At 29.6% G+C, this 53,879-nt stretch carries 79 protein-coding genes, 5 tRNA genes and 1 pseudogene (2 of these 85 cut by a window edge); 13 read left to right on the top strand and 72 right to left on the bottom strand.

What is annotated here, in order from left to right; genetic code table 11:
• The 40 genes from PB7211_RS04620 to PB7211_RS04425 form a co-directional block, all read right to left on the bottom strand.
• A protein-coding gene (locus PB7211_RS04620) for a DNA-directed RNA polymerase subunit alpha (RefSeq protein WP_008544506.1) crosses the window boundary here: on the bottom strand, window positions 1–243 show its start. 786 nt of this gene lie to the left of the window's left edge; only the first 243 of its 1,029 coding nucleotides appear in the window; its start codon is at window positions 241–243; its stop codon lies off the left edge, out of view.
• Complete coding sequence (gene rpsK, locus PB7211_RS04615) at window positions 243–692, bottom strand: 30S ribosomal protein S11 (RefSeq protein ID WP_008545260.1); 450 nt, start codon at window positions 690–692, stop codon at window positions 243–245. The genes PB7211_RS04620 and rpsK overlap by 1 nt, the downstream gene beginning before the upstream one ends.
• Window positions 693–694: 2 nt before the next feature.
• Entirely contained in the window at window positions 695–1,078 is a 384-nt protein-coding gene (rpsM, locus tag PB7211_RS04610; RefSeq protein ID WP_008544680.1) for a 30S ribosomal protein S13, read from the bottom strand.
• A 56-nt stretch (window positions 1,079–1,134) separates the two neighbouring features.
• On the bottom strand, window positions 1,135–1,698 hold the full coding sequence (locus PB7211_RS04605) for an adenylate kinase (RefSeq protein ID WP_008544413.1): 564 nt from the start codon (window positions 1,696–1,698) through the stop codon (window positions 1,135–1,137).
• A 2-nt stretch (window positions 1,699–1,700) separates the two neighbouring features.
• A complete protein-coding gene (secY, locus tag PB7211_RS04600; protein WP_008544747.1) occupies window positions 1,701–2,981 on the bottom strand; it encodes a preprotein translocase subunit SecY in 1,281 nt (426 codons plus the stop codon).
• Window positions 2,982–2,990: 9 nt separating this feature from the next.
• Window positions 2,991–3,443 (bottom strand): 50S ribosomal protein L15, encoded by a 453-nt coding sequence (gene rplO / locus PB7211_RS04595; protein ID WP_008544123.1) that lies wholly within the window; start codon window positions 3,441–3,443, stop codon window positions 2,991–2,993.
• Window positions 3,443–3,958 carry a 30S ribosomal protein S5 gene (rpsE, locus tag PB7211_RS04590; RefSeq protein WP_008545225.1) on the bottom strand — a complete coding sequence of 172 codons (516 nt, stop codon included), beginning with the start codon at window positions 3,956–3,958 and terminating at the stop codon, window positions 3,443–3,445. Before rpsE ends, rplO begins: the two co-directional genes overlap by 1 nt.
• Before the next feature lie 2 nt (window positions 3,959–3,960).
• The gene (rplR, locus tag PB7211_RS04585) at window positions 3,961–4,317 is read right to left on the bottom strand and encodes a 50S ribosomal protein L18 (protein WP_008544987.1); all 357 of its coding nucleotides are present in this window, start codon (window positions 4,315–4,317) and stop codon (window positions 3,961–3,963) included.
• Window positions 4,317–4,856 (bottom strand): 50S ribosomal protein L6, encoded by a 540-nt coding sequence (rplF, locus tag PB7211_RS04580; RefSeq protein WP_008545497.1) that lies wholly within the window; start codon window positions 4,854–4,856, stop codon window positions 4,317–4,319. Before rplF ends, rplR begins: the two co-directional genes overlap by 1 nt.
• Window positions 4,856–5,251, bottom strand: coding sequence for a 30S ribosomal protein S8 (rpsH, locus tag PB7211_RS04575; RefSeq protein ID WP_008545434.1), 396 nt, complete (start codon window positions 5,249–5,251; stop codon window positions 4,856–4,858). Before rpsH ends, rplF begins: the two co-directional genes overlap by 1 nt.
• Before the next feature lie 12 nt (window positions 5,252–5,263).
• On the bottom strand, window positions 5,264–5,569 hold the full coding sequence (rpsN, locus tag PB7211_RS04570) for a 30S ribosomal protein S14 (protein WP_008545776.1): 306 nt from the start codon (window positions 5,567–5,569) through the stop codon (window positions 5,264–5,266).
• 2 nt (window positions 5,570–5,571) lie between these two features.
• Entirely contained in the window at window positions 5,572–6,126 is a 555-nt protein-coding gene (gene rplE, locus PB7211_RS04565; RefSeq protein ID WP_008545014.1) for a 50S ribosomal protein L5, read from the bottom strand.
• Window positions 6,126–6,371, bottom strand: a complete 246-nt coding sequence (rplX, locus tag PB7211_RS04560) for a 50S ribosomal protein L24 (protein WP_008544698.1) — start codon at window positions 6,369–6,371, stop codon at window positions 6,126–6,128. Before rplX ends, rplE begins: the two co-directional genes overlap by 1 nt.
• Window positions 6,372–6,373: 2 nt before the next feature.
• A complete protein-coding gene (rplN, locus tag PB7211_RS04555) occupies window positions 6,374–6,742 on the bottom strand; it encodes a 50S ribosomal protein L14 (RefSeq protein WP_008544079.1) in 369 nt (122 codons plus the stop codon).
• Window positions 6,742–6,978, bottom strand: a complete 237-nt coding sequence (gene rpsQ, locus PB7211_RS04550) for a 30S ribosomal protein S17 (RefSeq protein ID WP_008544165.1) — start codon at window positions 6,976–6,978, stop codon at window positions 6,742–6,744. Before rpsQ ends, rplN begins: the two co-directional genes overlap by 1 nt.
• Window positions 6,971–7,162, bottom strand: coding sequence for a 50S ribosomal protein L29 (gene rpmC, locus PB7211_RS04545; protein WP_008545005.1), 192 nt, complete (start codon window positions 7,160–7,162; stop codon window positions 6,971–6,973). The genes rpsQ and rpmC overlap by 8 nt, the downstream gene beginning before the upstream one ends.
• Window positions 7,162–7,572: a 50S ribosomal protein L16 gene (gene rplP / locus PB7211_RS04540; RefSeq protein ID WP_008544867.1), complete on the bottom strand. Its 411-nt coding sequence runs from the start codon at window positions 7,570–7,572 to the stop codon at window positions 7,162–7,164. The genes rpmC and rplP overlap by 1 nt, the downstream gene beginning before the upstream one ends.
• The gene (gene rpsC / locus PB7211_RS04535; protein WP_008544562.1) at window positions 7,572–8,252 is read right to left on the bottom strand and encodes a 30S ribosomal protein S3; all 681 of its coding nucleotides are present in this window, start codon (window positions 8,250–8,252) and stop codon (window positions 7,572–7,574) included. The genes rplP and rpsC overlap by 1 nt, the downstream gene beginning before the upstream one ends.
• Window positions 8,236–8,634 (bottom strand): 50S ribosomal protein L22, encoded by a 399-nt coding sequence (rplV, locus tag PB7211_RS04530; protein WP_008545621.1) that lies wholly within the window; start codon window positions 8,632–8,634, stop codon window positions 8,236–8,238. The genes rpsC and rplV overlap by 17 nt, the downstream gene beginning before the upstream one ends.
• 2 nt (window positions 8,635–8,636) lie before the next feature.
• Window positions 8,637–8,927, bottom strand: a complete 291-nt coding sequence (gene rpsS / locus PB7211_RS04525) for a 30S ribosomal protein S19 (RefSeq protein WP_008545718.1) — start codon at window positions 8,925–8,927, stop codon at window positions 8,637–8,639.
• Window positions 8,927–9,766 carry a 50S ribosomal protein L2 gene (gene rplB / locus PB7211_RS04520; protein WP_008544481.1) on the bottom strand — a complete coding sequence of 280 codons (840 nt, stop codon included), beginning with the start codon at window positions 9,764–9,766 and terminating at the stop codon, window positions 8,927–8,929. The genes rpsS and rplB overlap by 1 nt, the downstream gene beginning before the upstream one ends.
• A 4-nt stretch (window positions 9,767–9,770) precedes the next feature.
• Window positions 9,771–10,064 (bottom strand): 50S ribosomal protein L23, encoded by a 294-nt coding sequence (gene rplW, locus PB7211_RS04515; RefSeq protein WP_008545820.1) that lies wholly within the window; start codon window positions 10,062–10,064, stop codon window positions 9,771–9,773.
• A gap of 1 nt (window position 10,065) precedes the next feature.
• Window positions 10,066–10,689, bottom strand: coding sequence for a 50S ribosomal protein L4 (gene rplD, locus PB7211_RS04510; RefSeq protein WP_008545397.1), 624 nt, complete (start codon window positions 10,687–10,689; stop codon window positions 10,066–10,068).
• Complete coding sequence (gene rplC, locus PB7211_RS04505; protein ID WP_008545401.1) at window positions 10,689–11,399, bottom strand: 50S ribosomal protein L3; 711 nt, start codon at window positions 11,397–11,399, stop codon at window positions 10,689–10,691. Before rplC ends, rplD begins: the two co-directional genes overlap by 1 nt.
• A gap of 2 nt (window positions 11,400–11,401) precedes the next feature.
• Window positions 11,402–11,710, bottom strand: coding sequence for a 30S ribosomal protein S10 (gene rpsJ, locus PB7211_RS04500; protein WP_008546080.1), 309 nt, complete (start codon window positions 11,708–11,710; stop codon window positions 11,402–11,404).
• A gap of 2 nt (window positions 11,711–11,712) precedes the next feature.
• Complete coding sequence (gene fusA, locus PB7211_RS04495) at window positions 11,713–13,791, bottom strand: elongation factor G (RefSeq protein WP_008544337.1); 2,079 nt, start codon at window positions 13,789–13,791, stop codon at window positions 11,713–11,715.
• A 6-nt stretch (window positions 13,792–13,797) separates the two neighbouring features.
• Entirely contained in the window at window positions 13,798–14,268 is a 471-nt protein-coding gene (gene rpsG, locus PB7211_RS04490) for a 30S ribosomal protein S7 (RefSeq protein ID WP_008544899.1), read from the bottom strand.
• Window positions 14,268–14,639, bottom strand: coding sequence for a 30S ribosomal protein S12 (gene rpsL / locus PB7211_RS04485; protein ID WP_008545281.1), 372 nt, complete (start codon window positions 14,637–14,639; stop codon window positions 14,268–14,270). The genes rpsG and rpsL overlap by 1 nt, the downstream gene beginning before the upstream one ends.
• Window positions 14,640–14,810: 171 nt before the next feature.
• Entirely contained in the window at window positions 14,811–18,980 is a 4,170-nt protein-coding gene (gene rpoC / locus PB7211_RS04480) for a DNA-directed RNA polymerase subunit beta' (RefSeq protein WP_008544099.1), read from the bottom strand.
• A 1-nt stretch (window position 18,981) separates the two neighbouring features.
• The gene (gene rpoB, locus PB7211_RS04475) at window positions 18,982–23,067 is read right to left on the bottom strand and encodes a DNA-directed RNA polymerase subunit beta (RefSeq protein ID WP_008545012.1); all 4,086 of its coding nucleotides are present in this window, start codon (window positions 23,065–23,067) and stop codon (window positions 18,982–18,984) included.
• 56 nt (window positions 23,068–23,123) lie between these two features.
• Window positions 23,124–23,489 (bottom strand): 50S ribosomal protein L7/L12, encoded by a 366-nt coding sequence (rplL, locus tag PB7211_RS04470; RefSeq protein WP_008545031.1) that lies wholly within the window; start codon window positions 23,487–23,489, stop codon window positions 23,124–23,126.
• 6 nt (window positions 23,490–23,495) lie between these two features.
• Window positions 23,496–24,014 (bottom strand): 50S ribosomal protein L10, encoded by a 519-nt coding sequence (gene rplJ / locus PB7211_RS04465; RefSeq protein ID WP_034399241.1) that lies wholly within the window; start codon window positions 24,012–24,014, stop codon window positions 23,496–23,498.
• 5 nt (window positions 24,015–24,019) lie between these two features.
• Window positions 24,020–24,709, bottom strand: coding sequence for a 50S ribosomal protein L1 (gene rplA, locus PB7211_RS04460; protein ID WP_008544821.1), 690 nt, complete (start codon window positions 24,707–24,709; stop codon window positions 24,020–24,022).
• Window positions 24,709–25,134, bottom strand: a complete 426-nt coding sequence (gene rplK / locus PB7211_RS04455; protein ID WP_008545199.1) for a 50S ribosomal protein L11 — start codon at window positions 25,132–25,134, stop codon at window positions 24,709–24,711. The genes rplA and rplK overlap by 1 nt, the downstream gene beginning before the upstream one ends.
• Entirely contained in the window at window positions 25,134–25,664 is a 531-nt protein-coding gene (gene nusG / locus PB7211_RS04450; protein WP_008545981.1) for a transcription termination/antitermination protein NusG, read from the bottom strand. Before nusG ends, rplK begins: the two co-directional genes overlap by 1 nt.
• Window positions 25,664–25,855, bottom strand: a complete 192-nt coding sequence (gene secE, locus PB7211_RS04445) for a preprotein translocase subunit SecE (RefSeq protein ID WP_008545339.1) — start codon at window positions 25,853–25,855, stop codon at window positions 25,664–25,666. Before secE ends, nusG begins: the two co-directional genes overlap by 1 nt.
• 17 nt (window positions 25,856–25,872) lie before the next feature.
• A tRNA-Trp gene (locus tag PB7211_RS04440) sits at window positions 25,873–25,948 on the bottom strand.
• Window positions 25,949–25,958: 10 nt separating this feature from the next.
• A complete protein-coding gene (gene tuf, locus PB7211_RS04435) occupies window positions 25,959–27,149 on the bottom strand; it encodes an elongation factor Tu (protein WP_008544772.1) in 1,191 nt (396 codons plus the stop codon).
• A gap of 46 nt (window positions 27,150–27,195) precedes the next feature.
• Window positions 27,196–27,269: transfer RNA gene (locus PB7211_RS04430), tRNA-Gly, on the bottom strand.
• Window positions 27,270–27,314: 45 nt separating this feature from the next.
• Window positions 27,315–27,400, bottom strand: a tRNA-Tyr gene (locus PB7211_RS04425).
• A 128-nt stretch (window positions 27,401–27,528) separates the two neighbouring features.
• Here PB7211_RS04425 and rlmB point away from each other — a divergent pair.
• Window positions 27,529–28,272, top strand: a complete 744-nt coding sequence (gene rlmB, locus PB7211_RS04420; RefSeq protein WP_008545467.1) for a 23S rRNA (guanosine(2251)-2'-O)-methyltransferase RlmB — start codon at window positions 27,529–27,531, stop codon at window positions 28,270–28,272.
• Between the two features lie 33 nt (window positions 28,273–28,305).
• Window positions 28,306–28,381: transfer RNA gene (locus tag PB7211_RS04415), tRNA-Thr, on the top strand.
• 114 nt (window positions 28,382–28,495) lie between these two features.
• Here PB7211_RS04415 and PB7211_RS04410 read toward each other — a convergent pair.
• The 14 genes and pseudogenes from PB7211_RS04410 to PB7211_RS04340 form a co-directional block, all read right to left on the bottom strand.
• Window positions 28,496–29,047: a hypothetical protein gene (locus tag PB7211_RS04410; protein WP_008544094.1), complete on the bottom strand. Its 552-nt coding sequence runs from the start codon at window positions 29,045–29,047 to the stop codon at window positions 28,496–28,498.
• Window positions 29,048–29,049: 2 nt separating this feature from the next.
• Window positions 29,050–29,238 carry a hypothetical protein gene (locus PB7211_RS04405; RefSeq protein ID WP_156773047.1) on the bottom strand — a complete coding sequence of 63 codons (189 nt, stop codon included), beginning with the start codon at window positions 29,236–29,238 and terminating at the stop codon, window positions 29,050–29,052.
• Between the two features lies 1 nt (window position 29,239).
• Window positions 29,240–29,653 (bottom strand): hypothetical protein, encoded by a 414-nt coding sequence (locus tag PB7211_RS04400; RefSeq protein WP_156773046.1) that lies wholly within the window; start codon window positions 29,651–29,653, stop codon window positions 29,240–29,242.
• A gap of 35 nt (window positions 29,654–29,688) precedes the next feature.
• Complete coding sequence (locus tag PB7211_RS04395; RefSeq protein ID WP_008544372.1) at window positions 29,689–30,156, bottom strand: hypothetical protein; 468 nt, start codon at window positions 30,154–30,156, stop codon at window positions 29,689–29,691.
• A gap of 673 nt (window positions 30,157–30,829) precedes the next feature.
• Window positions 30,830–30,902 (bottom strand): annotated as a pseudogene (locus tag PB7211_RS08135) (type IV pilin protein); the annotation flags it as partial.
• Window positions 30,899–31,489: a type IV pilin protein gene (locus PB7211_RS08060; RefSeq protein ID WP_008545026.1), complete on the bottom strand. Its 591-nt coding sequence runs from the start codon at window positions 31,487–31,489 to the stop codon at window positions 30,899–30,901. The gene PB7211_RS08060 and the pseudogene PB7211_RS08135, both read right to left, overlap by 4 nt.
• Before the next feature lie 245 nt (window positions 31,490–31,734).
• The gene (locus tag PB7211_RS07850; RefSeq protein ID WP_008545644.1) at window positions 31,735–32,775 is read right to left on the bottom strand and encodes a peptidoglycan-binding domain 1 protein; all 1,041 of its coding nucleotides are present in this window, start codon (window positions 32,773–32,775) and stop codon (window positions 31,735–31,737) included.
• 165 nt (window positions 32,776–32,940) lie between these two features.
• Window positions 32,941–33,711 carry an NAD kinase gene (locus tag PB7211_RS04370; RefSeq protein WP_008544910.1) on the bottom strand — a complete coding sequence of 257 codons (771 nt, stop codon included), beginning with the start codon at window positions 33,709–33,711 and terminating at the stop codon, window positions 32,941–32,943.
• 4 nt (window positions 33,712–33,715) lie between these two features.
• Window positions 33,716–33,801: transfer RNA gene (locus PB7211_RS04365), tRNA-Leu, on the bottom strand.
• Window positions 33,802–33,960: 159 nt separating this feature from the next.
• Window positions 33,961–34,257, bottom strand: coding sequence for a hypothetical protein (locus PB7211_RS04360; RefSeq protein WP_008544550.1), 297 nt, complete (start codon window positions 34,255–34,257; stop codon window positions 33,961–33,963).
• Window positions 34,257–34,979, bottom strand: coding sequence for a hypothetical protein (locus PB7211_RS04355; protein WP_008544364.1), 723 nt, complete (start codon window positions 34,977–34,979; stop codon window positions 34,257–34,259). Before PB7211_RS04355 ends, PB7211_RS04360 begins: the two co-directional genes overlap by 1 nt.
• Entirely contained in the window at window positions 34,980–35,345 is a 366-nt protein-coding gene (locus tag PB7211_RS04350; RefSeq protein ID WP_050754615.1) for a hypothetical protein, read from the bottom strand.
• A 399-nt stretch (window positions 35,346–35,744) separates the two neighbouring features.
• The gene (locus PB7211_RS04345) at window positions 35,745–36,011 is read right to left on the bottom strand and encodes a hypothetical protein (protein WP_008545729.1); all 267 of its coding nucleotides are present in this window, start codon (window positions 36,009–36,011) and stop codon (window positions 35,745–35,747) included.
• A gap of 134 nt (window positions 36,012–36,145) precedes the next feature.
• Window positions 36,146–36,955, bottom strand: a complete 810-nt coding sequence (locus PB7211_RS04340) for a hypothetical protein (protein WP_008545516.1) — start codon at window positions 36,953–36,955, stop codon at window positions 36,146–36,148.
• An 86-nt stretch (window positions 36,956–37,041) separates the two neighbouring features.
• On the opposite strand from PB7211_RS04340, the gene PB7211_RS07975 reads away from it, so the two are divergent.
• The gene (locus PB7211_RS07975) at window positions 37,042–37,197 is read left to right on the top strand and encodes a hypothetical protein (RefSeq protein ID WP_008544536.1); all 156 of its coding nucleotides are present in this window, start codon (window positions 37,042–37,044) and stop codon (window positions 37,195–37,197) included.
• Between the two features lie 67 nt (window positions 37,198–37,264).
• Here PB7211_RS07975 and PB7211_RS04335 read toward each other — a convergent pair whose 3' ends face one another.
• From PB7211_RS04335 to PB7211_RS04310, 8 genes are all read right to left on the bottom strand, one after another.
• Window positions 37,265–38,101 (bottom strand): hypothetical protein, encoded by an 837-nt coding sequence (locus PB7211_RS04335; protein ID WP_008544535.1) that lies wholly within the window; start codon window positions 38,099–38,101, stop codon window positions 37,265–37,267.
• 108 nt (window positions 38,102–38,209) lie between these two features.
• Entirely contained in the window at window positions 38,210–38,365 is a 156-nt protein-coding gene (locus PB7211_RS07970) for a hypothetical protein (protein ID WP_008545908.1), read from the bottom strand.
• A 74-nt stretch (window positions 38,366–38,439) separates the two neighbouring features.
• Window positions 38,440–38,847, bottom strand: coding sequence for a hypothetical protein (locus tag PB7211_RS04330; RefSeq protein ID WP_008545378.1), 408 nt, complete (start codon window positions 38,845–38,847; stop codon window positions 38,440–38,442).
• Entirely contained in the window at window positions 38,844–39,131 is a 288-nt protein-coding gene (locus PB7211_RS04325; protein ID WP_034399016.1) for a hypothetical protein, read from the bottom strand. The genes PB7211_RS04330 and PB7211_RS04325 overlap by 4 nt, the downstream gene beginning before the upstream one ends.
• Complete coding sequence (locus PB7211_RS04320; RefSeq protein WP_156773045.1) at window positions 39,132–39,854, bottom strand: hypothetical protein; 723 nt, start codon at window positions 39,852–39,854, stop codon at window positions 39,132–39,134.
• 133 nt (window positions 39,855–39,987) lie between these two features.
• Window positions 39,988–40,137, bottom strand: a complete 150-nt coding sequence (locus tag PB7211_RS07965; RefSeq protein ID WP_008545232.1) for a hypothetical protein — start codon at window positions 40,135–40,137, stop codon at window positions 39,988–39,990.
• Between the two features lie 66 nt (window positions 40,138–40,203).
• Window positions 40,204–40,491: an ATP-dependent Clp protease adaptor ClpS gene (locus PB7211_RS04315; RefSeq protein ID WP_008545374.1), complete on the bottom strand. Its 288-nt coding sequence runs from the start codon at window positions 40,489–40,491 to the stop codon at window positions 40,204–40,206.
• 18 nt (window positions 40,492–40,509) lie between these two features.
• Complete coding sequence (locus PB7211_RS04310) at window positions 40,510–40,701, bottom strand: hypothetical protein (RefSeq protein WP_034399014.1); 192 nt, start codon at window positions 40,699–40,701, stop codon at window positions 40,510–40,512.
• Window positions 40,702–40,792: 91 nt separating this feature from the next.
• Between PB7211_RS04310 and PB7211_RS04305 the strand changes: the two genes are divergently transcribed.
• Window positions 40,793–41,068 (top strand): hypothetical protein, encoded by a 276-nt coding sequence (locus tag PB7211_RS04305; protein ID WP_008545217.1) that lies wholly within the window; start codon window positions 40,793–40,795, stop codon window positions 41,066–41,068.
• A gap of 3 nt (window positions 41,069–41,071) precedes the next feature.
• On the opposite strand, the gene PB7211_RS04300 is transcribed toward PB7211_RS04305, so the two are convergent.
• From PB7211_RS04300 to PB7211_RS04255, 10 genes are all read right to left on the bottom strand, one after another.
• On the bottom strand, window positions 41,072–41,314 hold the full coding sequence (locus PB7211_RS04300; RefSeq protein WP_008544471.1) for a hypothetical protein: 243 nt from the start codon (window positions 41,312–41,314) through the stop codon (window positions 41,072–41,074).
• Window positions 41,315–41,324: 10 nt separating this feature from the next.
• Complete coding sequence (locus PB7211_RS04295; protein WP_008544652.1) at window positions 41,325–41,585, bottom strand: hypothetical protein; 261 nt, start codon at window positions 41,583–41,585, stop codon at window positions 41,325–41,327.
• 93 nt (window positions 41,586–41,678) lie between these two features.
• Window positions 41,679–42,239, bottom strand: coding sequence for a GIY-YIG nuclease family protein (locus PB7211_RS04290; RefSeq protein ID WP_008544819.1), 561 nt, complete (start codon window positions 42,237–42,239; stop codon window positions 41,679–41,681).
• A gap of 133 nt (window positions 42,240–42,372) precedes the next feature.
• Entirely contained in the window at window positions 42,373–43,029 is a 657-nt protein-coding gene (locus PB7211_RS04285) for a hypothetical protein (protein WP_034399011.1), read from the bottom strand.
• Window positions 43,010–43,579 carry a hypothetical protein gene (locus PB7211_RS04280; RefSeq protein WP_008544449.1) on the bottom strand — a complete coding sequence of 190 codons (570 nt, stop codon included), beginning with the start codon at window positions 43,577–43,579 and terminating at the stop codon, window positions 43,010–43,012. Before PB7211_RS04280 ends, PB7211_RS04285 begins: the two co-directional genes overlap by 20 nt.
• Complete coding sequence (locus PB7211_RS04275; protein WP_034399009.1) at window positions 43,576–43,773, bottom strand: hypothetical protein; 198 nt, start codon at window positions 43,771–43,773, stop codon at window positions 43,576–43,578. The genes PB7211_RS04280 and PB7211_RS04275 overlap by 4 nt, the downstream gene beginning before the upstream one ends.
• A 7-nt stretch (window positions 43,774–43,780) precedes the next feature.
• Complete coding sequence (locus tag PB7211_RS04270) at window positions 43,781–46,342, bottom strand: hypothetical protein (protein ID WP_008544215.1); 2,562 nt, start codon at window positions 46,340–46,342, stop codon at window positions 43,781–43,783.
• 5 nt (window positions 46,343–46,347) lie between these two features.
• Window positions 46,348–46,644, bottom strand: coding sequence for a hypothetical protein (locus tag PB7211_RS04265; RefSeq protein WP_008545875.1), 297 nt, complete (start codon window positions 46,642–46,644; stop codon window positions 46,348–46,350).
• The gene (locus PB7211_RS04260; protein WP_034399006.1) at window positions 46,644–47,354 is read right to left on the bottom strand and encodes a PD-(D/E)XK nuclease family protein; all 711 of its coding nucleotides are present in this window, start codon (window positions 47,352–47,354) and stop codon (window positions 46,644–46,646) included. Before PB7211_RS04260 ends, PB7211_RS04265 begins: the two co-directional genes overlap by 1 nt.
• Window positions 47,355–47,465: 111 nt before the next feature.
• Window positions 47,466–47,948: a hypothetical protein gene (locus PB7211_RS04255; RefSeq protein WP_008544820.1), complete on the bottom strand. Its 483-nt coding sequence runs from the start codon at window positions 47,946–47,948 to the stop codon at window positions 47,466–47,468.
• A gap of 88 nt (window positions 47,949–48,036) precedes the next feature.
• Here PB7211_RS04255 and PB7211_RS04250 point away from each other — a divergent pair, with 88 nt between their 5' ends.
• The 9 genes from PB7211_RS04250 to PB7211_RS04210 form a co-directional block, all read left to right on the top strand.
• Complete coding sequence (locus PB7211_RS04250) at window positions 48,037–48,324, top strand: hypothetical protein (RefSeq protein WP_034399004.1); 288 nt, start codon at window positions 48,037–48,039, stop codon at window positions 48,322–48,324.
• Window positions 48,324–48,896 (top strand): hypothetical protein, encoded by a 573-nt coding sequence (locus PB7211_RS04245; RefSeq protein ID WP_034399002.1) that lies wholly within the window; start codon window positions 48,324–48,326, stop codon window positions 48,894–48,896. Before PB7211_RS04250 ends, PB7211_RS04245 begins: the two co-directional genes overlap by 1 nt.
• Complete coding sequence (locus PB7211_RS04240; RefSeq protein ID WP_008544749.1) at window positions 48,889–49,233, top strand: hypothetical protein; 345 nt, start codon at window positions 48,889–48,891, stop codon at window positions 49,231–49,233. The genes PB7211_RS04245 and PB7211_RS04240 overlap by 8 nt, the downstream gene beginning before the upstream one ends.
• On the top strand, window positions 49,199–49,708 hold the full coding sequence (locus tag PB7211_RS04235) for a hypothetical protein (RefSeq protein ID WP_198001876.1): 510 nt from the start codon (window positions 49,199–49,201) through the stop codon (window positions 49,706–49,708). Before PB7211_RS04240 ends, PB7211_RS04235 begins: the two co-directional genes overlap by 35 nt.
• A 14-nt stretch (window positions 49,709–49,722) precedes the next feature.
• A complete protein-coding gene (locus tag PB7211_RS08105; RefSeq protein WP_008544743.1) occupies window positions 49,723–50,232 on the top strand; it encodes a pilin in 510 nt (169 codons plus the stop codon).
• 24 nt (window positions 50,233–50,256) lie between these two features.
• Complete coding sequence (locus PB7211_RS04225) at window positions 50,257–50,718, top strand: hypothetical protein (RefSeq protein WP_008546008.1); 462 nt, start codon at window positions 50,257–50,259, stop codon at window positions 50,716–50,718.
• Window positions 50,719–50,952: 234 nt separating this feature from the next.
• Window positions 50,953–51,756 carry an HAD-IIB family hydrolase gene (locus tag PB7211_RS04220; protein ID WP_008546099.1) on the top strand — a complete coding sequence of 268 codons (804 nt, stop codon included), beginning with the start codon at window positions 50,953–50,955 and terminating at the stop codon, window positions 51,754–51,756.
• A 12-nt stretch (window positions 51,757–51,768) separates the two neighbouring features.
• Window positions 51,769–52,989: a glycosyl transferase gene (locus PB7211_RS04215; protein ID WP_008545400.1), complete on the top strand. Its 1,221-nt coding sequence runs from the start codon at window positions 51,769–51,771 to the stop codon at window positions 52,987–52,989.
• Window positions 52,989–53,879, top strand: partial view of a sugar phosphorylase gene (locus tag PB7211_RS04210; protein WP_008544257.1) — the 5' portion only. It continues 837 nt past the right edge of the window; the window shows 891 of its 1,728 coding nt (coding positions 1–891); it begins with the start codon at window positions 52,989–52,991; its stop codon lies beyond the right edge, outside the window. The genes PB7211_RS04215 and PB7211_RS04210 overlap by 1 nt, the downstream gene beginning before the upstream one ends.

Below are 53,879 nucleotides of genomic sequence, written 5' to 3'. Positions count from 1 at the left end.
AACTCCTTTAATTGAAGTAAACTCATGTAAAACTCCATCAATTTGGATCGAAGTAACAGCTGCACCTCTAATAGATGATAACAAAATTCTTCTAAGTGAATTACCTAAAGTTAATCCGTAACCTTTTTCTAATGGTTCTGCGATTATCTTCGCATGAGTTAAATCATCACTAATTTGTACATCTAATTTTGATGGTTTAATTAGTGACTTCCAGTTTTTTACATTTACATTTTCGACTTCCATTAAACTCTCCTTTTTTTTGGTGGTCTAGTTCCATTATGAGGCATTGGCGTAGTATCTTTTATTGATAAGATCTTAAAACCTCTAGCTTGTAATGCTCTTAAAGCTGTTTCACGTCCTGAACCAGGTCCTTTAACTTCAACTGATAATGTTTTCATTCCATACTCTAAAGCTTTTGAGGCTGCAGAGTCAGCAGCAATTTGAGCTGCATATGGAGTAGATTTTCTTGAACCTTTAAATCCTTTTTGTCCTGCAGAAGCCCATGATATTACGTTGCCATTAGTATCGGCAATTGAAATTATCGTATTGTTGAATGTAGATTGTACGTAAGCGATACCATTTAAAATATTCTTTTTAATTTTTTTCTTTTTCGAATAAGAACTTTTATTACTTTTCTTTGAAGATTTTTCTACCTTCTGATCTTTATTTTCAACTTTATCAGCTTTAGCCATAATTATTTTTTAGTTGGAGTTAATTTTTTTCCTGCTATTGCAATCGCCTTACCTTTTCTTGTTCTAGCATTACATCTAGTTCTTTGACCTCTGACAGGCAATTTTTTTCTATGTCTAGTTCCTCTATAGCACGCAAGATCAATTAATCTTTTAATGCTAAGCGAATAATCCCTTCTCAAATCACCTTCAACTTTGAAATTTTGGTCAATGTATTCTCTAATTTTTAATATTTCATCGTCTGTCAATTCGTTTATTCTTTTAGCTCTAGGAATTTCAAGTGAAGAACATATTTGATTTGAAAATTTGTCACCTATTCCATAAATATAAGTAAGTCCTATGTGAACAAGTTTATTTTGTGGGATGTTAATACCTGCGATACGAGCCATAATTTTTGTGATAAATTTGTGCCTTTTATATAAGAAGATTATCTAAAGTCAACGCCTTAAACATTGATAAAATTGTCTATTTTCCTTGTTATTTCATCAATTTCCTGTGTTCCGTCTATTTCATGAAAATTTGGATTCTTAGAGTAGAAATCTAGAACAGGTTTCGTCGTTTCCATATATGTATCATACCTTTTTATAATTGTATTCATATCATCGTCAGACCTATTTTCTAAAACTTTTCTTTTTTCAATTCTTTTTATGATTGTTTCTTTGTTTACATTAAGAAAAAAAATATGGTCAATTTTTTGATTTGAATTATTTAATAAATCATCTAAATTTTTAGCCTGACTTAATGATCTTGGATATCCATCAAATATAAATCTATCTTTTTTTTGGGGATCGTTGACTAATTTTTCTACTAGCTCATTAACAATATCATCACTTATGAAAATTCCATCATTCATATCGTTTGTTATCTGTTTACCAATATCTGAATTCTTTTTAATTTCATCTCTCAAAATATCACCTGTTGATATTTGAAAATTATTTAGTTTATTTACTAGATATTTAGATTGTGTGCCTTTACCTGCGCCAGGAGGCCCAAATAAAATAATATTCACTTTTACTTACCAAATTTTGTTTTCTTGATTAATTGTTCATATTGAGAACTCATTAATCTTGTTTGAATTTGAGTTACTGTATCAATAGCAACCACTACAACAATTAAAATTGAAGCTCCACCTAGATAAAAAGGTATTGGATAATTTGCAATTAAAAACTCTGGTAATAAACAAACTAAAGTTAAATATAGTGCGCCAATCGTTGTTAATTTTGTTAAAATATTTTCTATGTATAAAGCTGTACTTTCACCTGGTCTAATTCCTGGAACAAAACCACCATACTTTCTTAAGTTGTCTGCAGTCTCAGTAGGATTAAAAGTAATGTTTGTATAAAAAAATGTAAAAAATATTATTCCTGACGCATATAACAACATATACAAAGGTTGACCTTGTGTAAAATAAGAACTTAAATTTAAAAATGTTTCATTATTAGAAAATGAAAAATTTGAAAAAGTTACCGGTAATAATAAAAGTGCTGATGCAAAAATTGCTGGTATTACTCCAGCTTGATTAATTTTTAGTGGTAAATGTGACGATTCACCTCCATACATTTTATTTCCCATTTGTCTTTTTGGATAATTAATTAATATCTTTCTTAATGCTCTTTCCATAAAAACAACAAAGAGAATTGTTAAAATTAATAAAACAAAAATTGCTAAAATCATGAATGTTGAAACAGCGCCAGTTCTACCAAGTTCAAAAGTAGTCACTAAAGCACGAGGAATTTCAGCAACAATACCAGCAAAAATAATTAAAGAAATACCATTACCTATACCTCTTTGTGTAATTTGTTCACCTAACCACATTAAAAACATTGTTCCTGCAACAATTGTTGTTACAGTTGTTAATTTAAAAAAAACTCCTGGGTTAATAACTAAATCTGCAGATGACTCTAATCCAACAGATAAACCATAACCTTGTAATGTTGCTAATAATACAGTTCCATATCTAGTAATTTGAGTTATTTTTGCTCTTCCTGTTTCTCCTTGTGCTTTTAAATTTTTAAAATATTCAGAAACACCAGTCATCAATTGAACAATAATAGCTGAAGATATATATGGCATTATACCTAATGCAAAAATTGCCATTCTGCTAACTGCACCTCCTGCAAATACATTAAACATACCAAGTAATCCTTTTTGATTACCTTCCATCATAATTTTAAGCTGTTCTGGATCGATTCCAGGAAGCGGAACAAAAGTTCCAAATCTGTAAACCGCGAGTATAAATATAGTGAATAATATTCTATTTCTTAAATCATTGGTTGATGATGAAGAACTCATTTTGGCTAATTATTTTTTTAATTGAATAGATCCACTAATTTTTTCTAGTTTTTCTATTGCTGATTTAGAGGCTAAATCCGCTTCTATATTAACTTTATCTTTTATTTCGCCTGTTCCTAATATTTTTAATTTTTGGGAATTTTTATTTATCAATTTCAATTTTTTTAATAATTCCATATTAATAATATCACTAGGATTTATGGTTTTTTCATTAATATAAGATTGAATTTTTTCCAAATTCATTATCGCAATGTTCTGTTTTGAAATAGGATTAAAACCTCTTTTTGGAAGTCTTCTGTATAAAGGCATCTGACCACCTTCGAAACTCTTAATTGCTACACCTGACCTAGATTTTTGACCCTTAACACCTCTTCCAGATGTTTTGCCTTTTCCAGAGCCAATACCTCTGCCAACTCTCATTTTAGATGTATTAATCTTTTGTTTTGTATTTAAAGTAATCATTATCCTCTTTTTTCCACAATCTCAGAAATCTTTTTATTTCTTATTGATGATATTTGTTTTGGCGAATTTTGTTTTAACAAAGCTTTCATTGTTGCTCTAATAACATTATGAGCATTTGATGTACCCATAGACTTTGCAACAATATCTTTAACACCTAATACTTCACAAACGGCTCTAACTGGGCCACCTGCTATAATTCCAGTGCCTTTAGATGCTGCTCTTAAAACAATTCTTCCAGCACCATCTTTTGCTCTAACATCATGATGAATTGTTCTACCCTCTCTAAGAGGAATATGAGTTAATTTTCTTCTTGCCATTTCATTTGCTTTTTTAATAGCATCAGGAACTTGTTTAGCCTTAGCATGAGCAATACCTATTTTACCAGCTTGGTTACCAACAACGACTAATGCAGAAAATCCAAATCTACGTCCACCTTTTACAACTTTGGTAATTCTGTTAATGTGAACTAATTTTTCTAAAATATCGTCAGTTTTTTTATCTTTAAAATTATCCATAATTAAAAATCCATTCCATTTTCACGTAGTGTTTCAGCAAATACTTTAACTCTTCCATGGTATCTATAAATACCTCTATCAAAAAAAATTTTGGTAATTTTTTTTTCCTGAGCTTTTTTTGCAAGATTAGCTGCAACTTTTTTTGATAACTCAGTTTTGCTAACCTTATCTCCACCTTTCATATCTTTATCGATTGATGATGATGATAATAAAGTTATCTTTTTAACATCATCAATTATTTGTGCAGAAATATTTTTTGAAGATCTTGAAATACATAATCTAAATCTATCTTTAGGAGCAACTTTTTTAACTTTATTGCTAACTCTAAATCTTTTTCTAATACTAGTATTTAGTTTCATTATTTTTTCTTTCCTTCTTTTTTAAGAACATATTGTCCCTTTTCTCTAATTCCTTTACCTTTGTAAGGTTCTATTTTTCGAAATGTTTTTATTTTAGATGCAACAGACCCTACTAGTTGTTTATCTGAGCCTGTAATTTTGAGAGTAGTCTGTTTTTCTACGGCTATTTTAATTCCTTCTGGTATATCAAAATCAATATCATGACTATATCCTAGTTGAAGGTTTAATTGGTTGCCTTTAAGAGCTGCTCTATAACCTACTCCTACAAGTTCTAACGTTTTTTCATAACCAGTGCTAGAACCTATAACAGCATTATTGATCAAACTTCTATTCATACCCCACAATCTTTTTGAGTTTTGATTTATTTCTTTTGGTTTAATTGAAATTTCTTTACCTTCTTGGATGTCTAAATTGAACATATCTAAATCAATATTTACTGATTTTTTTCCAAGTGGTCCCTCTATGTTTATCATATTACCGGTTAAAGCAACTTTGACTTTTTCAGGAATAGAAATACTTATTTTACCAATTTTAGACATTAAAATACCTTACAAATTATTTCGCCACCAACACGTTGTTTTCTTGCATCTATATCTGTCATCACACCTTTTGGTGTTGAAACTATTGCGATCCCAAGACCATTATTAATTTTCGGTAGACCTTCAGCGCTTGAAAAAATTCTTCTACCAGGTTTTGATACTCTTTCAAAAGCGCTAATAACTGGGTTTCCAGAATGATACTTTAGTTCTAATGATAATGTTGGTTTTTTATCTACAGCATTAATCTTAAAATCTTTAATAAACCCTTCGTTTTTAAGTATATCAGCAATCTTTGATTTAAAATTTGAAGAGGGTAATTCTACTTTTTTATGATTTCTAGCTTGAGCATTTTTAACTCTTGCTATCATATCTCCAATTGGGTCACTTAAACTCATAATTATTCCTTTCTACCAGCTTGATTTAACCAAGCCCGGTATCTTTCCTTGTAATCCTAGTTGTCTTAATGCAATTCTTGAAATCTTTAATTTTCTATATACGCCATGAGGTCTGCCAGTTATTTCACATCTGTTCATAACTCTTGTTTTAGCTGAATTCCTTGGAAGTTGAGAAAGTTTTTGTTGTGCTTTAAATCTTTCTTCTAATGGAAGTTTTTTGTTCATAACTATTTTTTTTAGACTTTGTCTTTTTTTAAATAATTTGTCAGAAAGTTTTATTCTGCTTTTATTTTTATTTACAGCGCTTAACTTAGCCATATCTAATTGTCTCCTTTTTTAATAAATGGAAAATTCATTTTTTCTAATAAAGCAAAACTATGATCTTTATTTAATGCCTTAATTACTATTACAATATCTAGTCCTCTCACTTTATCAGCTCTATCAAAGCTTACTTCTGGAAATATGATATGTTCTTTAATTCCAAAAGTATAATTACCAAATTTATCAAAACCTTTTGAAGAAAGTCCTCTAAAATCTTTAATTCTTGGTAATGCAATATTTACAAGTCTATCTATAAACTCGTACATTTTGTTTTTTCTTAGAGTTACTTTTAAACCAGCATTAGAGCCTTTTCTTGTCTTAAAGTTTGCTACTGACTTTTTAAATTTTGTAATAACTGGTTTTTGTCCAGTTATTTTAGCCATATCTTCTTCGCATGCCTTTAAAATTTTAGAATCTGCGCCATCTAGTCCAAGTCCCATGTTTAATACAATTTTTTCAATTTTAGGCGCCATATAGATATTTTTCAAACCAAGCGTTTCTTTTAAAGCAGGTTGAATTTCTTTACTAAAAATTTCTTTTAATCTAGGTGTCATTATTTTTTAGCCTCTGTTTTTTTAACTGCCTTATCATCGATTAGTTTTAAATTTGATAAATGAATAAAACTTTCTTTCGATACAATTCCACCTTTTTTTTCCTTTGTCGTCTTAACATGTTTTTTTACCATGTTGATCTCTTTAACTTTTGCTCTATTGTTAGTTCTATCAATTTCAATTACTTCACCTTCTTTTTTCTTATCTTTTCCAGTTAAAACTCTTACTTTTAAACCTTTTTTTATCATTTTTATAAAACCTCCGGTGCTAATGAAATTATTTTCATTTGCCCTCTACTTCTCAGTTCTCTTGTTACAGGCCCAAAAATTCTTGTACCTACTGGTTCACCTTTATCGTCAACAAGCACAGCTGCATTATTATCAAATTTTACTTTAGATCCATCGTTTCTATGGATACCTTTTTTTACTCTTACTACTACAGCTTTATGAACTGTTCCTTTTTTTACCTTACCTTTAGGTATAGCTTCTTTAACAGCTATAACTATAGTATCTCCAATACTTGCATATCTTCTTTTTGAGCCACCAAGAACTTTAATGCACTCAATTCTTTTTGCTCCAGTATTATCTGCAACTTGTAATTCTGTTTGTACACCGATCATTATTTTGTATTCTCCATAACTTGAAATTTTTTATTTTTAGAGAAAGGCTTGCTCTCTATAATTGATACTTTATCACCAGTTTTAAAAGTATTATTTTCATCATGAGCATTGTAATTTTTTCTCACCTTAATTACTTTTTTCAAAACCGGATGTGAATATTTTCTCTCTACCATTACAGTCACTGTTTTGTTTGGTTTGTCACTTATGACTACACCTGTTAAAATTTTTTTAGGCATTAATCTTTCCTTTTAATATAGTTTTTAATCTTGCTATTGTTTTCTTTGTTTCACCAATTTTTGCTGGATTTGTAACTTGAGAATTCATTTTTTGAAATCTAAAATTAAAAAGATCTTTTTTTAGTTTATCAATATTTTTCACAACTTCATCTTTAGATAATTTTTTAATTTCTTGCTTTTTCATTATGCGTATCTCTTAATTATTTTTGTTTTAATGGGCAGCTTTGCTGAAGCTTTATACAATGCCTCTTTAGATATTTGCTCAGAAACACCATCAACTTCAAATAAAATTCTACCTGGTTTAACTCTACATGCAAAAAATTCAGGGTTTCCTTTACCTTTTCCCATTCTAACTTCTATAGGTTTTTTTGAAACTGGTACATTTGGAAATACTCTAGTCCAAACTCTACCTTGTCTCTTCATGTGTCTTGTTAAAGCAACTCTAGCAGCTTCAATTTGTTTTCCTGTAATACGTTCTGGTTGTAAGGCTTTAAGTGCATACGCACCATAATTAATAGAACTCGCACGGGTAGCCGTACCATGAATTCTACCTTTATGAGCTTTTCTCCATCTAGTTCGTACTGGTTGAAGCATTATTCTTTACCCTCTTTTGGTGTTATTTTATTTGTTTCTTGGCTAAATTCTCTTGCAAATACTTCACCTTTGTAAATCCAAACTTTAATACCTATAATTCCATAAGTGGTTAAGGCTTCTGCCTCTGCATAATCAATATCCGCTCTTAGTGTGTGAGAAGGTATACTGCCATCTCTTAACCATTCGGTTCTAGCTATTTCATTTCCACCCAATCTTCCGCTGACAGAAACTTTAATTCCTCTAGCACCTAATCTAATGCATGATTGCATAGCTCTTTTCATCGCTCTTCTGTATGAAATTCTTTTAACAAGTTGTTGAGCTATATTTTCTGCAACTAAATATGCGTTAGTTTCAGGTTTTTTAACTTCTTTAATATTTAACGCTACTTCATTTGTAGTAAATTTTGACAGATTATTCTTAATTTTATCAATATCACTACCTTTCTTACCAATGACAAATCCTGGTCTTGATGTATAAATAGTCACATAACACTTATTAGAAGTTCTTTCGATCATAACTTTAGAAACACCTGAGTTAATTACATTTTTTTTGATGTATTCTCTTATTTTAAAGTCTTCTATTAGGTAATTACCAAAATCTTTTTTCTTTGCGTACCAAACAGAGTCCCAACCTCTATTAACACCTAATCTGAAACCTACTGGATTAACTTTTTGACCCATGACTCTCCATTTGTTTAACTTCTGATAATATTATAGTTACAGTTGACCATGGCTTTAATATAGGAGCTGCTCTTCCTTTAGCTCTTGGTCTAAATCTTTTCATTACAATCTTTTTGCCACAATAAGCTTCTTTAACTACTAAATTATCGATATCGTACTGAAAGTTATTTTCAGCATTTGCTACAGCTGAGCTTATTGTCTTTCTTATATCTTTTGAAATTCTTTTAGCAGAAAACTGAAGGTCTCTAATAGCAACATCAACTTTTTTACCAACAATACTTTTTAAAATAGGATTAAGTTTTCTAACACTAGTTCTTATACTATTGTTTACAGACTTTACTGTATCAACTTTTTTTCTATTCTTTTTTTTAGTTTTGTTCATATTTATTTTTTCTCTGCAGGTTTAGCTTTTTTATCTGCTGGTGTATGACCATAAAAAGTTCTTGTTGGTGAAAACTCACCTAATTTGTGTCCAACCATATCCTCTGATATTGTAATTGGAATAAACTTTTTACCATTATATATCTGAAAACTAACTCCAACAAAATCTGGTAAAATTGTTGATTTTCTTGACCAAGTTTTGATAGGTATTTTTTTTGGATCATCTTTATATTTATCAACTTTTTTCATTAAACTTTCTTCCACAAAAGGTCCTTTCCATACTGCTCTAGCCATTACTTGGTATCCTTCCTTTTGTTTCTTCTTTTAACTATATATTTGTCTGTTCTCTTATTATCTCTAGTTTTTAATCCTTTAGCAGATTGACCTGTTGGTGAAACTGGGTGTCTACCTCCTGCTGATTTACCTTCACCACCGCCGTGTGGGTGATCTACTGGGTTTTTAACAACACCTCTAGTATGGGGCTTTCTACCCAACCATCTTGATCTACCAGCTTTACCAATTTTAATATTTTTTTGATCTGGATTACTTAAAACACCTATTGTCGCTAAAGATCTAGAATCAATTTTTCTAACTTCACCTGAAGCTAATTTAATTAAACTATAGTTACCGTCTAGACCACTTATAGTTACTGATGATCCTGCAGATCTTGCAATTTTTCCACCTGCACCAGGTTGAATTTCGACATTATGTATATTAATACCAACTGGTATATCTTGAAGTGGCATACAATTTCCAACTTTAATCTCTTTTTTTGAACCATTTTCTATTTTATCACCAGCTTTAATCTTTTGAGGGGCTAGGTAATAAGCATGTGATGCATCTTCAAATTTTACTAACATTATGTAGCACGATCTATTTGGATCATATTCAATTCTCTCAACTGTAGCCTCCATGTCAAATTTCTTTCTATAAAAATCAACATGTCTGTACATTTTTTTATGCCCACCAGATCTATTAATAGATGTAATATGGCCATTATTGTTTCTTCCTTTCATTGCATTCTTTGGTGATACAAGTGACTTGAAAGGTTTGCCTTTCCAGAGACCAGTTCTATCAACAAGAATTGTTCCTCTGGTAGATTTTGTATAGGGTTTAAATGTTTTTAATGCCATTTTTTTAAATTCCTGTTGTTAGATCAATACTTTGACCTTTTTTAAGAGTTATTATTGCTTTTTTGAAACCAGATACTTTTACTTTTTTTCCTCTAGTAATTTTTGTTCTGTTTTGCTTATTAATTATATTAATTTTAGTAACATTAACTTTGAAAATTTTTTCAATATTTTTTTTTAAATTTACTTTATCTGCGCCTGCTGGAACTTTAAAAACTACTTTATTTTGTTCTGATAAATTAGTTGATTTTTCAGTTACCATTGGTGAAATTATTTTGTCGTATAAGTGTATTTTGTCCATATTACGAATATCTCTTTTCCAATTCTTTTACAGAGCTTTCTGTGAAAACAACTTTTTTGAATTTAATTATGTCATACGAGCTAAAATGATTTACATCAGTCACTTTAACATTAGGAATATTTCTTGCTGATTTTTCAATTTTTTCTTTGGATGATTTGTCTAATATAATTAATGAGTTAGATATCTCTAATTTTTGGATGATAGCATTCATTTCTTTAGTCTTTTTTATTTCAGAACTAAAATCATTTAATATCAATAAATTTTTATGTTTATTTTTTTCTGTTATAAGAGAAGCAACGCTTAATTTTTTTTCATTTTTGTTTAATTTTCTTTTTTTATAAGCAAGTTCACCTTTAGGACCATGAGCAATACCACCACCTACAAAGATAGGTGCTTTTCTACTTGCGTGTCTTGCTCCACCTGTGCCTTTTTGTGCATAAATTTTAGATGTTGGTCCGCTAACTTCATTTTGTTGTTTTGTTTTCGCATGTCTACCTTTGTAATTTGCATTTGTTTTATACAAAACGCTACTTACAAGTTTGCTGTTAATTTTTGCTGAAAAAATTTTATCTAATACTTCTATAGTATCTTTTTTTCCATCAATGCTAAATTTTTCTAATTTCATTATTTTTTCTTTTTATCTGGTGTTTTTTTTGCTTCTTCAGCAGCAGCTATTTTTTCCGAAACTGTCATTTTGTTAATATTTTTTACTGATTTCCTAACAAATACCTCTGTATTTTTAGATCCTGGTATTGAACCCTTTAAATACAGTAATTCATTTTCTAAATCTGTTTTAACAATTTCAATATTTAACATTGTTCTTAATCTGTCACCCATGTGACCAGCCATTTTTTTGCCTTTAAATACTTTGCCTGGATCTTGACTGTGTCCAGTTGATCCATGTGCTCTATGAGAAATGGATACACCATGACTTGCTCTCAAACCTCCAAAATTCCATCTTTTCATAGCTCCAGCAAAACCTTTTCCAATGGTTTTTGACCTTGTATCTACAAATTTAATATCTTTAAATATTTCAAGTCCAAATTCATTACCTTCTTTATATGCTTCTGTATCTTTTATTCTGTATTCCTTAAGTTTTCTTTTAGCTTCAGTATTTTTTTTTGCAAAAAATCCTTTCATTGCTTTTGTTAATTTTGAGTTTTTGATTTTTCCGTATCCAAGTTGGACTGCTTTATAGCCACGTTTTTCTTCATCAATAACTTGAACAACTCTAGCTTTTTCAACTTTTAAAACTGTAACAGGAACTAATTGACCCGTTTTATAAAACTCCCGTGTCATACCAATTTTTTTTCCCATTAAAGCTATTTCAGTCATAACTAAATTTTAATCTCCACATCTACACCTGAAGCTAAATCTAATTTCATTAATGCTTCCACAGTTTGTGGTGTTGGTTCAATAATATCTATTAATCTTTTATGAGTTCTTGACTCAAATTGTTCTCTACTTTTTTTATCAATATGAGGTGATCTTAATACTGTATATCTCTCAATTCTTGTAGGTAATGGTATCGGACCCTTTATAGTAGCACCAGTTCTTTTAACTGTATTAACTATTTCTTCAGTAGAAGCATCTAAAATTTTGTTATCGTAAGCTCTAAGTTTAATTCTAATATTTTGTTTTTCCATATTTACCCTGCAATCTTTTTAGTTACTTCGTCTTGAACATTTTGAGGTACTTTTGAGTAATGATCAAAAAACATTGAATATTGAGCTCTACCTTGAGACATAGATCTTAAATTATTAATATATCCAAACATATTTGCTAGAGGTACCATTGCTGTTATTACAGTAGCATTACCTCTTTGTTCTTGAGTGCTTATCTGACCTCTTCTACTATTTAAATCTCCAATAACATCTCCCATGTAGTCCTCTGGTGTAACCACTTCAACTCTCATAACTGGTTCTAATAATTTTAATGTTCCTTTTGTACAAGCTTCTTTGAAACATGCTCTACTAGCTAATTCAAAAGCAAGAACACTTGAGTCAACATCATGATGTAGACCATCCAAAATCGTAACTTTATAATCTATCATTGGAAATCCAGCTAAAATTCCACCATCTGATACAGTTTCAATACCTTTCTCTACTCCTGGAATAAATTCTTTAGGAATTGCTCCACCCTTAATTTTACTTTCAACTAATCTTCCTGCACCTGGTTCTTGAGGTTCAACTAATAATTTAACTTTTGCAAATTGTCCTGCACCACCACTTTGCTTCTTGTGTGTGTATTCTACTTCTGATGCATTTTCTAATGTTTCTCTGTATGCAACTTGAGGTGCTCCAACATTGGCTTCAACTTTAAATTCTCTTTTCATTCTATCAACGATAATATCCAAGTGAAGTTCGCCCATACCTTTTATGATTGTTTGACCTGACTCCTCGTCTGATGTAACTCTGAATGAAGGATCTTCTGCAGCTAGTCTTCCTAATGCTTCTCCCATTTTTTCTTGGTCAGCCTTTGTTTTTGGCTCAACAGCAATTTCAATAACTGGTTCTGGGAATTCCATAGGTTCTAGTAAAACTGGATTATCTTTATCGCATAAAGTATGACCGGTTATTGTATTTTTTAAACCTGCTAATGCAACAATATCACCTGCATTTGCTTCTTTAATATCTTCTCGAGAATTTGCATGCATTAATAACATTCTTCCCACTCTTTCCTCTTTTTCTTTTGAGGAATTAAATACAGCCGTACCTGTTTTAATTGTTCCAGAATAAACTCTTATAAAAGTTAGTGATCCAACAAAAGGGTCATTGGCAACCTTAAAAGCTAAAGCTGAAAATGGAGCACTGTCTTCAAATTTCATTTCAATTTCTTCATCAGTGCCTAATTTAGTTCCATTGATAGATCCTATATCTACCGGACTTGGTAAATAGTTTACAACAGCATCTAGTAATGGTTGAACCCCTTTGTTTTTAAATGCAGAGCCAGTTAAAACTGGCACAAAACTGAAATTTAAAGTTCCTTTTCTAATACATTTAATTAAATCCTCTTCCTTAATCTCATCACCATTCAAGTAAGCTTCCATAAGATTTTCATCTTGTTCAACAGCTGTTTCTACTAATTCAGTTCTATATTTTTGAGAAATTTCTTTCAAATCATCTGGAATATCTTTGTATTCCCACTCAGCTCCTAATGCTTCATTTTTCCAGACTTGAGCTTTCATTTTTACTAGATCTACAACACCAGTTAATGAAGCTTCTATACCAATAGGGACTTGTAATGCTAATGGTTTAGCTCCTAGCCTATCTCTAATCATATCCACACATCTAAAGAAATCTGCTCCAGTTCTGTCTAATTTATTAACAAAACATATTCTTGGAACTTTGTATTTATCTGCTTGCCTCCATACTGTTTCAGATTGAGGTTCAACACCTGCAACACCATCAAAAACAGCCACAGCTCCATCTAACACCTTTAGTGATCTTTCTACTTCAATAGTAAAATCTACGTGACCCGGAGTATCAATAATATTGACTCTATGATCATTCCAAAAACAAGTAGTAGCTGCAGAGGTGATTGTAATTCCTCTTTCTTGCTCCTGCTCCATCCAATCCATTGTTGCGGCGCCGTCGTGCACTTCACCAATTTTATGACTTTTACCAGTATAATATAAAACTCTTTCAGTAGTGGTAGTTTTACCAGCATCAATATGAGCCATGATCCCGATATTTCTGTATTTTTCTAATGTATGAGATCTAGCCATAATTTTTTACCATCTAAAATGTGCAAAAGCTTTATTTGACTCTGCCATTTTATGCACATCCTCTCTTTTTTTTACAGCAGCACCTTTTTTTTCATAAGCATCAAAAAGTTCATTAAATATTTTATCAGACATATGTTTATCTTTTCTTTTTCTTGCTGAGTCCACTAACCATCTAATTGCTAAAGCTTGAGCTCTTTTGCTTTTTACTTCAACGGGTACTTGATAAGTTGCACCACCAACCCTTCTAGATCTTACTTCTACGGTTGGTTTAATATTATTAATTGCCTCGTTAAAAATATTTATTGGTTCATCTTTTGATTTTGTTTTAATCTTTTCAATTGCATCATATACTATCTTGGCTGCAACACCTCTTTTGCCATCATACATGATATTATTTATTAATTTTGGAATTACAGTTGAATTGAATTTTGGATCAGGAACAACATTTTTTTTAGGTTGAGTTTTTTTTCTAGACATTATTTACCTTTTTTAGTTCCATATAAAGATCTTCTTTTTTTTCTATTTGCTACCCCTTGTGTATCAAGATTACCTCTTAAAATATGGTAACGAACACCAGGTAAATCTTTAACTCTTCCACCTCGAATTAAAACTACAGAGTGTTCTTGTAAGTTATGTCCTTCACCTGGAATATAAGCTGTTACTTCAAAGCCATTAGAGAGTCTTACTCTAGCAACTTTTCTTAAAGCTGAATTTGGTTTTTTTGGAGTTGTTGTATAAACTTTTACACAAACACCTCTTTTTAAAGGTTGCTTTTGTAACGCTGGAACTTTGTTCCTAGAAACTTGTTTGACTCTTTTTTTTCTTAACAACTGGTTAATAGTTGGCATAAATTTTTTAAATTAATTAGTTTATTTTTAGGTGAAAATAACTGACAGGTTATTTTGTGGCAGCGTTTAGTACTATTAGCAGGTACTACATTCCAACCAAAAATATCGCCAAAATACTTAATAATCTGGCTTTGTCAAACTAAAACTTCAATTTTCAAGTGATTTAAATGACTAATTTGCTGGTGTTTCAGCAGCTTCTGTTGACTCTATTTTATCTTGTTCTGCAATAAAATTATTGTCATCTTCAAGAGCTTTTTTGTTCCATTTGTTCTTAATATTTCCAGTTCCAGCTGGGACTAACCTACCAACTATAACATTTTCTTTTAATCCATTTAATGGATCAACCTTACCTTTAATTGCAGCATCTGTCAGAACTCTTGTTGTTTCTTGGAATGAAGCGGCTGAGATGAATGACTCAGTTTGTAATGATGCTTTGGTTATGCCCATTAAAACTCTTTCTCCAACTGCTGGCGTTTTACCTTCAGCAACAAGTTTTTCGTTTGCATTATCGAATTTAATTCTATCTATCACTTCACCAGGTAAATAATTAGAGTCACCTGAAACTTTAACTTCAACTTTTTTAAGCATTTGTCTTAAAATAGTTTCAATGTGTTTGTCATTTATAATTACACCTTGTAGTCTATATACTTCTTGAACTTGATTAACAAAATATTCAGTCAATTCTTTAATTCCAAGTATTCTTAAAATATCATGAGGTAATGGTTGTCCATCCAATAAATATTCACCTTTTTGAATTTTTTCGCCAGGATTAAAATTAATATGTTTTCCTTTAGGAATTAAATAGTTTGAAGCTTCTGCACCATCTTCAGGAACAATCGATACTCTTTGTTTTCCTCTTACTTCTTTTCCAAACACAACTTGACCATCGTTTTCTGCAATAATAGCACTATCTTTTGCTTTTCTTGCTTCGAATAATTCTGCTACTCTTGGAAGACCTCCAGTAATATCTTTTGTTTTAGTAGTTTCTTTGGGAAGTCTTGCAATTACATCTCCAGCATATACTTTTTGTCCATCTTTAATGGATAGAATTGAATCTGGAACTAAATAATATCTTGCTTCATTGTCATCAGCCTTTTTAATTACATTTCCTTTTTCATCTCTTAAAGTAATTCTTGGTTTTAAATCTGTACTTTTTGATTGTGCCCTCCAGTCAATTACTGATTTAGATGAAATACCTGTGGCATCATCTGTGGTTTCTTGAATTGAAACACCATCAATTAAATCAACAAAACTTGCTGTACCACTTTTTTCTGCAATTACTGGTGTTGTGTAAGGGTCCCATTCACAAATTTTAGTATTTGCTTTTATTTTGTCACCATTATTAAAAAATAATTTTGATCCATAAGCTACTTTATAAACTGCTATTTGAACTCCATTATCATCTTCAATTGAAAGTTGAGTATTTCTTCCCATTACAATTAAGTTTTTCTTAGAATCTTCTAAAATATTAGAGTTTATAATTTTAAGAGTACCTTCGCTTTTACTTACGATTTGAGATTCTTGTTTTACTGAAGCTGTACCACCTACGTGGAATGTTCTCATAGTTAACTGTGTTCCAGGTTCACCAATTGATTGAGCAGAAATCATACCAATTGCCTCACCAACATGAACCATTTTACCTCTTGATAGATCCCTACCATAACACGTTGCACAAACACCTTCTTTTGAGCTACATGTCATTACTGAATAAACTTTGATCGATTTTACGCCTGCAGCATCTATTAAATCACAACCTGCTTCATCTATCATTTCTGATTTTTTAACAACAACTTCACCTGTTAATGGATTTTTAACGTCACCAGCTGTAACTCTTCCTAAAGCTCTTTCTGATAAACTTACAACAACATTTCCACCTTCTAGAATTTCTGAAAGTTCAATAAAACCAGGATTATCACATTGTACTTTAGTGATAGTTAAATCTTGTGCAACATCACAAAGTCTTCTTGTTAAGTATCCAGAACTTGCAGTTTTAAGCGCTGTATCAGCAAGACCTTTTCTTGCTCCGTGTGTAGAGTTAAAATATTCTAATGCTGTTAATCCTTCTTTAAAATTTGATATAATTGGACTTTCAATAATTTCACCTGAAGGTTTTGCAATTAATCCTCTCATACCGGCTAATTGTTTCATTTGTGCTGCTGATCCTCTAGCACCACTATCAGCCATCATATAAACTGAATTAATTTTTAAACCCTCTTCTGTTTTTTCAGTCGCTGAAATACCTTTCATCATTTCACCAGCAACACTATCGGTACACTTAGACCAAGCATCAACTACTTTATTATATTTTTCACCTCTAGTAATTAAGCCTTCTGCATATTGAGTTTCGTAATCAGCAATTAATTTTTTAGTATTATCGATAAGTTGTGTTTTGCTCTCTGGGATTACAAGATCATCTTTTCCAAAAGATATACCAGCTTTAAATGCATGTTTAAAACCTAAATCTTTTAGCTTATCGCAAAATATAACTGTAGTTTTTTGACCACAAAACCTAAAGACTACATCAATAATTTCTGAAACAACTTTTTTAGGTAGTAATCTATCTACTAGAGAAAATTTAATATTACTATTTTTTGGAAGCAAGTTAGCTAATAAGAATCTCCCTGCAGTAGATGTATATTTTTCAAATTTTTTATTCCCATTTTCATCTACAGTTGCAATTCTTGATATAATAGTACTATGTACTTTTATTTGGTCTGAAGATAAGGCAAATTCAATTGCATCTACGTCAACAAAATAACCTGCTGGTTTATCAGTCAAAGGTTCTTGAGAAAGATAATATATACCTAAAATCATATCCTGACTTGGAACGATAATTGGCTTTCCATTAGATGGTGACAAAATATTGTTTGTGGATAACATTAATATTCTTGCTTCTAATTGAGCTTCTAAACTTAGTGGAACATGAACTGCCATTTGGTCACCATCAAAGTCAGCATTAAAAGCTGCACAAGTTAATGGGTGTAATTCAATAGCATCGCCCTCAATTAATTTTGGTTCAAATGCCTGAACACCTAATCTATGAAGTGTTGGTGCTCTGTTTAATATCACAGGGTGCTCTCTAACAATTAACTCTAGTGCATCCCAAACTGCATTTGTCTCTTTTTCAACCAATTTTTTAGCTTGTTTAATAGTTGAAGCTAAACCTTGTTTGTTTAATCTTGCGTAAAGAAATGGTTTAAATAATTCAAGAGCCATTTTTTTAGGTAATCCACACTCATGAAGCTTTAAATCTGGTCCAACGACAATTACAGATCTTCCAGAGTAATCCACTCTTTTTCCCAATAAGTTTTGTCTAAATCTTCCTTGCTTACCTTTAAGCATTTCTGCCAGCGATTTAAGAGGTCTTTTACCAGTACCAGTTATTACTCTTCCTCTTCTACCGTTATCAAATAATGCATCTACAGATTCTTGTAACATTCTTTTTTCATTACGAACGATTATATCTGGAGCTTTAAGGTCCATTAATCTTTTTAATCTGTTATTTCGATTAATTACTCTCCTGTAAAGATCGTTAAGGTCTGATGTTGCAAACCTTCCACCATCTAATGGAACTAAAGGTCTTAGTTCAGGTGGAATTACTGGAACAACTGTTAAAATCATCCACTCTGGTTTTTGACCTGTTTCAATAAATGACTCTAAAAGTTTTAATCTTTTAATAGCTCTTTCTTCATTAACTTTTGATTTTGTCTCTTTAATAAAACTTACAAGATTTTTTCTCTCTAGCTCTAAGTCTAAATTCTTTAACATTTCTAGAACTGCTTCAGCACCTATTCCTGCAGTAAATGATTCTTCACCAAACTCGTCTTGATATTTGGCTAATTCTTCTTCATTTAATAGTTGGTTTTTTTGTAATCCAGTTAAACCTGGCTCAATAACAATAAAATTTTCAAAATATAAAACTCTTTCAATCTCTTTAAGCTTCATATCAACTGCTAGAGCAATTCTACTAGGTAAAGATTTTAAAAACCAAATATGTGCTACAGGTGTTGCAAGGTTTATATGTCCCATTCTTTCTCTACGAACATTAGATTTAGTTACTTCAACTCCACATTTCTCACAGATTATTCCTCTAAATTTCATTCGTTTGTATTTTCCACACAAACATTCATAATCTTTAATTGGTCCAAAAATTCTTGCACAGAACAATCCATCTTTTTCAGGTCTGAAAGTTCTGTAATTTATAGTTTCTGGCTTTTTAATTTCTCCAAATGTCCAAGATTTTATTTTTTCAGGACTAGCTAATGAAATTTTTATACTATTAAAGTTTTGAGCTTCAGATATTTCAGTATTTTTAAATAAATCTGTTAATTCTTTTTTCATTTTAGTTAAGCTCCACGTTTAATGCTAATGATTTAATCTCTTTGACTAATACGTTAAATGATTCAGGTATTCCAGACTCAAAGTTTTCTTCACCTTTAACAATTGTTTCATATACTTTAACTCTTCCTGCAACATCATCTGATTTAACAGTTAGAATTTCTTGAAGTGTATAAGATGCACCATAGGCTTCTAAAGCCCATACTTCCATTTCACCAAACCTTTGACCACCAAGTTGAGCTTTTCCACCCAATGGTTGCTGTGTAACTAAACTATATGGTCCTGTTGATCTTGCGTGAATTTTATCTTCAACTAAGTGATGAAGTTTTAACATGTAAATTATTCCAACAGTTACTGGTCTATCAAATTTTTCACCAGTTCTACCATCCCATAAGTATGTTTGTCCTGAGCCAGGTAGATTTGCTAATTCCAGCATATCTGTAACATTTTTTTCTTTTGCACCATCAAATACTGGTGTTGATATAGCTATACCGTTTTGTAAATTTTCACATAAATCTTTAAACTCAGGTTTGCTCAGTTTTTCAACTTTTTCATTAAAAATTTCTTCCCCATAAACAGATTTTAAAAATTTTGATATTTTTTCAGTCTTTTCTATTTTTTTATTATTCTCATTAACTAGTTTTTTAACTTCTTCACCAAACTCTTTACAAGCCCATCCTAAATGTGTCTCTAAAATTTGACCTACATTCATCCTACTTGGTACTCCAAGTGGATTTAATACAATATCAACAGGTCTTCCATCCTCACGATATGGCATATCTTCAACAGGTACAATCTTACTAACTACACCTTTGTTTCCATGTCTTCCTGACATTTTATCACCCGGTCTTAATCTTCTTTTAATTGCAACAAAAACTTTTACCATTTTCATCACACTTGGAAGCAAATCATCGCCACTTCTAATTTTTAAAACTTTATCCTCAAATCTCTCTGTAATATCTTGTTTGGCTTTATTGTACTGATCTTTAAGTTGAGCAAGTGTTGCTTCATCATTTACATTTCCAACTGTAATTTTGAATACATCATTAACAGATAATTTATCTATTGTTTCAAAATCAAGTTTTGTACCTTCTGATAAATCTTTAACTTTTTTAATTAGAGACGATCCTGATAAAAATTGAGATGCTCTTTGCTTAATACTTCTCTCTAAAATTTCTTCTTCTACTATTTTATCCTGTTGAACTTGTTCAATTTCAGCTCTTTCAATAGTAATAGATCTTTCATCTTTCTCGATGCCATGTCTATTAAAAACTCTAACATCAACAACAGTACCACTACTTCCTCTTGACATTCTTAATGATGTGTCTGTAACATCAATAGCTTTTTCACCAAATATTGATCTTAATAATTTTTCCTCTGGACCTGAAGCTGAGTCCCCTTTTGGAGTAACTTTTCCTACAAGGATATCTCCTGCATTAACTTCTGCACCAATATAAACTATTCCAGACTCATCAAGATTTTTTAATGCCTCTTCGTTAACATTTGGAATATCTCTTGTGATATCTTCTTCACCTAATTTAGTGTCCCTAGCCATAATTTCATATTCAACAATGTGAACTGAAGTAAATACATCGTCTGTTACACATCTTTCTGAAATTAATATAGAATCTTCAAAGTTGTATCCTTGCCAAGGCATGAATGCTACAGTCACATTCTTACCTAATGCTAGTTCACCTAATTTTGTTGATGGGCCGTCTGCAATAATATCTCCAGTTTTAACTTTATCACCAACTCTAACTAATGGTTTTTGGTTAATACAAGTATTCTGATTTGATCTTTTAAATTTTTGAAGGTTGTAAATATCTACCCCTGATTTAGAAAAATCAGTTTCTTCAGTAGCTTTGATTACAATTCTTTTTCCATCAATTTTATCAACAATTCCATCTCTTTTAGAAACGATAGTTACACCAGAGTCTAATGCTACGTCACTTTCAATACCGGTACCAACTAGTGGTGATTCAGGTTTCAATAAAGGAACAGCTTGCCTCATCATATTTGATCCCATCAAAGCTCTGTTAGCGTCATCATTCTCTAAAAATGGAATTAATGATGCTGCAACTGATACAAGTTGTTTTGGTGATACATCGATATAATCAATCGTATCTGGTTTTGCCAATAGAAAATTAAGATTTTGTCTGCAAGAAACTAATTCTTCAACTATTTTTCCATTTTTGTCTAATTTTGTATTTGCTTGAGCGATAGTAAATTTTGTTTCTTCCATTGCAGATAGATACACAACATTATCTTGAACTACTCCATCTTTTACTTTTTTGTATGGACTTTCAATAAAACCATACTTGTTGATCTTTGCGTACGTCGATAAACTATTAATCAAACCAATGTTTGGACCTTCAGGTGTTTCAATTGGACAAATTCTTCCGTAGTGAGTTGGGTGCACGTCACGTACTTCAAATCCAGCTCTTTCTCTAGTTAATCCTCCAGGACCTAAGGCTGATACTCTTCTTTTATGAGTAATTTCAGATAATGGATTTGTTTGATCCATAAATTGAGAAAGTTGCGAGCTTGCAAAAAAGTCTTTTAATGAAACTGTTAATGGTTTTGCATTAATCAAATCTTGAGGCATAGCTGACTCAACATCGAGTGTGGTCATTTTTTCCTTAATCGCTCTTTCCATTCTATAAACGCCAATTCTTGCTTGGTTTTCAACTAGTTCACCAACAGATCGAACTCTTCTATTTCCAAGGTGATCAATATCATCTACATCATCTTTACCATCCCTTAAATCTAGCATTTTATGAACTATCGCAATTATATCGTCATTTCTTAAAATGGTTATTTTATCTGAACAATCTTGATTTAGTCTTGAGTTCATTTTAACTCTTCCAACATCTGATAAGTCGTATCTGTCGGAACTGAAGAATAAATTATTAAATATTTGAGTAGCTATTTCAATTGTAGGTGGTTCACCAGGTCTTAGCATTTTATAAATTTCAGTAATAGCTTCATCTTTAGAATTATTCTTATCGTTTAGGATTGTAGTTAATAAATAAGGTCCTTTATTGATAGAATTTGTTACTGATATTTGTAAAGAATGGATATTTGCATCTGAAATTTGTTGAATAATTGTATCGTTTAGCTCAGTTCCAATCTTAAATACTCCTTCTTCTTCTTCACTAACCTTGACATCTCTGTGTAAAAATTTACCAAATAAAGACTCTCTTGAAACTAAAATGTCTTTTAAACCATCATTTGCTAATTTTTTTGCATTTAAAAAATTAATTTTATCACCTAATTTAATAACAACTTCTCCAGTTTTGGCATCAATTACCTCTTCAGAGAAATTTTTAGCTTTATAATTTTCAGGATTAAATTTAGTTTTCCATTTTTCAGTTTTTGGATCAAAAGTATATAGTTCGTTTGCATAAAACTCATCAGCGATCTCAGCTTTTGAATATCCAAGCGCTAATAATAATGTTGATGCAAAAATTTTCTTTTTTCTATCAATCTTAAAATATAAAAAATCTTTTACATCATACTCAAAATCTAACCAAGATCCTCTGTTTGGAATTACTCTACAGTTAAATAATAATTTTCCACTTGCATGAGTTTTTCCCTTATCATGATCAAAAAATACACCTGGACTTCTGTGCATTTGATTAACCACAACTCTTTGAACTCCATTAGTTATAAAAGTACCACTGTTTGTCATCATGGGAACTTCACCCATGTAAACTTCTTGCTCTTTTGCTGACAAAATATCTTTAGTGTTATTGTCTTGATCTATTTCATAAACTACTAATCTTAATGTGCATTTAAGTGCAGATGAATAAGTTAGACCTCTAGTTATACATTCTTCAACATCAAATTTTGGCTTATCTAATCTATAAGATACATATTCTAATGTTGCTTTATCGTTTAAATCTTCAATAGGAAATATACTTTTAAAAACTCTATCAAAACCTTTTGTTAACTCTGCTTCAGAATAAAATTCTGTTAATTCTTTGTAAGAATTTTTTTGCACTTCAATAAGATTTGGAATAGATAAACTTTCTTTTAGTTTACCAAAACTTTTTCTTATATTTTTCTTTTCAGTAAAAGATAATTGCATTTATATTTAATAATACTGATTAAAAATAATCAGTATTCGAATTCTTTCTTGTTAATTTATTTAAGTTCTACTTTAGCGCCCGCAGCTTCTAACTTAGCTTTGATCTCTTCAGCTTCTTTTTTATTAACACCAGATTTAACTTCTTTTGGTGCTCCCTCTACAAGATCTTTAGCTTCTTTTAAACCTAATGAAGTTGCTGCTCTAACTTCTTTGATAACGTTAATTTTTTTCTCACCAGCCGACACAAGCATAATTGTAAAATCATCTTTGTCTTCTGCTGGAGCTGCACCACCTGCTGCTGCTGGAGCTGCTGCTGCCATTGGAGTAACACCCCATTTTTCTTCTAATTGTTTTGAAAGTTCAGCTGCCTCTGCAACAGTTAAACTCGAAAGGTCTTCAATAATTTTATTTAGGTCAGGCATATTTTATTACTCTTTAGGTTGTGTTTCAGAATTTTCTGCGGACAAACTACTCATTTTTTCTGAGTATGCAAGCAAAATACTCACTAATTTAGACGCTGGAGCATTTAAAATACCAACAATATTTGCTCTTGCTTCATCTAATGTTGGCAAACTTGCTACATTTTGGACACCGGCCTGGTCTAAGACCTCATTATCCATAATTCCACCAATTAATTTTAAACTATCGTTATCTTTTGCAAATTTAGACAAAATTCTTGCAGACATAATTGCATCTTCACCAAAAGCTACTGCTGTTGGTCCTTTAAATAAGTCTGACAATTCTTTACACTTAGTATTTTCTAAAGCTAATTTAGTGATTCTATTTTTTGTAATTTTAAAAATAATTCCATGCTCTCTCATCTGAGCTCTTAATTCATCCAGTTGAACCATAGTCAATCCCTGATAATGAGTAACCATAACAGCTTTACTATTTTCAAACTGTGTTGACATTTCAGAAATATAATTCTTTTTTTGAACTTTGGTCATCATAACTAAATCGCCTTCCCTAATTTAACTTTATATGAAACACCCATAGTTGAAGTTACAAAAGTATTTTTAATTAAATCACCTTTGAGAGTATTGTTAGACTTTTCTTTTTCTAGAGCATCTAATACCGCATGGAAGTTTTTTAATAACTGATCATCATGAAAAGATTTTTTTCCAATGCTAACACCAATGTTGCCATCTTTATCATTTCTAATTTCAACTTGACCTGATTTAGCGTTTGTAATAGCTTCTTTAATATTTTCAGATACAGAACCAAGTTTTGGGTTAGGCATCAATCCTTTTGGACCTAAAACTTTTCCTAATTTTGATAGTTTGATCATCATACCAGGTGTGCAAATTAATTTTTCAAAATTTAATTCACCACCTTTAATTTTTTCAACAAATTCATCACTTCCAACAATATCTGCTCCAGCATCTCTTGCTTCTTGAGCTTTGTTTTCTTCACAAACAACAGCAACTTTTACATCTTTACCAGTTCCACCAGGTAAGTTTACAACTGTTCTAATATTAACTTCGCTTTTCTTTTGTTTATTATTAATCTGGAAACTTAAGTCTAAAGACTCATCAAATTTAGTTGTACAGTTTTCTTTTAATTGAGGTAATAATTTTTCAATTACATCTGCATTTAAATCTTTAGTATTTTTAGGTAATTTTTTATATCTTTTTGAAGCCATTATTCTTTTACCTCTATACCCATTGATCTTGCAGAACCTGCAATAATTTTTATTGCTTCATCTAAATCATGAGCATTTAAATCAGCCATTTTTTGATTAGCAATATCTTCTAATTGTTTTTTTGAAATTGTTGCAACAATATTTCTACCTGGTTCTTTTGATCCACCTTTAAGTTTAACTGCTTCTTTTATAAAAAAAGATGCTGGTGGTGATTTAATTTTAAAATCAAATTTTTTGTCTTTATAGACCGTTATCTCAACTGGTACAGGTTTACCTGCCATTGATTTTGTTTTGTCATTAAATGCTTTGCAAAATTCCATAATGTTAACACCACGTTGACCTAATGCTGGACCAACAGGTGGAGCAGGATTTGCTTGACCACCTTTAATTTGTAATTTTATAAATCCACTTATCTCTTTTGCCATTAACTTACTTTCTCAACTTGGTTATATTCTAAATCTACTGGTGTTGGACGTCCAAATATAGAAACAGAGACCTTAAGTCTAGACTTTTCTTCATCTATATCTTCCACCATTCCACTGAATGATGCAAAAGGACCATCAACTACCTGAACTTTTTCACCAACGCTGTACTCTATACCAGATTTTGGCTGAGCCACACCATCTTTTATTTGACCTAATATCTTCTCTATTTCTTTATCTGAAACTGGAACAGGAATTCCTTTTGATCCAAGAAAACCACTCACTCTCTTTATGTTTTTAATCATGTGATAGATATTGTTGTCCATTTCACTTTTGATTAGCACGTAACCTGGAAAATATTTCTTTTTTCTTTGAACTCTCTTACCTCTTTTAACTTCAGTTACATCGTGAGTTGGAACAATAATTTCCTCAAATTTTTCACCAATTTTAGCTTTATCAGCCTCTTCTTTAATAAGGCCAGCCACTTTGTTTTCAAAGCTTGAATGTGATTGAACAATATACCAATTTTTCATTAAATACTCACTTTAAGTAGTAGTTCTAAAAAAAACTTTAAAACCTGATCTAAAAGAAGAAAAAACAATGACATTATTACAGCCATTGCAAATACCATTAAAGCACCTTGTAATGTCTCTTTCCATGTAGGCCATGAAACTTTAAAAGCCTCTTGTTTAACTTCCTGAATAAATTTAATCGGGTTTTTCATAATCTTTAAGCTCTAATTGGCAGGAGCGGAGGGACTCGAACCCTCAGCCTCCGGTTTTGGAGACCGGCGCTCTACCAATTGAGCTACACTCCTATTTATAGAGTTACTCTATAATTTTAGTTACTACTCCTGCTCCAACAGTTCTTCCACCTTCTCTAATTGCAAAGTTTAATTGTTCAGCCATTGCAATCGGTGTAATTAACTTAACAGTAAATTTAGCATCATCACCTGGCATTACCATTTCAGTACCTGCTGGCAACTCTACTTCACCTGTTACATCAGTTGTTCTAAAATAAAACTGTGGTCTGTATTTAGTAAAGAACGGTGTATGTCTTCCACCCTCATCTTTTTTAAGTACATACGCTTGAGCTTCAAATTTAGTATGTGGAGTAATTGAACCAGGCTTACAAAGAACTTGTCCTCTTTCGATGTCTGTTCTTTCAATACCTCTCAATAAAATTCCAACGTTATCACCAGCTTCACCTGAATCTAAAAGTTTTCTAAACATTTCAACACCAGTACAAACTGATTTTTTAGTTTCTCTAATTCCAACAATTTCAACTTCTTCACCAGTTTTAATTACACCTGACTCTACTCTTCCAGTTGCAACTGTTCCTCTTCCAGAAATTGAAAAAACGTCCTCAACCGGCATCAAGAAAGGTTTGTCAACTTCTCTAGCTGGTTGCGGAATATGCTCATCAACAGCTTTCATTAATTCTAAAATTGAATTTTTTCCAATTTCATCATCTCTTTTTTCTACAGCTGCTAATGCAGAACCTTTTACGATAGGAGTTGTTTCTCCAGGATATTTGTAAGATGTTAAAAGTTCTCTAATTTCTTCTTCAACAAGTTCGATCATATCTTTATCATCAACTTGGTCTACTTTATTTAAGTAAACAACAATTGCTGGGATTCCAACTTGTCTTCCTAAAAGAATATGTTCTCTTGTTTGAGGCATAGGACCATCAGCAGCATTTACTACTAAGATAGCACCATCCATTTGTGCAGCACCAGTGATCATATTTTTTACATAATCGGCGTGACCTGGACAATCAACGTGAGCATAATGTCTTTTTTCTGTTTCGTATTCAACGTGTGCAGTTGAAATTGTAATTCCTCTTTCTTTTTCTTCTGGAGCCTTATCGATTTGATCGTAAGCTACAGCAGTTCCACCACCAGCTTCTGCTAATACATTTGTAATAGCTGCAGTAAGAGTTGTTTTACCATGGTCGACATGACCAATAGTCCCAATGTTACAATGGGGTTTGCTTCTAACAAATTTTTCTTTTGACATTACTTTTTTACCTCAGTTTTTGTTTTCATTAATAATTTCTTTTTCTTGGAGCGGGTAAAGGGAATCGAACCCTTACATCCAGCTTGGAAGGCTAGCGTTCTACCATTGAACTACACCCGCACAACCCCAAGAGTAACACTCCACGTTATTAAAATTTTTATTGAATGGTGGAGGGGGAAAGATTCGAACTTTCGAAGACCGAAGTCAACGGGTTTACAGCCCGCCCCATTTGACCGCTCTGGAACCCCTCCTTTGGGGAAGTGTCCCCTGTTCAATAAAGCTTCAAACAACATGCGTTTTATATATTTTATTTATGCAAATGCAACACGTGATTTAATAAGAAAATATTCAAAAAAACGTGTAAAACTCTATTAAATTTATGAATAAATCATCCTTTTTCATCGCTGGCCAACATGCTGTAATAGAAGCTCTCAGAAATCCTAACAGGAAGGTTTTAAGAGTATTTTTAACTGAAGATGCAAAAAAAAATATTCATAAAAAGAACTCTAGAAAAAATGTATTAGAAGATGTCAAAGTTTACTTTAAATCAAAAAAAGAATTAGATAAATACACTTCAAAAGAACAATTAATGCATAATGGTTACATTGCAGAAGTTGAACATCTTGAACAGCCTGATCTCAAAGAGTTTATAAAAGAGAAAAAAGATTGTACTTTTGTATGTTTGGATGAAGTAACTGATCCAAGAAATATTGGTTCATTAATTAGAAGTGCTGCATCATTTAAAATTGATGGATTAATTGTCAAAGAAAGACATTTTCCAAGTGATAGTAAGCTGATGTATAAATCAGCAAGTGGGTGTATGGAACATCTAAACATTTTTAAAGTATCAAATATAAATTCTACACTTAAAAATTTAAGAGAGAAAAATTTTTGGGTATATGGTTTTGATGCAAGAGGCGAAAAAAATTTTACTGATGTTAAGTGGGAAGGAAAAAATGTTCTTCTTTTTGGATCCGAAGGTTTTGGTATGAAAGAACATACAGGTAAATACGCTGATTTTTTTGTTAAAATAGATATAAATAAAGATATAGAAAGTCTAAATATCTCAAATAGTGCAGCAATTGTATTTCATCATTTAAGTTATTTAAAAAAAAAGAGTTGATTATTTTATAAATAATTAATAGTTATTGCGCATGCCCTTGTAGCTCAGTTGGTAGAGCAATTGATTTGTAATCAATAGGTCCGCGGTTCGAATCCGTGCGGGGGCACCACTTCACTCAATAAAATCAACGTTAAATTTTTTTCTAAAGTTTTAGTTTAAATTAAATTTCTTTAATGAGTGTGACGTTAGTGTGACGTGAGTGTGGTGTGATCAAGTAGTCGTTTTAGTTATCCAAACACATTTTTTGACCCAACTTCACAGCTTCAGAAAAATTCTTCAGACTCCAAGTATTTTCTGTTTCATTAAAAAATTCTTTTGCTTCCCAACCTGTTCCTTTCTCAAAATCATCAAATACAAAATGTAACTTAACGTCATTTTTTTCACTTTGGCTTATAAAGTTTGTATGTCCTTCAAACTCATATAATCCATTTGTTATCCAAACTAGATGATGAGAACCACTTAAAACTGGAACAACCGCTTTTATTTCAGATGCAAATATTTTTCCCATAGACTCAATTTTAATTTTCTTTCCTGGTAGAAGCATAACTCCTGGATTATTTTTTGTTGTATAAAACGTAAAGCCATCTTCAATAGTATCACATTTTCCATTTAGCTTCATAAGGAGCTTATATTTATCACCTTTAACATTAAGTCCCTCTGTAGATATTTCTATATATTTATTATCTATAACTTTTTTAATTTCCCAATTTTCAATAGCATAAGAATTTCCAATTAAAAAAAGCCAAAGAATAGTTATCTCTAAAAATTTTTTCATTTTTATTTTCCAAAAGCTGCCATCAACCAGCCAAAAATTGCTATACCTAAACCAACCCAGTGAAAAGAATACCAAAATTCATAAGTAACTGTTTCACTCATCACATAACCAACCAATCCAATTAAACTACCTACAATAATAAATTTCCAAGAGTTATCTAGTGTCTTAAAATCTTCAAAAAGTTTTTTCATATTAAAATAATTTTTTAGCTTTTGAACAATCATAAATAAGATCCATCCAATAGTTATTTTCTGTATCTCCATATTTATAATGTTTGTGATATTCTCTTAATCGACCAGTATATCGATTTAATGTGTAGCGTACTTTAAGTTCTGATCCAGAGCCAAGCGCAGCAAACCATTCTATTATTTCATCACCAAACATACGTGTAGAACCATCTGAACTATAATTTGGAGCCTCAATAATTTCTTCCTTCGTTGTGTCCAATTTTATATTATAGCCTTTTATATCGTGTTCACTAATTGAAATATACGTTGTATTTTTTTTAATATCCTCGTGACCAGGGTGAGGTACTTTTTCAATAATATTCCCTGCTATAAATTCACAGTGTAGTTTTATAATCTTTGCATAAGAATTCCCACTCAACAACAAACCAAGAACCACGATCCCTAAAAGTTTTTTCATCTTAAAAATAAACCCTTCTTAATACCCATAATTTTTCTTAAATTCTTTTCTCTCATCGCGTTCCAAGAAATAAATAATGTACATATTTGATATAAGCTAAAAATTTCATTTTTTTGCTTTTGAGATAGATTATCTTCCTCTTGTGCATAATCTTTAAAATATGGAATAAAGTTTCGTGCACAAGATAAATAAAACGTACAAGCATCAGCAACTGACGCATCTTTCCACCATTTATCATCTTTGAATAATCCTGATAAGCCGTGATAAAATATATTAGTTTCAGAAACAGTTAAATCTTTGCGAACTTTCTTTGGGAAGTTTTCAATTTCAAACTGAGTAGCATTCATCATTTTATTTTCATCACTTCTTTTAACAAATTGTTCGATAACATTTTTATAAGGCATACTTTTAAGGTTATTCCAATTTTCGAAAAAGTCATTTGGTGCTTTATTAATATCTCCCATACAAAAATATTATCACTGTGACGCTAGTGTGACTATATCAAAGTTAAATATTGAATTTCGTTGAAAACAAAGATCTATTTAAAGTTTTATTCCTGATTTGTAATCAATAGGTCCGCGGTTCGAATCCGTGCGGGGGCACCACTTCACTTACTTTTTCATATAAAATATCTATGCAGGAACTAATCTTACAACAATAAGTGTTGTCAGATTGTTGTCAGTTTGTTATCAAATCAAGTAGTCGGTTGCTAATAATTAATACTTGAAGTTAAGATGTTGTTTGGATTTGAACAAGGTGCCTCAATACAAGATCTCATAGTTGCTGGCCAAGTTGATCCGAAATTTAAAAAAATATAACCAGTCATGTTGTCTGGTATGTTTGATCCTTTATAAACATCGTTTCTTAATACATGTTGGTCAGCTCTATTTCCAATTCCATTATTAATTGGATTTAAGAATCTAAGACTAGGATCAAAAACCATTGCTGTATAAGTTCTACCTGGATTATCTACACCACTACAACTAACTTTATTTGATCCAGAGTTTATAAAAATATCTGTTTGACCTATTTGACACTTCATTAATTCAGCAGATGTATATTTTTCTACAGTTTTAAAATTTGATTTAATGGCAGATTTCTTTGCACCACTCGTATATCCACTATAAGCAACCACACCTACTGCAGCGAGAATACCGATGATTGCAACTACGACTAAGAGTTCTATTAGGGTGAAACCTTTTTGTTTCATCTAGTATCAGCTGTCATGATTAATTGTGTCCATTGCAATGCTTCTGAAAGGTCACGACCATTTGCTTTAAAAGTTCCCGCATCAAAAAAACCTGTAACACCAATATCTCCATTGGTATGATATTGCACTACACATCTACCTAGTGATAACTTATCATAGCTATTTCCTTTAATCATTAAATCTTGCCACCAAAGTCCAGAACTTGCTTGATAGGCACCGGGTCCATTATGAACACCTTCTGTACCACTATTATGTCCATAAGGATTTTTATAACCTTCATTATTTAAATGATTAACTATTTTGATTAACATCTGTCCTGTACTGGTTTTATTTTTATCACATTGAACATTTTCTATGGTTTGTCTTCCACCAATTGATTTTAGTTGTATAGATGATCCAGGATTCATTGCACAAAAACCAAACTTCGAACCTATCTCTGAAGCAACTTGTTTACAATTTACCTTAACAGCATTATCTTTTGCAATACTAGTATAACCATCATAAGCAACAACACCCACTGCAGCAAGTATACCGATGATTGCTACTACGACTAAGAGTTCTATTAATGTGAAACCATTTCGCTTCATAAAAAAACTTTATCACTGTTGCCAGATTGTTGCCAAGCTAAATATATTTTAAGATTATTGTTGCAAACATATGTTTATTTAAACTTTTAGAATTGATTTGTAATCAATAGGTCCGCGGTTCGAATCCGTGCGGGGGCACCATCATTAAATTAAATCAAAGATTATTATATTTGAAGAATTTGATTTTATATAAATATTTATATTAAGTGTGTAGCAATTGCCTACAGGATTTATTTATAATTTAGTTATTTAATTAAAATTTTTTTTACCCAACCTTCTCCACCAGATCCCATTATATTATAGTAATCTCCCTCTTCACCCAATATAACAACCTCTTCTTTTGAAGTAAGTTTAAATATAATATTTTCTCCATCAGGTTTTGTAAATACTGGAACATTATTTATTTTTGATAATCTAACTTCTCCAACAATACTTTTTTTTGCTTTTTTAATTTTCTTTCCTCCTTCTTTTTTAAATTCTAGTAAGGAGTTTTCTCTTATTAGGTCTTTATCACCTTCAATTGTATCTACTATAGAGTTATAAGTTTGTAAAAAAGCTGCGGCTACAACTTTACCTTCAGGAGTATTTGAGTAAGCACCCAAACCAGCTGCAGCTGAGCTTCCTCCTAAACCTGCAACAACTCCAAAACTTGATTTTTTAGAAGCACCAGCAGCAGCAGCAACTTGGATTCCACTTCTTGTATCAGCTAGTGTAAGTGAGGTTTGAGACTCACTAAATTTTAAACTACCTCCAATAATTCCAGCAACAGAACCAGCGTTGCCAGGTAATAATCCCCCTAATAATCCACCCACACCTCCGGTGTTAGCTTCTTTAAATATAATCGTTGGTGTTAAAATATAATCAGCTGTAATCATTTGACCTTTACCCATATTTTGGTCTTGCTTTAACTCTCCTGAAGATGAAAGAGTTCTTTCTTGTAATAAATTTTGCATAGCAATACCTCTTTCCAAAACAATAAAACAATTAGACTGTTGTACTATTAGTCTTATTAATGATGTTGGTGAAGGTAAAGAGTATTGTGATAATGCCAACATCTCATAATCTTGCGGCTCAACAACTGCTAGAGTAGCAATCTTTTTTTTACACTTTTCTAAAGTTGGAGTTTTAGTAGTGTCTTTGGCCGATGTTGATCCTTGTATTTCATTTTTGGATTTTGCTTTTTTTTGATTTAAATTATGCAAAAGTGTGTGATCAGCATTTGTATAATTTAAATATGGTAAAAATAAAAATAAATAAAAAAGTGATGAGATGAAAATATTTTTCACAATAAAAACCTTATCATTCTGATTAGTGTGTGACTAGACTAAATATATTCAACAATTAATGATAATAGATAATGCTTATTTAAAAAAATGAATTTTAATTTATAATCAATAGGTCTATAGTTCGAATCCGTGCGAAAGCACCATCATTAAATATAATTAGGTAAGTTAGCTTGTTTCTCTTCTTAATTGTTCAATTTTAATTTTTTTTTGTAAGCTTCTATTTTTGTCATAAAGAAGATTGAACTTAATTTTATTATTAGTTTGAATAGAAATAGACTTAGCATTTCTAACTTCTAAATTATCAGCAACAGCACTAATTGGCCTTTTGGTTGTGTTTAAATTAGTAATTATAATTTTTAATTTATCACCAACTATTTTACCCCTCCATCTTCTAGGTCTAAATGGGCTAATGGGAGCAATAGATAATTTTTTTGAGTTTAACCCTAATATAGGTCCATGAACTGACAGATTGTAAGCAGTACTCCCCGCAGGTGTTGATACTAGAACTCCATCTGAAACTAAATTCTTAATAATTTGTTTTGAACCATGTTTAATTGATAAAGATGCTGCTTGTCTGCTTTGTCTTAGTACTGAAACTTCATTAATAGCTAAGGATTTTTTTGTTTGATTATTCTTATTTTTTACAACCATTTCTAGAGGTGAAATTGAAATCATATTAGCATTAGATAAATTCTTAATTATATTTTTTGAAGAAAACTTATTCATTAAGAATCCATAATTTCCTGAATTAATTCCATAAAATCTTTTTTTTGAATTTTTAATTTTTTTTAATGTTTTAAGCATAAAGCCATCACCACCAATGACAATTACAAGATCTTTTTGTTTAAATGAGTAATTTTTAATTTTTTTTAAAAGTAAATTTTTAATATTTGATGATTTTTTATTTTTGTCAGAAATAATTTGAGGTTTGCTCATTTAGTGGTGCCCTCGGCCAGACTCGAACTGGCACTCCGCAAGCGGCAAGGATTTTAAGTCCTTTGTGTCTACCAATTTCACCACGAGGGCATTAATGAATTTCATGAGTGTTTATGCTAATATTTATAATTGAACAAGACCTATAAGTAAATTTTTTTTATTTTATATCTCTGTGTGCTGGTCTTGTGCTGGTTATCCTATACTTTATAGGACGATTAATTTAATTAATATCTTAATTTTTTTATAATTTTATTTTTTTTCAAAAGAACCTAAAATTTTACCTTTTTCAGGTTTTTTTTCATTTTCTATTTTTTCCTCAGCAGAATTTTCTCCATTGTTTGAAATTTCTAAAGATTTCATCTTTTTTAGTTCTCCACTTAAAAAATTAACCATTGCTTCGAAACGACTTAACGAAGAAATTAATGTAATTTTTTCTTCAATTTCGTTTTGAGACATTGGTACTGAAACCATATTAAATTTTACTATATTATCATTTAAATAAATTCCTTTAACAGCGTCATAATAGAAATTAGATTTAATACTCATCACTTTTTCCTTTCTTTTAAAAGTTTTTTTGGCCTTCTTTTTTTTGCTTCTTCAAATAATCCAAAAGAATTTGAAGTGTATTTAACAGTATCTGCTATACCTTTCCTATATTCTTTTAATTCATCAGTATTATCAGCCATTATTAAATTAATTATGTCAGTTGGGTCTTTTGATTCAAAAAAAACATAAAACCAGGGGTCACCTCTTTTAAAAATTAAATCTTTTTTTTTATCGACCCACTCAAATCCCCAAGAAAGAATTCTTGGCCAAATATTTATAGGAAACCTTCCTGCTGTCACTAAACCAGGCCATAAATTATGCTTATAGTCTAAGAATGGTGGTAGTTGTGACATAAAAACATCATCATCAGATATAAAAACATAAGGACACATTATTTGAATAGTTGGAAAATTTTCATCCCTCCAAAATTTTGGAGGCATTAAAACAATATTTTGTGCAATTAAATCATCGTCGATTCTTGTTTCTTCTGGAATTACATACAAATTATGTTTTTCATTTTCAAACTCATATCTTAGTCTCAGATCGTAAGGAAAGTTTACTTGAAAATATCGTCTTTCGAAGTGATTGACTGCAGGACATGCCTGTACCGCTCTTTTTGATAAAGGAATTCTTCTGGTTTTTTTTACTGGAAAAGGTTCATTAAAAAGAAATTTAGCTCTATGTGTGTCGTCTATAAACCACCCAACTTTAATTGTTTTCAATTAATTGCCAAAACTATATATAGAGTTTCCAAGAGAATAGGCACTGAAACCATCATTACCATAAATCGAGTTTCCAAGAGAATAGGCACTAAAACCATCATTACCATAAACCGAGTTTCCAAGAGAATAGGAACTAAAACCATCATTGCCATAAGTTGAGTTACCTAAAGAGTATGAACTATAACCATCATTACCATAAACCGAGTTTCCAAGAGAATAGGCGCTAAAACCATCACTGCAATAAATTGAGTTACCAAGGGAGTAGCAAGATTCAGCTTTAGCAGAAGAAGTAATATTGTTTAATGATAAAGGTATAGCTACAGTGGCAACTGCTACACTACATAGTAACTTTTTTTTTAAACTCACAATTTCATTTTATAAGATTGACTATATTTGTAAATAAAAACAAATATCCCTCTAGTTTGGGTTGTAAATAAAATTTTTTTAACTATTTATGTGCTGGTTTTGTGCTGGTTTGCACAAATTAATTAAGTCTTATTATCCAATATTAATTTAAAGCTAAGTTAAGGTTATAAGATTTTATAGGATTTTTTAGACTGCCTTGGACTACTATGGACTGACTTTAACTTCTATCCCTCGCCTTTTAAGTCCTTTGTGTCTACCAATTTCACCACGAGGGCATTAATGAATTTCATGAGTGTTTATGCTAATATTTATAATTGAACAAGGCTAATAAGTAAATTTTTTTTATTTTATCTCCTCATGTACAAGTCTTGTGCAAGTTATCCTATAAAGTCCTATAGTTTATTCAAAATTTTGGTCTTGCCACAAATTTAATTTCTCAATTAAAATATTATATTGATCATTATTAAAAAATTTTCTTATTTCTTCGTTATTATTTGTTAAATCTAATATCAATGACTCTACACCCTCAGTATTTCCTGTGCCTGATGGATCACCAAAGGTTTCGTTTATAAAACGATCAACAACACTTTCAAATGTTTGATCATTCTTAACAGTTTTTGTTAAATTCTTAATTTTTTCAATAACATCTTTTTCAGAATATAGCATTTTTAACTTTCTAAATTTTTAATTCTGTCGACTGTCATTTACTCAAATATTTTCTTCTTTATTATTGTATGAGGATCTCACTAACATTGGAGCACCTAAAACATTACCTTCACCATATTGTGATTTAGCCATAATCATAAAATATTAAGATATTTTGAGGCCAATAATTCAGTTATCTTTTCTAGATTTTTTTTATAATCTTTTATAGAGCTTTCTTTAACTTTCTCTTTAACTTTTTGTTTTGTGTCTCTCAAAATTTTAATAATTTCTGGATTTCTTTTTATTCCAATTTTAGACAACACATCACTAACACTACTATCTATTGATGATGATATATCTTCCTTATGTGTATCTACTCTTTTTGAGAAAATTGATCCTATATCAGAGATTTTACCACTTAGAGTTTTTGAAGCGCATATAATACTTAATTCAATTTTTACATTTTTTATATCTAAAATTTTTTTGTAATTTAGATTAAAATCTCGTACTGCTTGTTTTGCAGATTTTCTTTTTAAAAATGAAATACTTTCCCAGGGAATTTCACCATCTTCTCCGGTTAGTTTAAACCAATTTGGTTCTTTTTTATTAAATTTAATTAATTTTTCTTCTTCTTTAATTTGTAGTTCATTGAAACTTTTAATTTTTAATCCTACCGCAACAAATTTATCTAACTCAAAACCATCTTTCTGAGTAAACCAATATGTATCTGTTATTGCTGAATTATTAAAATTTTTTTCAAAACGATTAATATCACTTTTTTTTTTAAATTTTGCTTTAATAAGACCATCTACATAAGTAGTCATTTCTTTCTTTATCAAAATGGAGGTTGTTGCAAGAAATTTGTGAATTTCTTTATAAGCTAATTCAGTATCAGGTGTTGGATCAGATTCAATATTAGATTTATTATTAGCTTTTTTTTTATTTAACTTATCTAATATAGACATTTTTTTTTATATTCTATTTCTTATTTAACTATTTCTATATATTAATATTAATTGTATTTCGATTATATTTAGATTATAATTTATTAATGGCATCAAGAGAAACTGTAGCTTGTCCAAGCTGTGGGAATACTGACACTCATAATGTAGGTGTAAGTAATGGTAGTAGCCCCGCTTATTGTAAAAAATGTAGAAAATCATTTAGAATTTACATGCAGAATGGTCAAGTAAAAGAAGTTAGATAAAAACAATTTAAAGAGATATATTTAATAGTTTACTATAAATATAGATAATTTTATTTATTTAATTATTCTATATTTTCTTCTCTCTTCCCTTTTCATCATAAAAAAGTATTTGTGAAGCAAAATCAATTTCTTCTCTTTTAAAACCTGTCAAAAATTCATTTGCGATACTAAATATTGAAGAAACCAATCCTTTTGAAAAATATTTTAAAATTTCACCTTTTTCTTTAGAAGTCTCATCAACTAAAAAATTGGTAAGGTTTTCAATCATTTTTTTATAATTTTTAAATTTATATATTTTTTTATTTGGCGTTGCTCCAGAGAATCCTGCTAATGTTATTAATGTCCAATTAAACTCGGTTTTTGAAATTAATTGTGCTAATTTTTTAATATCAATTTCTGAAAAATTAATAAGATGATTAGTTAGATTATTAACATCAATTGATTGAATTGGATTAGCAGAAACTCTTATTATAACATCGTCATAATAAGTTTGATTTGCAAGTGCATCAGCTATTAGCTGTCTATTGCCCTCGCTCTTATCTGCAATTTGTTTAAAGCCATACTTTGCAGTTAAATTTTTTGTTTTGTAATATATATCACAAATAATTATACCATCTGTTTGAAGTTCTGCTTTTTCTTTTGACCAAAGATCTTTAATACTTTTTTTATATTTTGATGATGTATCATTTATATTAAAATGAAGATTTTTAGTAATTTCCTTTAATTCGTGATTTAAATCATCAAAATCTTTATTTATTTTAAAACTTTTGTTAAGTACTTGTAATAATAGTGCGCAATTTTCTGGTAAATTTTTTTTTATCTCATCAAAAGCTTCATTTGTTATTTTTTTTTTTGACTGAACTTTTAATTTAGCTGCTTTTGCAATCTCTTTCACTGATGGCATAATTTACATTATATTGAGATACTAATTTAGTCAATAATGTAAAAATATTACGAGAATTTAAACTAAGTATTTTTTTCTTTTATGTGTAAGTATAGTGCAATAGCTTTCTTAATAAGGAACTCTTGTAAACATAACAGATTTAGCATTAGAATACTGTGCTTCTACTGCTTGTTTAGCTTCAGACATTGTTCTTGCTTTTTGAATAACCTTAAAACCTTTGCCATCTTGTAACGTTACATAAAATTCATATTCTTTCATTTCCATAAAAATATTTTATATTATTGTATCTCTGAGTGCAACTAGGGTGCAAGTTATCCTATAATGTCTTACAATACATTTTAATCTTCCAAATAATTAAAGTTTTTAATTTGAAAAAGGTCTGCAAAATATTGGTTGGTGGCTAATTTGCTCATTTCTTTAATTAAGCATATTTTCATTCTTTCAGAATTGTTGCAAAACCAATCTAAATATTGTTCAATTAAACCTCTATCAGGATCTTGATCTGCATTTTTTACTAATTTCCAAAATAATTTTTTTTGTTCAATAGTTAGCTCTTTATTAAAAATTTCTTTAAATGATGATGCTTGTTCATCACTAGCTAATATTTTTTTCTCTTCAACTTCATCAGTATATCCATGCTCATCTTCTAGTCTGCCTGCTTCTTCCCACAAATTGTAAGCATAATTATGCGCTTCTTCATTAATGCTCTCTAATTTATTAAAAAGAGTTTTCTTATCGTCTGTCATTCATTAATCAAATATTTTCTTGAATCATCTGACTCATTATTATTATCGTAATCTTCAAGTATCATTACAAAAAAGTCAGCGGCATATTGCAAGTGAGCACTGCCTGAATTTGGACTACCATCTTTATAAGATTCTGCGTCTAAGGATAATGAAATTTCTTTTGTTTCCTCATAAGATAATTCTAATTTTTCCACAAAGGCTTCAAAGTTTCTGTTAAACTCATTATAATCTTTATTTTCCCATTCTTTGACAAATTTAAACAATTCATCTTCTTTATTGCTCATTTAATTAACTCTTATTTCTTTGCTTTTCTGTTGTTTTAAATTTTTTAAAAATTCAATTTTTTTATTATTATCTATTTTTTTAATCCCACCACCTTTAAATTCCGTATCACCATGTTTTTGTTCATAGTAACGCAATATAAGATCTAAATCTTCTTGTTTAACATTACTAAGTTGTTTTTGTAGTTTTTCGACCTCAGTTGTTTCTGGTTTTTTGTCCATGAATAAAATGTTAATCTTACTTGCCCATCGTTTAGCACTTTCGTTCTTGTTAAATTGATATTCTGCACTTGCTTCTAACTCAGCTTGTTCTTTTTCACTCAACACATTGACGACTTTAAGTGGTGCTTGATAATAAGTATCTGTGCTTTCCAACCAACCATCGTTTGATAATACTTCGTCTCTCCAAATATTTGCGGCATCTTCGAGTGTGATAATTTCTCCATCATTGTCTAGTTCTTTGTTGAATTCCTCATCTGATACATTTTTATGAAAAATTATTTCACAATTTGTACCACCACTTGATGTTGTATTCAGCAATACCTCATAATCAAGTTTGAGCGCTTCTCCTAATTCAGCGCTGTCATACACATCGGTTTCCAGACTGTCTTTCCAATATTCTTCGTAATTATCTAAATCGGTATTTTTTGTAACTGTCTTACATTTACTGACTGTATCATCTACAACTTTTTGTACTTGTTCGATCGATGTACAATTTTCAAACAAATCACTGCTGTATACATTTAACTCATCAGCTTCACAATAACCCCAATTTACATGTACCCAAATTTCTTGCTCACCTTTTGTGAACTTGCTGATGTCATATTGTCTAGTAGGTACAATTTTAAACTTCATTTTGTTATCTTACCAATATTGGAGCACTTAGGACATTGCCTTCACCATATTGTGATTTAGCCATGTTTAACGCAGCATGTACATCAGGTGCTTGAATTTCAATATCAACTATTCTTCCACCAGCAATTCTTACTCTAATTCTATATGTTTTCATAAACCAAATATAACATATTTAATTTATTTATCAGCTATTTTAAATTTTATTTAATTTAAAAAGAAGTTATTTTATTTTTATAACAACTCTTAAAGGAAAATTTTCATCTCTTGCCATCAAACTTGTTTCTAATTCTTTCTGTCCTGCAATTTCATAAATATATGACCCAACAACTCCATATCCTTCTTCATGAATTTTTCTGGTAAGTTTAAGAGCATGTTTATGTTCCTTATTGAAAATATGTTTTAAAACTCGGATTATAAATTCGATTGTAGTAACTTGGTCATTTAAGAAAATAACTTCATAGAGTATTGGATTATTAAAATTAGTCTCGAATCTAAAACTATTATTCATTTTTTTATGAAAAAATTATTAGTCTGGACGATCTATTTTAGTGATAATCGGTGTCCAATAACGTCTACCTGTAATTGAAACTCTCATATGCTGAGTAATACCATTTTTTAATAACCTGCCCCTTTTATAAGGTTTAGGCTTTTTAAAACGTATTGGTTTATAGGTAGATTTTTTTTTTATTTTTAACTTAAAAGGTTTATATGTTTTCATAACCTAATCATAAAACAGAAACCTAATCCGTCAACCAAGCTAGGAGTGAAATGTTAATTGAACAATTTCACTAAATATATTAGATTTAAATATGGGAAATTTACGTAACAGAGTTAATGAAGTAATGGACAAAATTTACAATAATAACAGTCCAGGCAATGCAACATCTCTTGAGGAAGAATTAGCAAAAAAGTTAAAAGAAAGTTTTGGTGAAAGTTATAAAATTGCAGCTAATGAACTTAATAATCCAGAAGAAGAAATACCATCACCTGGAACTATATCAGCTTATATAGAAGATTTGCCTGAAGCTGATCAAGCTAATGCTTTAACTATTGTTAATGATTGGTTTGATAATTTAGAAAACTAAGTTTTAAAGAGTATCGGGTTCGTTATGGTCATACCAAGCTTGAACTATATTTCTCAGTGCTAAACCTACATAGATATCTAATTTCTCATCCTCAGCTGCTTTATCAATTTCACTTATTTGTTCTTTTGTAAGCTCTACCGAATCATTAACTCCATGTAGGTCCTTGATATAATTTTCTATCCAGTCAGTTGCTTCTGCTTCTAAATGATCTTGAAGTTTACCAAGTTTTTTATATTCAAAAGCCATTTATCCTATTTTATCCATTAAGTTTTTTTAGAATAGCTTCATATTCTTTCAATAACTCTTCACTTTTATCACCAATATGATCTGCAAATCTACCTGGTGTCATTTCCATTTCAGGATCATCTGAACCATCATTTTTAAGATCTTTCAATGATAATTTATATTGTTCAGGAAACTTCTTCTTAAGGTGCTCAGTTAATTCTTCTTCAAATTCAGAAGAATCATTACCATACTTGGAGTTAAGCTCAGTTATTTTTTTGTATATATCTGTCATTTATTTTTTTCTATCCATTCATCAAGTATTTTTAATTTTTCTTAATCTTTATCTGCAAATATTTTACCTTCTAATAACTTATTAAAATTAATTTTAACTTTCAAGCGCCTTTGGATCATTCAATGATATGTATTTGGGCAATAAAGCTTTATATTTTAGATATATATTATTTTCTAGCTCATCAATACTGCACATTGAATATTCAGATGAATGATAAAATTTAATCTTAAGATCATCTAACTTTACACTTTCTTCTTTTAAAGCATTATATCTGATAAATGCTAACTTTTGCCATTTAAGAGGTGTTGTATACCTATTGTTATTTGTTGAGGTAAGCTTTTGTATGTGTGAGTGTAATCTTTGTTTTATATTAGATAAGGTTTTTCCAACATAAAAGAAATTAAACTTTTCACTTAAGATAATATAAATACCTTCAGATTTTGCATCTAATCTTAATGAGTTACTGTTAATAATATTTATATTAAAAATAGAAAACTCTTTATTGGGTCTAAAGTATGAGCTTTTACCACTTTTAATCTTATTAAAGCTACCATCCCAGTTAGGAATATATTTTGGTGGTTCATAGTTAATTACTTCGTTAATTGAAACAAAGTTACTGATAGTATTTTCTTCGTTAGATTTAAATGTATTCATAAACTAATCATAAGGCAAAAGTGTAATCCGTCAACTCAGGTGGGAGTGAAATTTTTAATGATAAATTTCACTTTGTGAATACGTTTATTATCCTGGTTAAATAGGTTAATAGCTTTTAAATAGACTAAATTATTTAATTCAAGTTAGAAATTACAATCTTATCTTCAAAATTAAATAAATTAAATTTATATGGGGTAAGAAATTTTTTATTATAAAACTTTTCAAATTTATTTTTTAAATTTATAGCTTTTTTTTTATCTTTCAATTGATTTGCTTTATTATTATTTTTAAACTCTACTGTTATTTGATGTCCATAGTGAATATCTTTATTAAACTTTGTTTTTTTTTGAGGCTCCTTGTGATTTAGTCCTATTTTAAAATGTTCATAAAATCCTATTTGCATTGGATTAATATATCTATAGGTGCATTTCTTTATTGGGTGCTGTTCAAGAATAAATTTTTCTATTATATTTTTTTTTAACAATAAAAGCTTCCTTGTCCATTTTCTCATTTGATTTGGAGTGTAGTTAAACATGTCTTCATATTCTTTTTTATACTTTTTTAAACTAGATATATGTTTTTTATTTTCAGCTGTTTGGTCAAGACCATTTTTTTTAAAAGGATCAATTATTATATCAAATAATTTAGTCATTTCTTTTGAATGTTTTTTTCCTTCTCTAAGAATTTTTTTTTCTGAATCACTATTTTTAGAAAAAGACATTTCCATAATCTCTGCTTGAGTAAAATCCATAAATATAAAAAATTTTGATTTATAGATGTCTATTTTCATATTGTCTCCTCCTGCTTGTTTCATCATTACAATATGGCCATAGCTTATATATTGCAATTTTTTCTATCATTTCAATTTGCCATGGAGGTAAATGATCCATATTCCATATTAAAACTTTGATTTTATCAGTATTAATTTTATGTATTACTGGAAATGTAAATTCTTCAGCATAAGGTTTGTGATCTTTATTAATTCTTTTAATAAATGGAATAGGCCCTGGATCTTTTTCTAGATAAAATTTTTTTACACCTTCTTGCCAAACTTTTGAGAAGTCCCAATGATTTTTCCACAAAAGATGTAAATCAACATCAAATTTTGGTTTATGTGTTTTGTGTCTATCATAAATAGTTCCTTTTGAAGAAATACCCAAATAAAAATTATTTTCATAGAAATAATACATTCCTCTTATTTTGGTATTTATTTTTTGATCAACAATATCTCCTTCGGTTGTTTCTAATGGCTCTATCCATTTTGCTTCAGAAAATTCAAAAGCACTTTTAATTAAGTTAATTCTTTCATCAAGGTTTTCTATTTTATTCTCGTCAGTCATTTTTCCTCTTTATAGAATTCAAAATGTTTATCTTTTAATAATGCAGTTAAAAAACCTAGATGGGGTTGAGGTATCAAATTATTGTCTCTAATTTTTATTACATCTTGTTCAGTTAAATTATTTATTATCGCAAATTCCCTCATATCATCACTTAATTGTAATCTTAGCTTATTTTTAAGGTCATACTTAGTCATTAGTTTATTATAATATGTGTAAATATCTACTTTGATTAACTATCTCTAAATCATTAAAGTTTGCAATAGTTATTAATCGATCCCCTTGATCTAATTTAATGTTTTCAGTTTGCTTAGGGTTAATTGATATATTTTTAATTTTTCGTCTTTGATCCTTATCAAATTCATAGTCAATTATTCCAATTAAGGTTTCATTTTTATTTTGAAAGTATTTTTCTAATTCACAAAATGTAGCTGTTAATTCTTTATCAACTAATGTGTGAGCTTTAACAGTATGTGTTCTACTAAAGAGAAGATCAATTAGTTTAGTATTTTTAATATCAAATGTACCTGCAGCTAAGTATTTACTCACAATTGAATTCAATTCAATTACATCATTGCCTATATAAGGACTAAAGTACTTTGCTTTATAGTCTTCTAGGATTTTTTTACTTCTATATCCATTAATCTCAGTAATCATTGAATGATCTGCCATTTTACCATCACTTAGTCTTAAGTTTGAAAATCCAACAAAATTATTAATCATTACATGGTCTTCTGTAGGGTTTTCTCTAAACTTTTGGATCTGTTGGTTAGTTTCATTAAAGAAGATATAACAATTATCTTTTTCATACTCCATTACTGTGCCCATACTCATGTCTTTTGTAACATCCTCTAAGTTCTTTTCTTCAAAGGTTACATTATCATTAAGATCTTTGATCATTTGTTGACGGTTCGACTGTATCTCTTCAAATGATTGATGAATTTGCTGTTGATCTTTTGATATTTGATCTTTTTTAATTTCAATAAACTCTATGTCTTTAGAACTAGATTTTTTAACAATTAAAATAACTTCTTCATTTTCATTAATTAATTTAATTAATTTTTCTTTAAATTTTTTATGAGCACCTCCTGGTGCAGATTTATAAGATAATTCAATTTCAGATTTTCCTTTAAGACTCTCTGCTTCTGATTTTGATGCTATATTTAAAATAGTATCTCCTGAGCTTAATTTTTCACTTAAAGATGATTGTTTATTGATTGAGTATATTTGAAAACCAAACTTATTTTTTTCCTCAGTTTTTAAAATATGAAATATAATTCCTAATAAAGGGTGGTTAACCTCATCTTTATTAATTTTATAATCAGGTGCAGCTGGTAAAAACTTTTTATCAGTTAAACTGCCATTAAATTTATCTCTGTAAACTTTAAGACTTTTTAGATTATTATAATAGTTACTATCAATAATAGAGTTGATTAGACTAGTAAGATAGAGATTGTTATTCTCCTTACTATAATCAAACATTGAAACATTTATATCCTTATTATCTTCTTTAAAATTAGGTGAAATATCTGCAACTTCTTTACTTTGATTATCTATATTGTTTAACTCATTAATTATTTGGTCTTCATCTTTAGCAACACAAATAATTCCAAAATTATCTGATAAAGGAAAATCTATTGGACTATTAATAAAAAGTTTATTCCAACCTAAGTTGTGTCTTTGATCATCTTGGAAAAATCCAATAATTATTATGTTGTCACATAAAGCATTTAAATCTTTAATAGTTTTGCCTTGGTTTTTTTTAAGAATTTCAGAATATTTTTCATTCTTTGGATCAACAAAGTAAACTTCTGATCCCTCATAACCAAATAAGTTGTCATAAATTTCTGATAGATCAGGTGTATTAGTGCATTGTGCTAATAAAGAGTTTTTTAAATTTGATGAACTGATGATATCTGGATCTTGCCAAGTATTACCCTTCTGTTCCATTTTTTTAACAATGATATCTTTTGAATAATAAAGGTATAAAAAGCCTCTTTTTTCATCATGAAACTCAGCTAAGACCTTACATGGATTTATATCCCAATGTTTACTTGCAAGTAGTGATGCTAAACTTTTTCCAACCTCAACATCACAATCTAGTTCAGTTTTATAAGTCACACCTGCATCTGGTTTTAAAATGATAATTTGTTTTGCTTTTTCTAAATTAATTCTATCTTGCAGACTTTTTTGCCAAGCATAACCTTTCCTAGCAACTATCGTTATATTTTTTGGAATTTTGACAACACTATTTATTTTTTCCATTACTGTTAAAGGCTCTTCAGTGCTTACAATTACAAAAGACTGCTTTTCTTTTACATAAGCATTACATAACTCAGTTAATAGTGGAATTAATCTTCTAGAAAAATTAAAAAAAATAATATGATTTTCCTCTTCAATTTTGGTTTTACCAGATCTTAACGATTCTATTCTTCCTGATATAAAATTTGTGACAATTCCAATAATTGAAGAAAATATTAAAACACCAAATATGGTAAGGTTAAACTTTAATAAGAAATCAAAAAAATTATTTTTATTACTGTCAAGAACAAAAATAGCATTTTGATCAAAAAATAACCTAAATCCTTGCCATAGTGTTTCTGTAAAAAAGTTATTTTCTGATAAAAGTCCAATTTTTTGAAATATAAAAATTACTGTTGATATTACAAATACTCCAATAAAACTAAGTGCAATAAAAAAAATTATTAAATTTAATAAATTTTTCTCAAAAGCTTTATTGAAGCTGTACTTAATGAACTTCCACATGAATATTAATTTACGTTTTTATCTCTGAATTGTCGATAATCTTTTATAAAGTTTTTAATAAGCTCATAATATTCGTCATCCTTAATTTCTTTAAGAATTTCATTTTTAGCTAAAACAACAGATTTATCCTCTTTAACCTGTGTTCCATTTGAAATTTTAAATCTTTGATGAAGAATTCTAGCAATAAGAATTAATTCAGATGCAACTTCAAGATCATGATTAACTTTTTCATTTCTATATTGTTCTAAAATAAAACTAATGACTTCTGTAACTTTAACTTCAGAATTAGAAAGTTTTTGCATTATTTCATTACCTTTCTAAAATTACATATTCCACAACTTGATCCAGACTCTGGAGTTTCTTTAGAATATAAAACATCTTGAATTTTGGTAATATAACCAATTAAATCTTTGTCATCTCTTGGTATATCATACCACTGTGTATCCATATGAATGTTGCAATTATTACTCTCTGCTCTTGAAATATTACTTGGCTCAAAACAAAAGATACCTAATCTTTTTATTGGAGTAAGTTTTAAGCTACCTTCTTTAGGTTTTTCCATCATTAATGCATAGCTTTGAAGCTGGGTTGCATAAGCATCAATTTTACTCTCATTAATTTTTGTAGTTTTAAAATCTACTATAGTGAATGAGTCTTTATGTTTAATATAAGCATCTATTTTACCACTCATGGTAAATGGTCTATCTTTAAGATCATATAAAACTTCTGATCTTAACATTTTATTAAAATCACCTACAATTTCACCCTCTTCAAGATTATCAGTTAGAGTTTTGCTTGATTTGCCGTGATAAAAATTTTTTTGTAAACTATCAAATTTTGAGAATATTCCTGGAAAAGGAACTTTTAGTTCAATACTATTTACTTTTTTATCATAATAACATCTTTTACAACTCTCAAAACCGAAGGCAAATTCACTTGGAGAATAGTTAAACATTTCAGTTTTATCTTTCATCGAATTTAGCTTAACAATATCTCTGTAATCAGTCTTCATCTTTATTTCACAATTATTCAATATATTTTCCTTTTTTTAGATTGTTTTATTGATAAATTTACAATCTCACACTTTTCTATTACGTCAACTGAGATTGAAGTGAAATGTTATCTATTTAATTTCACTAAGTTTATTGGATCTTTCAATAATAAGTTTTAATTCTAATATTTTATCTTCAACATCATTAAGAGCTTTACTAATATGTTTTTTTTCACTTTCAGAAATTTTACTGCCCCCTTCTCCTTTAGGGCTAGTAGCTTTTTGAGTAGTTTCCATCAATTTACCTATTTTTGCTCCAATGTTAATTAAGGTATTTGATACATTATCTAAATTTTTATACTCTGGACTGGTTGATTCCAACATATCTTCGTGAGCACTTAACATTGGATTACCCAAACCTCTTTTTAAACACTCAATATCAATTTTAATTGAATCTATATGATGGATATCTTGAGTATCATTCTCATCACTACATTTTCTAAAATGAGATTCAGATTTACCAGTAATTTCTTTTAAAGCATCTGCTTTTAAATCTTTTATAATTTCTTTGAGTGTAATTTCTAATGAAACTAATTTTCTAGAATAGCCTGACATAGTTTTATCATACCTAAGTGAAATTAGATTGTAAACATTTCACTGCTCCTCTAGTTGACGAAATAGAAATTCATGCAAATATCTAAATATGAAAAACTCAATAAAAAAGGATAAAATGGTAAAAAAAATAATAATTACTTTGTCAGCAATTTTGATGTTAATCCAACCAATATATGCTGATGAAAATAATATTAATAAACTTAGTGAAAAATTCAACCTCTTTTGGGAATGCATAAATCAAGAAGTTGAAGAGACTAAAGATTTTCAAATAAGAAGTTGGAAAGAGGTAAAAAACCAAAACAATAAAAATGTAAAAATAGTAAAAAATAAACTTTCTGGTTTTTTTTCTGATTTTCCAAGATTGGATGAAAAATAATGATAAGAAATATTTTTAAAATTTTAATTGTTTCATCATTAACTTTATTTTTAGCTCAATGTTCAACCTATACAGTTAAAAGGGACATGACAAAAAAAGGTGAGCTAACAAAAACACCTAAATGGTATATAAAATTTAAACGTGAAGATAAGAATTGGATGTATGAAACAGCATCGAGTGTTTCTCCAGACCTTGAATTAGCCATAAAAAAATCAACTCTTTTAGCCAAAGCAAAACTAGCTGACCGTATTAATGGTAAAATGAATAATCAGACTAGTATTACTAAAGAAGAGGTTGGAATTGATGAAGATAATAATATTACAGGTCAAGCTGAGGATACAGTTGTTAATAAAATCAGTGATACTTTAGTTAAAGATTATGTTGTTGAACAAGTTGAAATATTTTTTACTCATCACAAATCTTATCGAGCTTACGTTAAGGTTAAAGTTTCAAAAGAAGATATTGATGTTGTATTAAGTGATATCAAAGCCGAAAGAAAATTAGTTCTGGCTAATAAAAAACCTAATAAATTAAAATTAAAAGTTAAGGAGGTATTAAAAAATATTGATTAAAAATATTATAATTATTGTGCTAGGATATTTTGTTTGGTTAGCTTATTTTGATGTAGCTCATTCAGCTAATCAAGAAAATCAATACTGCAATATTAAAACTTCACTTATTAGAACCGTTGATGAAAATGGAAAAGTTATAAGTGAAAAAAATCAAGAAATTGTTGAATGCGATGATGGTGTTAAACATTTCTTACAGGATGCAGGCATAGCTAAAGAATGTAAATATTATACATGGACTGGTCTGGAGGGTTATATACCAGTTGAATATAGATCGCTCGCTTGTGAAAAACTAGATGGAGGATATGAAATTATTCCAAATTATACTGGTATTGAGTAGTCTACTTTTTTTAAACAATTGTGTAGGTGTTCATCCTGAAAAAGTAGACATGAGCAAAGTCAAAAAAGAAAGAAAACTTCCAGATCCAGATTTTTTAATCCCAGATGCACAATATATAACTTCTGGTAATGGTTCTTCTTGGAATGCAAGGCATTTTATGGATTTTAGATTTTGGTCACCTCCATTTTTTAATTCAAAGGAAGAAAAACAACATAGGGCTGCTGTTTATATGGCATTAAATCATGTTAAAAATTTTGAAGTGGTAAGTTGGTATAGTAAATCAAGAGATGCTGGTGGAAAAATTCGTCCTTTTTTTACTTATGCTTTAAATTCAAGTACATGTCGTGATTTTCAAGTCCTTTTATACATAGAAAAAAAAGCAAGATCCAAAACTTTTACTGCTTGTAAATTTAATTGGGGATATTGGTCATTTAATTATTGGGATTGGCCAGGTGCTGAAAAGTATATAAATTAAAATATTATAAATTTATGAATATTAATTATAAAAAAAAAGGATTTACGTTAATTGAACTTTTAGTTGTAGTTGCAATAATTGGTATTCTCGCTGCAGTAGGTGTAGTTGCATATAGTGGGTATACAAGTGCTGCTAAAAGAAATGCTACACTTGCTCAACATAGAACAGCTGTTAAATTTATTCAAAACACTTTAGGGATGTGTGATGTTAATGGAGGTGGAACTTTAAAGATTTCTGACAAACGTTCAATTAATTGCAGTATTACAAATAATGCTTCAGGCATTAATCAACTAAACGATATTTTCATAAAACATTTTTTAGATATTGATTGGAAAAATCCATATGGAGAAACAGATCCAGTAGTCTATACTGCAAGAAATGGTTCTGCAGATCGAGACGGAAGAATGAGATTTGATGAAACTGAATGTTTTTCAGGATCATCAAAAAAACAAATTGCACTTTGGGTAAAAACTCCAAAAGATTATTATCCAATCTTAATTAAAAAAGATGGATGGTGTAATTAATTAATTTTTCAATTTCTAAATAAAATGATAATAAAAATAAATCCTTTAAGACAAATTGTAATTCTAATAATTAGTTTTCTTATACTCTCAGGTTGTTCTAATACAAATCATACTAAAACAGATAAAAAAATATTAGATTATGAAAGTGCTGGTTCTGCTATGAGTGCTCTTTCAATAGGCTCCCCAAGTGCTGCAGTATTGTTTTTAGCAATTGATCTAAATAATTATCTCAAGTTTAATTTGAATAATAAAGAAGTAGACATGCATACAAATTCTATCCAATTAGCATTGAATAATACTCCAAATGGTAAAATAGTATCATGGCATAACGGTGAAAGATTATCCTCAGGAAAAGTAAGGGTTGTAAAAACTTATTATAAAAATGATAGATATTGTAGAATATTTCAATCTTATGTTAAATTAAATGGCGCTAAAAAACATTCAACTAAACATGTTTGTAAAGTTAATAATATTTGGCAATTTTAATTTTTTTTAAATCTTGATTTGAGATTTTATAGGATGCTTAGACTACCTTGGACTACTATGGACTACTATGGACTGACTTTAACTTCTATCCCTCGGCTTTTAAGTCTTTTGTGTCTACCAATTTCACCACGAGGGCATTTGTGAATTTCATGAGTATCTATGCTAATATTTATAATTGAACAAGAGAAATAAGTAAAATTGTTATTTATCTGAATATTTTATAAATATTAATTAATGAAAAAAATGTTCAAAGTTTTAATATTTACAGATCTTGATGGCACACTTCTTCATAGAGAAACTTTCGAATTTAATGAAATAAAAGAGTATCTAAATCAACTACTTTCTAAAGGTATTATTATAGTAACTAATACAAGCAAAACAGAAAAAGAGATTTTAGAATTTAACAATGAGTTAGGTTCAAGTTTACCTTATATTTCTGAAAATGGTGCATCAATAAAAGGTTTAGATTTATTAAATTCAAATTTACCAAAGGAATTAATTCTCAGCAGAGAAAAGGATAATCTAATAAATATTTTTGAAAAATCTGTACCAGTAAATTTGCAAAATAAATGTAAATGGTTATCTAAAATGGATAAAAAAAAACAAAGTTTAATTTTTGGTTTAAAAGATGAAAAACTTAATATGGCTTTAGATCGTAAGTATACTATTCCATTTATATTTGAGGGAAACAAAGGTGAAAAAAAAGAATTATATAAAATTGTAAAAAAAAAAGGTTTAGCTTTACAGGAAGGCGGTAGAGTTATTAATTTAACTGATAGAGTCAATAAAGCTAAAGCGCTTCAAGTATTTGTCAGATTTTTTAAAAAAAAAAATCAAGATGTAAAAACAATAGCAGTTGGTGATAATTACAATGATTTAGATATGCTTAAAACGAGTGATTTTCCTTGCTTGGTGTTTAATGATAAATTTACATTAGACCATATTCCAATAAATGATTTAATAACAACAAATAAGCCATCTCCTGAGGGCTGGGCTGATGTGGTCAAAATAGCTATGGTTAAAATAAATAAAAATTAATAAGATATTTTTATGAGTGATTTCTCTCAAAACGGAATAATTTCAACACTTCATGATTTTGGAACAAAATCAACATCAGTCATAGAAAACGAATTATTAAAATTTTCAAAAGAAAGAAAAATGGAATTAATTTTACCATGTCTTTACTCTGAGCTAGAAGGAACAGCACTACCTAATATAGTTGAAGAAATAAGTAAGACCAAGTATTTAGACCATATTATCGTAGGTCTTGATAGAGCAAATGAAAGTCAAGCAAAAAAAACCTGGAAGTTTTTTAAAAAATTAAAATCCCCTTTTTCAATACTATGGAATGATGGTCCAGGTTTAAAAAGTCTTGATAAAGAGTTAAGGAAAAAGGATCTGGCCCCCAGTGAACTTGGGAAGGGAAGAAATGTTTGGTATTGTCTTGGAATGTCTATAGCTAGAAATACTGCTCGTTCTGTTGCTCTTCATGATTGTGATATAAAAACATACGATAGAAGAATGCTAGCAAAACTATTTTATCCAGTAGTAAATCCACTTTTTAACTTTGAGTTTTGCAAGGGTTACTACCCTAGAGTAGCGAATGAAAAAATGAATGGACGTGTTGCACGACTACTTGTTTTCCCTTTATTAACAGCCCTAGAAAAAACTATTGGAAAAAGTGATTACTTGGAATTTATGAAATCATTTAAGTACCCCTTAGCAGGTGAGTTTTCATTTAGACGTAACGTTTTACCTGAATTAAGAATTTCCTCAGATTGGGGTATTGAAGTAGGAATTCTATCTGAAATGCAAAGAAGTTTTTCTCCTCAAAATATTTGTCAAGTTGATCTAGCTGAAACTTACGATCATAAACATCAAGTTTTATCCCTTGATGATGAGACCAAAGGATTGTCGAGAATGTCTATAGATATAATAAAAACATTTATAAAAAAATTAGCTACTCAAGGTAATTCATTTAGTAGAGAAAAATTTAGATCTTTAAAAGCAACCTATTACAGGTCTGCTTTAGATCTTATCGATATATATAGAAGCGATGCTGATATGAATGGTCTAAAATTTGACTCTCATACTGAAGAAAAGGCTGTTGAATTGTTTGCAATGAATATAATGAAAGCTGGTGAAGCTTTTATTCTAAATCCAATGGATACACCTTTCATACCAACTTGGAGTAGAGTAAAAAGTGCAATTCCAGATTTTCTAAATAGATTAGAAAAAGTAGTAAATGATGATAATAAAAAATATAGTTAATGTTATCTCAAATAGCTCAAAAAAAAATTAAATTTAAGCTTAAAAGTATATACAGGTATCATATATCAGAAATTGAAATTAGCAATTATTGTGAAGAAATAATAAAAATAATTAATCAATTTAATAAGAGAAAAAATAAAAAAAAAAAATTAATTTCAGAAAAAACTTCAATAGTAATTTGTTATGGAGATAGTGTTTTTTCCAGCTCACAAAAACATTTATTAAAAAATTTTCAAAGTTTTTTTCAAAAAAAATTAAATAAATTTTTTGATACCGTACACTTTTTACCTTTTTACCCTTCAAGTAGTGACAGTGGTTTTGCGGTAAAAGATCATTATAAAATTGATAGTAGACTTGGTAATTGGTCAGACATAACAAAATTTTCAAAAAAAAATGATGTGATGGCAGATATAGTAATTAATCATTCATCTGCGAGAGGTCTTTGGTTCAAAAATTTTCTCAAAGGTAAAAAGCCTGGAAAAGATTATTTTTTAAAAGTTAATTCTAATTTTAATGTATCAAAAGTAATAAGACCAAGAGATCATCAATTGCTTAAAAAAATTGATATCTTTAAACAACCAGAATATTTATGGAGAACTTTTAGTCCAGATCAATTGGATATGAATTTTAAAAATCCAGCAGTTTTATTAAGATTCATAAAAATTATGATTAATCTTGTAAATCATGGGGTAACAATCTTTAGATTGGATGCAATTGCATATCTTTGGAAAGAAAGCGGTACTAAATGTATAAATTTAAAAGAAACGCATGAAATAATAAAGCTTTTTAGATTGATTTGTAATCTACTGAATGTTGAAAGCATTATTGTTACAGAAACTAACTTACCAGAAAAAGAAAATATAAGTTATTTTGGAAATGCAGATGAAGCT

Origin of the sequence: Candidatus Pelagibacter sp. HTCC7211 (genome assembly GCF_000155895.1) — a bacterium.
Lineage (GTDB): Bacteria > Pseudomonadota > Alphaproteobacteria > Pelagibacterales > Pelagibacteraceae > Pelagibacter.
This window is presented reverse-complemented; position numbering and strand designations above follow the sequence as displayed.

Excerpts from the sequence above, each read along its gene's own strand:
- PB7211_RS04340 (WP_008545516.1), bottom strand. The coding sequence starts at position 36,955 with ATGTCTATATTAGATAAGTTAAATAAAAAAAAAGCTAATAATAAATCT.
- PB7211_RS04395 (WP_008544372.1), bottom strand. The coding sequence starts at position 30,156 with ATGGGAGATATTAATAAAGCACCAAATGACTTTTTCGAAAATTGGAAT.
- PB7211_RS07970 (WP_008545908.1), bottom strand. The coding sequence starts at position 38,365 with ATGGAAATGAAAGAATATGAATTTTATGTAACGTTACAAGATGGCAAA.
- rplE (WP_008545014.1), bottom strand. The coding sequence starts at position 6,126 with ATGACACCTAGATTAAAAGAAATTTTTAGTAAAGAAATTCAACCTGCT.
- rplP (WP_008544867.1), bottom strand. The coding sequence starts at position 7,572 with ATGCTTCAACCAGTACGAACTAGATGGAGAAAAGCTCATAAAGGTAGA.
- PB7211_RS04405 (WP_156773047.1), bottom strand. The coding sequence starts at position 29,238 with ATGAAAAAACTTTTTGAAGATTTTAAGACACTAGATAACTCTTGGAAA.
- secY (WP_008544747.1), bottom strand. The coding sequence starts at position 2,981 with ATGAGTTCTTCATCATCAACCAATGATTTAAGAAATAGAATATTATTC.
- fusA (WP_008544337.1), bottom strand. The coding sequence starts at position 13,791 with ATGGCTAGATCTCATACATTAGAAAAATACAGAAATATCGGGATCATG.
- rplW (WP_008545820.1), bottom strand. The coding sequence starts at position 10,064 with ATGGACAAAATACACTTATACGACAAAATAATTTCACCAATGGTAACT.
- rplC (WP_008545401.1), bottom strand. The coding sequence starts at position 11,399 with ATGACTGAAATAGCTTTAATGGGAAAAAAAATTGGTATGACACGGGAG.
- PB7211_RS04305 (WP_008545217.1), top strand. The coding sequence starts at position 40,793 with ATGGGAAATTTACGTAACAGAGTTAATGAAGTAATGGACAAAATTTAC.
- rpsH (WP_008545434.1), bottom strand. The coding sequence starts at position 5,251 with ATGAGTTTAAGTGACCCAATTGGAGATATGATAGCAAGAGTTAAAAAT.
- rplJ (WP_034399241.1), bottom strand. The coding sequence starts at position 24,014 with ATGACCAAAGTTCAAAAAAAGAATTATATTTCTGAAATGTCAACACAG.
- PB7211_RS04285 (WP_034399011.1), bottom strand. The coding sequence starts at position 43,029 with ATGAAAATAGACATCTATAAATCAAAATTTTTTATATTTATGGATTTT.
- PB7211_RS08105 (WP_008544743.1), top strand. The coding sequence starts at position 49,723 with ATGAATATTAATTATAAAAAAAAAGGATTTACGTTAATTGAACTTTTA.
- rpoC (WP_008544099.1), bottom strand. The coding sequence starts at position 18,980 with ATGAAAAAAGAATTAACAGATTTATTTAAAAATACTGAAATATCTGAA.
- rpsN (WP_008545776.1), bottom strand. The coding sequence starts at position 5,569 with ATGGCTAAGTTAAGCGCTGTAAATAAAAATAAAAGCAGAATAAAACTT.
- PB7211_RS07975 (WP_008544536.1), top strand. The coding sequence starts at position 37,042 with ATGGCATCAAGAGAAACTGTAGCTTGTCCAAGCTGTGGGAATACTGAC.
- rpsE (WP_008545225.1), bottom strand. The coding sequence starts at position 3,958 with ATGGATAATTTTAAAGATAAAAAAACTGACGATATTTTAGAAAAATTA.
- rpmC (WP_008545005.1), bottom strand. The coding sequence starts at position 7,162 with ATGAAAAAGCAAGAAATTAAAAAATTATCTAAAGATGAAGTTGTGAAA.
- PB7211_RS04410 (WP_008544094.1), bottom strand. The coding sequence starts at position 29,047 with ATGAAAAAATTTTTAGAGATAACTATTCTTTGGCTTTTTTTAATTGGA.
- rplB (WP_008544481.1), bottom strand. The coding sequence starts at position 9,766 with ATGGCATTAAAAACATTTAAACCCTATACAAAATCTACCAGAGGAACA.
- PB7211_RS04310 (WP_034399014.1), bottom strand. The coding sequence starts at position 40,701 with ATGAAAACATATAAACCTTTTAAGTTAAAAATAAAAAAAAAATCTACC.
- PB7211_RS04225 (WP_008546008.1), top strand. The coding sequence starts at position 50,257 with ATGATAATAAAAATAAATCCTTTAAGACAAATTGTAATTCTAATAATT.
- PB7211_RS04250 (WP_034399004.1), top strand. The coding sequence starts at position 48,037 with ATGAAAAACTCAATAAAAAAGGATAAAATGGTAAAAAAAATAATAATT.
- rplD (WP_008545397.1), bottom strand. The coding sequence starts at position 10,689 with ATGAAATTAGAAAAATTTAGCATTGATGGAAAAAAAGATACTATAGAA.
- PB7211_RS04370 (WP_008544910.1), bottom strand. The coding sequence starts at position 33,711 with ATGAGCAAACCTCAAATTATTTCTGACAAAAATAAAAAATCATCAAAT.
- PB7211_RS04270 (WP_008544215.1), bottom strand. The coding sequence starts at position 46,342 with ATGTGGAAGTTCATTAAGTACAGCTTCAATAAAGCTTTTGAGAAAAAT.
- nusG (WP_008545981.1), bottom strand. The coding sequence starts at position 25,664 with ATGAAAAATTGGTATATTGTTCAATCACATTCAAGCTTTGAAAACAAA.
- PB7211_RS04245 (WP_034399002.1), top strand. The coding sequence starts at position 48,324 with ATGATAAGAAATATTTTTAAAATTTTAATTGTTTCATCATTAACTTTA.
- rplN (WP_008544079.1), bottom strand. The coding sequence starts at position 6,742 with ATGATCGGTGTACAAACAGAATTACAAGTTGCAGATAATACTGGAGCA.
- PB7211_RS04295 (WP_008544652.1), bottom strand. The coding sequence starts at position 41,585 with ATGACAGATATATACAAAAAAATAACTGAGCTTAACTCCAAGTATGGT.
- rplF (WP_008545497.1), bottom strand. The coding sequence starts at position 4,856 with ATGTCTAAAATTGGTAAAATAAGTATTTCTATTCCTGAAAAAGTCAAA.
- PB7211_RS04345 (WP_008545729.1), bottom strand. The coding sequence starts at position 36,011 with ATGCTATATTCTGAAAAAGATGTTATTGAAAAAATTAAGAATTTAACA.
- tuf (WP_008544772.1), bottom strand. The coding sequence starts at position 27,149 with ATGTCAAAAGAAAAATTTGTTAGAAGCAAACCCCATTGTAACATTGGG.
- rlmB (WP_008545467.1), top strand. The coding sequence starts at position 27,529 with ATGAATAAATCATCCTTTTTCATCGCTGGCCAACATGCTGTAATAGAA.
- PB7211_RS04360 (WP_008544550.1), bottom strand. The coding sequence starts at position 34,257 with ATGAGTATTAAATCTAATTTCTATTATGACGCTGTTAAAGGAATTTAT.
- PB7211_RS04315 (WP_008545374.1), bottom strand. The coding sequence starts at position 40,491 with ATGAATAATAGTTTTAGATTCGAGACTAATTTTAATAATCCAATACTC.
- PB7211_RS04260 (WP_034399006.1), bottom strand. The coding sequence starts at position 47,354 with ATGAAGACTGATTACAGAGATATTGTTAAGCTAAATTCGATGAAAGAT.
- PB7211_RS04275 (WP_034399009.1), bottom strand. The coding sequence starts at position 43,773 with ATGACTAAGTATGACCTTAAAAATAAGCTAAGATTACAATTAAGTGAT.
- PB7211_RS04235 (WP_198001876.1), top strand. The coding sequence starts at position 49,199 with ATGAAATTATTCCAAATTATACTGGTATTGAGTAGTCTACTTTTTTTA.
- rplV (WP_008545621.1), bottom strand. The coding sequence starts at position 8,634 with ATGAACAAAACTAAAAAAAAGAATAGAAAAAAAGTTGATACAGTAAAG.
- rpsQ (WP_008544165.1), bottom strand. The coding sequence starts at position 6,978 with ATGCCTAAAAAAATTTTAACAGGTGTAGTCATAAGTGACAAACCAAAC.
- PB7211_RS04255 (WP_008544820.1), bottom strand. The coding sequence starts at position 47,948 with ATGTCAGGCTATTCTAGAAAATTAGTTTCATTAGAAATTACACTCAAA.
- PB7211_RS04290 (WP_008544819.1), bottom strand. The coding sequence starts at position 42,239 with ATGAATACATTTAAATCTAACGAAGAAAATACTATCAGTAACTTTGTT.
- PB7211_RS07965 (WP_008545232.1), bottom strand. The coding sequence starts at position 40,137 with ATGAAAACATATAGAATTAGAGTAAGAATTGCTGGTGGAAGAATAGTT.
- PB7211_RS04300 (WP_008544471.1), bottom strand. The coding sequence starts at position 41,314 with ATGGCTTTTGAATATAAAAAACTTGGTAAACTTCAAGATCATTTAGAA.
- rpsM (WP_008544680.1), bottom strand. The coding sequence starts at position 1,078 with ATGGCTCGTATCGCAGGTATTAACATCCCACAAAATAAACTTGTTCAC.
- rplK (WP_008545199.1), bottom strand. The coding sequence starts at position 25,134 with ATGGCAAAAGAGATAAGTGGATTTATAAAATTACAAATTAAAGGTGGT.
- rplR (WP_008544987.1), bottom strand. The coding sequence starts at position 4,317 with ATGAAACTAAATACTAGTATTAGAAAAAGATTTAGAGTTAGCAATAAA.
- PB7211_RS04335 (WP_008544535.1), bottom strand. The coding sequence starts at position 38,101 with ATGCCATCAGTGAAAGAGATTGCAAAAGCAGCTAAATTAAAAGTTCAG.
- rpoB (WP_008545012.1), bottom strand. The coding sequence starts at position 23,067 with ATGCAATTATCTTTTACTGAAAAGAAAAATATAAGAAAAAGTTTTGGT.
- secE (WP_008545339.1), bottom strand. The coding sequence starts at position 25,855 with ATGAAAAACCCGATTAAATTTATTCAGGAAGTTAAACAAGAGGCTTTT.
- rpsC (WP_008544562.1), bottom strand. The coding sequence starts at position 8,252 with ATGGGTCAAAAAGTTAATCCAGTAGGTTTCAGATTAGGTGTTAATAGA.
- PB7211_RS04330 (WP_008545378.1), bottom strand. The coding sequence starts at position 38,847 with ATGACAGACGATAAGAAAACTCTTTTTAATAAATTAGAGAGCATTAAT.
- rplO (WP_008544123.1), bottom strand. The coding sequence starts at position 3,443 with ATGATTACTTTAAATACAAAACAAAAGATTAATACATCTAAAATGAGA.
- rpsG (WP_008544899.1), bottom strand. The coding sequence starts at position 14,268 with ATGTCTAGAAAAAAAACTCAACCTAAAAAAAATGTTGTTCCTGATCCA.
- PB7211_RS08060 (WP_008545026.1), bottom strand. The coding sequence starts at position 31,489 with ATGAAGCGAAATGGTTTCACATTAATAGAACTCTTAGTCGTAGTAGCA.
- PB7211_RS04265 (WP_008545875.1), bottom strand. The coding sequence starts at position 46,644 with ATGCAAAAACTTTCTAATTCTGAAGTTAAAGTTACAGAAGTCATTAGT.
- PB7211_RS04280 (WP_008544449.1), bottom strand. The coding sequence starts at position 43,579 with ATGACTGACGAGAATAAAATAGAAAACCTTGATGAAAGAATTAACTTA.
- rplL (WP_008545031.1), bottom strand. The coding sequence starts at position 23,489 with ATGCCTGACCTAAATAAAATTATTGAAGACCTTTCGAGTTTAACTGTT.
- rpsJ (WP_008546080.1), bottom strand. The coding sequence starts at position 11,710 with ATGGAAAAACAAAATATTAGAATTAAACTTAGAGCTTACGATAACAAA.
- rpsL (WP_008545281.1), bottom strand. The coding sequence starts at position 14,639 with ATGCCAACTATTAACCAGTTGTTAAGAAAAAAAAGAGTCAAACAAGTT.
- rplA (WP_008544821.1), bottom strand. The coding sequence starts at position 24,709 with ATGGCTTCAAAAAGATATAAAAAATTACCTAAAAATACTAAAGATTTA.
- rplX (WP_008544698.1), bottom strand. The coding sequence starts at position 6,371 with ATGATAAAAAAAGGTTTAAAAGTAAGAGTTTTAACTGGAAAAGATAAG.
- PB7211_RS04220 (WP_008546099.1), top strand. The coding sequence starts at position 50,953 with ATGAAAAAAATGTTCAAAGTTTTAATATTTACAGATCTTGATGGCACA.
- PB7211_RS04215 (WP_008545400.1), top strand. The coding sequence starts at position 51,769 with ATGAGTGATTTCTCTCAAAACGGAATAATTTCAACACTTCATGATTTT.
- rpsK (WP_008545260.1), bottom strand. The coding sequence starts at position 692 with ATGGCTAAAGCTGATAAAGTTGAAAATAAAGATCAGAAGGTAGAAAAA.
- PB7211_RS04325 (WP_034399016.1), bottom strand. The coding sequence starts at position 39,131 with ATGAGCAATAAAGAAGATGAATTGTTTAAATTTGTCAAAGAATGGGAA.
- rpsS (WP_008545718.1), bottom strand. The coding sequence starts at position 8,927 with ATGGCTAGAGCAGTATGGAAAGGACCTTTTGTGGAAGAAAGTTTAATG.